The organism is Halostagnicola sp. A56 (assembly GCF_000691505.1).
Taxonomy (GTDB): Archaea; Halobacteriota; Halobacteria; order Halobacteriales; family Natrialbaceae; genus Halostagnicola.
The window spans coordinates 56,453-113,319 of sequence record NZ_JMIP02000017.1 but is presented as its reverse complement, the minus strand read 5'-3'; the positions used below and the strand labels follow the sequence as shown (position 1 = coordinate 113,319).

Here is a 56,867-nt window from a genome sequence, read left to right as displayed (position 1 = left end):
ACGTGATTCTCGCGAACGCGGGCGCGGCGATTTACGCCGCCGGTGAAGCCGACTCGCTCGAGGAGGGTGCGTCGATTGCCGGCAACGCGATCGACAGCGGCGACGCGGCGGCAAAGCTCGATTTGCTCCGCTCGGTTTCGCCGGAGGCACGATGACGCGCGTCAAAGTCTGTGGCATCACGCGGTCCGAAGACCTGCAGACGGCGGTCGACGCGGGCGCGGACGCGATCGGTATCATTACCGACGTGCCGGTCGACACCCCTCGAGACGTGTCCCCGGAACGTGCCGCGGACCTCGTCGCGGAGACGCCCCCGTTCGTCACGTCGGTGCTCGTCACGATGCCGTCGGACTACGCGCGGGCGATCGAACTGGCGACCGAGATCGAGCCGGACGCGATACAGCTCCACGGCGAGATCCGGCCCGGCGATCTCGCGTATCTGCGTGCGAAACTCGAGACCCGAATTCTGCTAGCGGTCGACGCCGAAGACATCTCGATTGCGAAACAGTACGACGACATGGTCGACGGCTTCGTCGTCGACTCCATCGGCGACGACGGCGGCGGTGGCACCGGCCGAACCCACGACTGGGAGCGCACGCGAGCTGAGACGGCCGACCTCGAGTCGGCCGTGATCCTCGCCGGCGGACTGACCCCCGACAACGTCGTCGAGGCGGTCCAGACGGCCGAGCCGTTCGCCGTCGACGTCGCAAGCGGCGTCGAGGAACGCGGCGGCGTCAAGGATCCGGCGGCGGTCGAGTCGTTCGTCTCACGCGCGACCGGAAACGCACAGGCCGTCGAACCGGGACCCTGAGAGCCACCGACCATCGAACTTCGATCCATGACCGACCACTCCACAGCAGCTGACCCCGCAGATCACACCGCCAAGACGCCGACGTTCGACCTCGATCGATCGGCGTTTTGCGAATACGCCGGCTCGAGCGAGGACCGACCCGCCGTCGTCCGAGTCGTCGCGACGTACGACCTCGAGACGACGCCGCTTGCTGCCTACGCGACACTCACCGGACGATCAGCGCAGGGGCGGGACCGGTCCGGCGATGAGACTCCATACGCGTTCTTACTCGAGAGCGCACAGAAGACGCCCTCGAGCGATCCGGATGGTGCCTTTCAGCCAAGCTCAGCGGACGCGGAGCGCCACGCCCGCTTTTCGTACGTCGGCTACGATCCCGAGGCCGTCGTGACGGTCGGCCCCGAGGGAACGTCGGTCGAGGCGCTCTCGGCCGACGTGCCGCTCGATTCGATGAAGGTCGATGGGGCCGACGACACCGTGGACGCGCTTCGCGGCGCGCTGCCGGATGTCCGGTTGGCGAACATGCCGGATCACGACCGGCAGCACTTAGAGGGCGGGCTCGTCGGCTTTCTCTCCTACGACGCCGTCTACGATCTCTGGCTCGAGGAGGTCGGACTCGAACGCCCAGAGTCGCGGTTCCCGGACGCCCAGTTCGTCCTCACGACGAAGACGCTCACGTTCGACGAGCGCGACGGAACGGTTTCGCTCGTGTTCACGCCGGTGTTAGAGCCCGACGACGATCCGACCGCCGCATACGAGGAGATCCGCGACGAAGCTCGACGCGTGGGCGAACTCCTCGCGGGAGCCGAAGAACCCGAAACCGGCGGATTCGTCCGCGAAGACGAGGTCGCCGGCTCGAGGCAGGCCTACGAGGAGAGCGTCCGGCGCGCGAAAGAACACGTCCTCGACGGCGACATCTACCAGGGTGTCATTTCGCGAACGCGCGAGTTATACGGGGAGGTCGATCCGCTCGGGTTCTACGAGGCGATGCGGGACGTGAACCCCTCGCCGTACATGTACCTCCTCGATCACGGCGATCTTACGGTGGTCGGCGCCAGCCCCGAGACGCTGCTCTCGGTTCGCGGGACCGAAGTCATGTCGAACCCGATCGCGGGGACCTGCGACCGGGGCTCGAGCCCCGTCGAAGACCGGCGGCTGGCAGGCGAGATGCTCGCCGACGACAAGGAGCGAGCCGAACACACGATGCTGGTCGACCTCGCCCGCAACGACGTACGGCGCGTCGGCGAACCGGGTTCGGTTCGCGTCGAGGAGTTCATGAACGTCCTCAAGTACAGCCACGTCCAGCACATCGAGTCGACCGTGACCGGCCAGTTGCGCGCGGATTCCGACGCGTTCGACGCCACGCGGGCCTCGTTTCCCGCGGGCACGCTTTCGGGCGCGCCGAAGGTGCGGGCGATGGAGATCATCGACGAGTTAGAAACCCAGCCCCGGGGACTCTACGGCGGTGGCGTCGGCTACTACTCCTGGACCGGCGACGCGGACTTCGCGATCGTGATTCGAACTGCGACCGTCGAGAACGACACGCCGGGTACCCAGCGGATCACCGTCCGCGCGGGTGCGGGCCTCGTCGCCGACAGCGATCCGACCGCGGAGTACGAAGAGACCGAAAAGAAGATGGGCGGCGTCCTCGCGGCCCTCGAGCGGATCGAAGAAGAGCCGCCGATCGCGACATCGCCCACGGAGGTATCGCGATGAGCGCCGCTGTCTCGGCGACCGAGACCGATCGACCGACAGTACTGTTCATCGACAACTTCGACTCGTTTACGTACAATCTCGTCGAGTACGTCAGTCAGCACGCCGAGACGGTGGTTCTGAAGAACACCGCCTCGCTCGAGGAAGTGCGGGCCGTCGACCCGGACGCGATCATCATCAGTCCCGGTCCTGGCCACCCGAAACACGACCGCGATGTCGGCGTCACGAGAGAGGTACTCCGCGAGGTCAGTCCCACCGTGGCGACGCTTGGAATCTGTCTGGGGCTCGAAGCCGCGGTCTACGAGTACGGCGGCTCGGTCGGTCGAGCGCCGGATCCAGTCCACGGGAAGGCGTCCTCGATCGATCACGACGGAGAGTGCGTCTTCGACGGACTCGCGGACGGCTTCCGCGCGGGGCGATACCACTCGCTCGTCGCGACGGAGGTTCCCGACTGTTTCGACGTTACGGCGACGGCCGACCACGACGGCGAGACGCTCGTGATGGGCGTTCGCCACCGCGAGCACCCGATCGAGTGCGTGCAGTTTCACCCAGAGAGCGTCCTGACAGCGGTCGGGCACGATCTGATCGAGAACTTCCTTGAGAACATCTAAGGGCTTCGAAAACGGGAGACAGGTAATTCGTCAAGCGCGCTGTGATTCTGGCCGGGTTCAGACGACGCCCAGATGACCGGCGGTGTAGTAGGCGGCGAGAATAACCGCGGCCACGATGCCGACGCGGACGGCGAGTTTGATCGCGATTTTGACCGCGACGATAACGACCATGAGGCCAGCCAGCAACGTGAGCCCGAGCAACACCGGGGAGCCTGTGAGTGACTCGATCATAGTCGATATCGTGAACGCAAGGACGTAACCTTTCTGGTGACGTGACAAACGAGAGTCGATGAACGACAGCACCCAGAGACCGTTCGGATACGGCCTCGTTCGCGCACTCGAGACGGATCAGGAGAGCGAATATTCTACTTCCAGTTTGGTCTGAAAATCATTAAGGCCGTCCGCTGCGTAGAGTCTAATACCCTCGCAGACGCCCGTCTGGGCTGTTCTGCGATCGACCATCGCACAAGATCACACAGTGACTTCTGTACAAATGAGATTGTGCTAATACAAGAAAAATAGGACCACATCACCACACTTTATGAGGAATGCATGAATACCGAACTTTCGTCACGAATGATTCGACCGAGGACTACCTACCGTACGAAACTGACAGACGGCGGCGCGTTCGCCTCGAGGTGTCTCGCGCATGAGTAAGTCTGACCTCTCTGCGGACGATCTGACGCTGCCGATCAAGCGCACCGACGGGGACACCTTAGCGGAGCGCCTGACCGACAACGCCTATCAGAATATTCTGCCGGCTCGCTATCTTCGCAAAGACGCAAGCGGCGACCTGATCGAGACCCAAGAAGAACTCTTCGAGCGTGTCGGGCGCAACATCGCGCTCGCGGAGGCACCCTTCGAGGCTGAAAAACGGGATCTCGAGATCACCGTCACGCCCGACCAGCTAAAGCCCGACCACCCGCGTCGCGACGAACTCGCCGCGGAGGTCTTCGGCGACGGCACCACGGCGGCCGACGACGTCGAAACGACGCTGACGGAAGCTAACGTCAACAAGTTCGCCTACGACACCGTCGTTCCGGAACTGCCAGCAGATGTTCGCGAGCATGTCAAAGATGTCGCCGAGACGTTTACTGAAGGGATGGAATCGCTTTCTTTTATGCCGAACTCCCCGACGCTGATGAACGCCGGCGACGAACTCCAGCAGCTCTCGGCCTGTTTCGTCATGAGCCCCGACGACGACCTCTCGGACATCCACGAGACGGCCAAGAAGGCCGCGGAGGTCTTCCAGTCCGGTGGCGGCGTCGGCTACGGCTTCTGGAAGCTCCGTCCCTTTGGCGACGCCGTCGGATCGACCGGTGGCATCGCGTCGGGCCCGATCACCTTCATGCGGACCTACGACCAGCTCTGTGAGACGATCGCGCAGGGTGGGACCCGCCGCGGCGCCCAGATGGGGATCATGCGCGTCTCCCACCCCGATGTCATCGAGTTCATTCACGCGAAAAACAAGGACGTTTCACTTGCCCACACGCTGCGGCTCAACGACCCCGACGACTACACCTATACTTCCTTCAGTGAGGCGCTTGAGGAGGCTCGAGACCTCATCGACGAGGACGGCCGGGTGCCAAAACACCTTCGCAACGCCGTCGAAGGCCACCTGTCGAACTTCAACATCTCCGTCGGCGTCACCGACGACTTCATGGAGGCCGTCCAGAACGACGAGGAGTACACGTTCACCAACCCGCGCACGGAAGAGCCCCACATCGCCACCGAGGAGACCAAGGAGATGTACAGCCGGTACGACCTCGGCGAGCACGTCGAGGTCGGCGACCCGCTCTCGATCCCCGCGGAACTCATCTTCGAACGCATCGTCGAGGGCGCTCACGAGAACGGCGAACCCGGCGTGATCTACCTCGAGCGAGTGAACAAGGAACACTCCTTCGACGTCGAGGCCGAACCGGACCACCGCATCCTCGCGACGAACCCGTGTGGCGAGCAGCCCCTCGAGGAAAACGAGGCCTGCAACCTCGGGCACATCAACCTCTCGACGCTCGCCGACCTCGACGCGCCCGACTGGCGCGTCTGGTCCGACGAGCACGCCGCGGAGTACGACTCCCACGAGGCCGCCATCGAAGCCTTCCTCGAGGAGGCCATCGACTTCGAGGAGTTCGACGAGCGCATCGAGTACGGGACGCGATTCCTCGAGAACGTCGTCACGATGTCAGACTTCCCCGTCGAGGACATCGAGCGGACAGTCCGCGACATGCGCAAAATCGGCCTAGGCGTCATGGGCCTCGCCCAGTTGTACGTCCAACTTGGTGTGAAATATGGCAGCGAGGAGGGTAACGAGATCGCCAGCCAGCTGTTGACCCACATCAACCACGGCGCGAAGGCGAAGAGCCACGAACTCGCGACCGAGCGCGGCTCGTTCAACGACTGGGACGAGTCCAAGTACGCGAACCCGACCGAGTACCGCGAGTGGTTCGAGAAACAGACCGGCGAAGACGCAGCGGACTGGGCCGACGGCTTCCCGATCCGAAACCACAACGTCACCACCATCGCGCCGACCGGAACCACCTCGATGGTCGGCAACACGACCGGCGGCTGCGAACCGATCTACAACGTCGCCTACTACAAGAACGTCACCGACGACGTCCAGGGCGACGAGATGCTGGTCGAGTTCGACGACTACTTCCTGCGCACCTTAGAGGACAACGACATCGATGTCGACGCCGTCAAGGAAGAAGCACAGGAACAGATGGCGACCAACCAGTTCGACGGCGTCGAGGGCCTCGAGACGGTCCCGGACGCCATCGGCGAACTGTTCGTCATCACCAGCGACCTCTCGGCGAAACAACACGCCGCGGTCCAGTGTGCCTGCCAGAACGGCGTCGACTCGGCCATCTCGAAGACGGTCAACGCGCCGAACGACTCCACGCTCGAGGACGCCAAAGAGGTCTTCGAGTGGGTCTACGACAACGGCGGGAAGGGCGTCACCTACTACCGCGACGGCACCCGCTCGAAGCAGGTGCTGACGACCCGCGCGGACAACGCCGACTTCGCCGACGAGACCGAAGCCGCCGAAACATTAGTGGAGCAGATCGACGACATCTTCGGCGGACTCGAGGCGTTCCTCGAGAGCGAGGACGTCCAAGATATTCTCGAGGAAGATGTCGACTCGCTGCTCGCCGACGCCGAGAGCGAGGCGGTTCACGTCGACTTCACCGAGAAACGCGAGCGACCCGACGCCCTGCAGGGCGTCAGCCAGCGGATCGACACCGGCTACGGCAAGGTCTACGTGACGATCAACGAGGACCCCGAGACCGGCCAGCCGTTCGAACTGTTCGCGAACATCGGCCACTCGGGCGGCTTCACGAACTCCTTTACCGAAGCGCTGGCGAAGGTCATCTCGACCTCGCTGCGCTCGGGCGTCGACCCAGAAGAGATCGTCGACGAACTCTGTGGCACCCGTAGTCCGAAAGTCGCCTGGGACAAAGGCGAGCAGATCCAATCGATTCCGGACGCTATCGGCACCGCGATGCGTCGCTACCTCGATAACGAGATCGACAAACCGTATCCGAAACAGGCGACCCTCGAGGAATCAGCCGACGCCGAGTTGGATGTCGAACCGGCCGGCGCACACGAGACCGACGGCGGGGCTGCGGCCCAGCCGCCAGTCGACGACCACGACGCCACGCAGGACCTCATCGATGCCGGCGAATCGCCGGAGTGTCCGTCCTGTGGCTCGCTCTCGCTTTACTTCTCCGAAGGCTGCAAGACCTGCGAGTCCTGTGGCTGGAGCGAGTGCTAAAAACGGGAGTACGACACTTCACTAACGCAGGCGGTCGAAGCGCCGATTCATCGATTCGCTTTTTCGTTTCAGCCCTCGAGCAGTCGCCACGTTGATAGCGACGCCGGTCGTTGGATCGGTTACGAACCGTTACAGCGAGGATACTCGATGAACAATAGCGAAACAGCGTCCGGAGAGGGCTCCGATTCCGAAACTGAACGCGACCTCGAGCACGGAACCGGACCACCGTGTCCGTTTTGCGAGACCGCGATGTACAAGCGCCACTGCAAGTACGTCTGCCCGCAACACGGGGTCGTCATCGACTGCAGCGATCCGTTTCTGTAACAGTAGATAGGAGCTCGATTTCGTTATTCAGAATTGAACCTGAAACTGAATCGGCCAACGCGGTAACTCCACATGCCTAGTTAGCATGAGATAGTCCGCTCACGTATAGCATTCACACAGAAACTTTTCCCGTCGATAAACTCGATGAGAGCGTTCGTCATCGTCCGGATTCGTCCGTTCGATCGGAATTCGAGCCGAAATAGATCGAAACGAGTAGCGCAGCGATCGGCGCGGTGAGCGCGTCATCGACGAGACGTAAGCCGGTATTAGACGAGTGGCGAATCCGGACAGTCAGTCTTTATTACATCGTTGCCTGCGAAGGATTATACGGGAGAGGAGCCTCTATTGTGAAGCGATGGCCTCGAAGCCGACCCCCGATCGGTCCGCTCGTGGGATATCCCGTCGGACGTTCCTCAAAGTAGCGTCGGCGTCCGCGGGTGCGGGGAGCGTCGCCGTCGCCGGCTGCCTGGGACGGGCGCGCGAACCGGGAACGATCGTCATGTCCGGGGATACTGACTTCGAGAGCATCATGCACACCGAGGGGGACGCCCCGTCGGTTCAACAGGCGCTCTGGGACGCGGGCCTCGACGAAGACATCACAGTAGAGGTGCAGGCGGGGGTCGACGACTCCGCCCAGCGGATGCAATCATACCAGTCCGCGCTGCAGGCCGGTCGGTCGCCGCCGGATATCTTCATGATGGACAGCGGGTGGACGATCCCGTTTATCCTCAGAGAACAGACGACGCCGCTCGAGGAGACGATCACGCCGGATGTCCTCGCACGCGTCGAAGACGAGTACCTCGAGGCGGCTCTCGAGACGGCGCGCGATCCGAGAACCGACGTCCTCCACGCGCTCCCCCTGTTCCCGGATTTCGGCCTGATGCTGTACCGGCGAGATCTCATCGCGGACGCGGGATACGAGACGGACGGGTGGGCGACGGAGCCGCCGTCGTGGCGGGAGTTCTCCGAGGCGACTGCCGCCGCCCGCGAGGAGAGCGGCGCCGATTTCGGCTTCACGACGCAGGCAGCGGCCTACGAGGGACTCTCGTGTTGTACGTTCACGGAGGAGATGTCCACCTGGGGCGGCGGCTACTTCGGCGGCACCGAGAACCTGTTCACCGCCGGCGACCGCCCGATCACCGTCGAATCCGAGCCTGTGATCGATGCGATTCGAATGATGCGGACGTTCATCCGCGGATCCGACGACGAGTACGCCCTCGAGGGCTACCGGCAGATCTGTCCGTCGGCCATCGTCCAGTGGACCGAAGAGCAGTCCCTGAGTCCGTTCGCGAACGGGGACGCGATCGCCCACCGAAACTGGCCGTTCGCAGTCTCCCAGACGGGCGCGGAAAGCGCCTTCGGCGACGATCTGGGCGTCATGTCGATGCCGTACGCGGTCAGCGAGGACGACGCCGAGTTCGAGGGCGTCGGTGGGACCGCCGCCGGGTTAGGCGGATGGCACCTGACGCTCAATCCACACTCCGACCGGTTCGAACGAGCCGCAGACGTCCTCGAAGCATTTACGAGCGAGAACGTCATGCTCACCATCTTCGAGCAACTGGGGTATCTCCCGCCCGTACTCGAGTTACTCGAGCAGGCGAGCGCCGACCAGATCGGCCCCGTCGCGCGCTACACAGAACAGATACGGATGGCCGGAGAGAACGCGGTCCCGCGGCCGGTCACCGACCTCTGGCCGGAACAATCCGCGCTGATCGCCCAGGAGGTCAACGCAGCGTATCGAGCCGTAAAGCCACCGGACGAGGCCATGTCCGACTTAGCCGAGCGTCTCGAGGCGAGCGAAGCGAGCGTGGAGGGACAGCATGGCGACTGATACGGACACCGAAGAAGGGAAGTTGATCAGCGGCGGCGGTGACGAAGCCGAGTACGACCGAACCGGGAACCGGGTCACGAACTGGATGGAGGGGTTGAGTGAGGCGGCCTACGCCTACCTGCTACTGCTTCCGGCGTTCGCGCTGTTGTCGTTTATCGCCTTCTACCCGCTCCTTCGGACGTTCGTGATGTCGCTTCGGGCGAACCGGACGAGAGGCCAGGCCCCGCTGGGAGAGTTCGTCGGAATCGAGAACTACGTTGACATTCTGACCGGAAACGCGCGACTCGCGCGGCAGTTTCTCGACGTCTCGATCACGTCGTCGTTCCCGTTCGTCGAACTCGGGGTTCCGTTCTTGCAGCAGGCGATTTTCGTCACGCTCGCGTTCGCCGTCATCAGCGTCGTCCTCGAGACCGTGATCGGGTTCGGGCAGGCCTACGTCCTCGATCAGGACTTTCGCGGTCGGCGGTGGGTGCGGGTCGCGATCATCCTGCCGTGGGCCGTGCCGATCGTGATCCAGGGGATGATCTTCTTCCTGCTCTTTCAGCCGACGGTCGGCTTCGGAAGCGACCTCATGCAGTCGGTCGGACTGTTCGGCGCGACCCCGCTCGCGAATAGCCGCGACTCGTTCGTTATCATCCTCATCGCCGACATTTGGAAATCGTCGGCGTTCATGGCGCTGCTCATCCTCGCCGGACTCCAGAGCATCGATCGGAGCCTCTACGAGGTGGCGGAAGTCGCCGGAGCCTCGCCGTGGCAGCGGTTCAAGTTGATCACGCTCCCGCTGGTGGTTCCCGCGTTACTCGTCGCGATGTTGTTCCGGACGATGGACGCGATGCGTGTCTACGGGCTCATCGAGTCGACTGCGGGCTGTACGACGGTCCCGTCGCTGACCTGTTTGGTCGTCGAGGCGATGTTCGGCGGGACCCGCATCTACGCCACAGCAGCGGCCGTAGCGTTCGCGACGGCGCTGGTGATCGGACTGATCATCGGGGTGTACGTCGTCCTGTTCCGAGATACGGAAGGAGGTGTCTACTGATGACAGACGACGACTCGAGAGGCGCGACGAAACCGGAATCGAATCCGAAACGGATCGGCCGTGGGGCCACGAACGCGAACGTTCCGGGCGACGAGTCCGCGAACGCGAGTATCCCGGACGGCGGACAGGTAGACTCGACCGGCACAGGCCACGACTCCACGGCCGAATCTGCGGCGATCGACGGATCGGCTGACGAACCCCTGCGTCGCGGCCCCTTCCAACGGTGGGTCGACGAGTCGATTTCGAACCCGGGTCGTCTCTACAGGTCGCTGTTCTACGTGGTGACGATATTCTTCCTGCTGACGACGCTGTTCCCGTTCTACTGGCTCCTGATGGTCGCGCTGACGCCGGAGGGGCGCCAACAGGACATCTTCCTCACGCCGAACGGGTTCAATCCCGGCGCGTTCGTCGAGGTCTTCGAGGTCATCCCGTTTCACTGGTACATGTTCAACAGCTTCGTCATCGCGAGCGCATCGACCGTCGTAGTGCTCGTCATCGCGAGTCTCGCGGGCTACGCCTTCGGCCGACTCGAGTTCCCCGGAAAGGTGCCGCTGTTGTTGCTCGTGTTGGTCATCTCTTTTTTCCCGCCAGCGGCGTTTTTCATCCCGCTGAACGATCTGTTTAACACGCCCGTCGGCATCCTTCGCCCGATCACGGGCAACGGAACCCTCTACAACACGCCCGGCGCGATGGTCCTGCCGCTGTCGGCGATCTTCATGCCGCTGTCGATTTTTATCCTGACGACGTTTTACTCCCAGATACCGGAGGGCCTCGAGGACGCCGCACGAGTCGAGGGAACCACGCGATTGGGTGCACTGATCCGAGTCATCATCCCGCTTTCGGCACCCGGCGTCGCGACCGCGGGCGTATTGACCTTCATCGCCGTCTACAACGAGTTCTTCTTCTCGTTTCTGATGACCGACGGCCAGCCCCAGAACTGGGCGCCGATTCTCGAGGGGATACTTGCCTACCAGGGCCAGTACGAGGTGCTGTACCACCTGATGGCCGCCTCGAGCATCATCGGGGTCATTCCCGTCGCGATCCTGGTGATCGTCGCACAGGAGCGAATCGTCAGCGGACTCACCGCGGGCGCACTCAAAGAGTAAGAGACCACAATGGCACGAGTACGACTCGATAACGTCACGAAACGGTACGAAGACATCACCGCAGTAGACGAGATCTCGCTCGACATCGAGGACGGGGAGTTTCTCTGTCTCGTCGGCCCGTCGGGCTGTGGGAAATCGACGACGATGGAGACCGTCGCCGGCCTGACGAAACCGACCGACGGCTCGATCTACATCGGCGAGCGCGAGGTCACGAACCTCGCGCCGAAAGACAGGGGCGTCGCAATGGTGTTTCAGAACATCGCGCTGTTTCCCCACATGAACGTCTTCGAGAACATCTCCTTCGGGCTTCGTCTCAGAACCTACGACGACGAGGAGATCGAACGGCGCGTCTCGCAGGCTGCGGACATCGTCCAACTAACTGGTATGGAAGAACGGATGCCCAACGAGCTATCGGGCGGTCAGCGCCAGCGGGTCGCCATCGCTCGTGCCATCGTGCGGAATCCGGGCGTGTTTCTGATGGACGAGCCGCTTGCCAACCTCGACGCGAAGCTTCGGGTCCACATGCGAACCGAACTCCAGCGACTCCACCGCGAGTTACAGACGACGGTCATCTACGTCACGCACGATCAGGCGGAGGCGATGACGATGGCCGACCGGATCGCGGTCCTCGACGCCGGGCGACTCCAGCAGGTCGATCCGCCCTTGAGCTGTTATAACGAACCGGACAACCTGTTCGTCGCCGGTTTCATCGGCTCGCCCTCGATGAACTTCGTCGAGGGCGAACTCGTCGAAGACGGCCTCGAAACGCCGAATTTTCACGTCGCGTTCGATTCGTCTCGAGTACCCGATGTGGCCGTCGGCCGCGAGGTGACATTCGGAGTCCGTCCGGAAGACGTCCACCTCTCCGCGAGTTCGGATGCCGTTTCCAGACCGACCGAGGCGATCTCGGCCCGGACCGACGTCATCGAACCGATGGGTGACGAAGTGTTCGTTTACCTGTTGCTCTCGGATACCGTCGACCGCGGTATGGACCGAGATCCAGCATCGTCGCCGGACCAGTTACTGATGAGTCTACCCGCCGACACGCAGATCACGGACGACCAGCAGGTCGAGGTCGTCTTCGACGCCGCGAGAATCCACCTGTTCGATACTGAAACGGGAACGGCACTCACACACGGAATCCCCGAAGCCGACGGGGCGGCCGAAGGGGGAACGATGACCGAGGCAGACGGGTGATAGACCGTATTTCTACACCGATGGGGTTCGGACGACCGCGTGCTTTTTCACCGGCGATCCCCGAAATTCGTCCGGCACAGATCGTTACTGTTCGTTCGGTCCAAACCCTCGATGGTCTTTCGATGAAAATCGGCGATGGACCAAAGACCACAGAGGTACTACGTTCGGTACCGTCGGCCAATCGGTGCGTACGCAATCGTCGGCACGCTCGAGACGCACCCGAACAGGGCTGATCCGTCCACATGACTCCCGATCGAAGCGACATCAAAACCGGAATCGTCGGACTCGGAAACATCGGCCAGTACCACGCCGAGCGATTGCTCGAGCTCGAGGTTCCGCTGATCGGCGGGATGGACGTCTCCCCGGAAGCCAGAGAGCGCTTCGAGGGTCGCTACGGTGTGGACGTGTACGATAACTACGAAGCCCTCTACGAGGAGGCAGACGCCGTCATCATCACGACGCCGAACAAGTTTCACGAACAGTACGCAGTCGCGGCCCTGGAGGCGGACCTTCACGTTCTGCTCGAGAAGCCACTCGCCCACACGCTCGCCAGTGCCGAGCGAATCGCCGCGGCAGCGGCCGGCTCCGCGGGCGTCTCGATGGTGGGGTTCAACAATCGCTTTGCAAACACCGTCCAGATCGTGAAAAACCGGATCGATCGCGGCGAGTTGGGAACCGTCACGCACGTCGAGGCGAACTACGTTCGCAGGCGAGGCATTCCGGGTCGAGGATCGTGGTTCACCCGGCGCTCGATCGCGGGCGGCGGCGCGCTCATCGATCTGGGCGTACACGCGATCGACCTCTCGATGTACCTCCTCGAGCACCCCCCGGTTGCCGAAGTAACTGGCGTCTCTCGCGGCGAGTTTGGCTCTCGCGACGAGTACGCCTACCTCGATATGTGGGGGACCGGTTCCGGGTCGAACGAGTTCGACGTCGACGACTCCGCGAGCGCGTTCGTACGCTGTCTCTCGAATCGGTCGATCTCGCTGGAGGTCGCCTGGGCGACGAATCGACCCGAAAACCACGAGTTCGTCGTTCGAGGGACCGACGCGGCCGCCAGATTCGATCTGCTCGAGAACGAATTGACGTTCCACGCCGCGAGTTCGACCGGTCCGGACCACCTCGAAGACACGTCGATAACGACGCGGCAAAACGACACCCACACCGACGAACAGGTCGCGTTCTTCGACGCGATCGCGACCGGCGACGATCGCGAGAACAGCGTCGACGAGGCGCTCGTAGTCCAGCGGATCGTCGACGCGATCTATCGCTCGAGCGATCAGGAACGCACGGTGTCGCTTTCGAACTGAGAAATCCATCCGAAGGCCCGGGTTAGTCGGCGTGTGATAGAAGTTCAGCAAGCCGCGTATCGGCACGGGGAGACAGAGGATGTCGATCAGCGTCAGTTTCCGACCGAATTAACCGTCCCGTTAGAGGAGGTCGTCTCCGAAACGCTGACCTGACCGTCGCCGTAGACGACGATGTCGTATCCCTCGTAGACGAACGAGACGCGCGTTTCGGAGTCGCTGGTGTCCGTCGGGTGGGCGAACAAGAGGTCGAGCGCTTCGGGGTCGACCACGGAGTAAAGCGGTTCGTAGGCGGGCGGTCGCAAATCGATCACATCGATGCCCTCGGCGTTTGCGACGGCTTCGATGATGGCTTGGCTCGGGGGAAGCTGCCGACCGACCGGGGAAGTGTCTGTCGGATAGACCATACCCTATGCTAACTTTTGACAAGGTATAAGTTTGCTGGTTGTTTTCGCGCGAATACGACGTTGTATCCCCGGTAGAGAGGTCAATTCTGTCACACGTATCGCCGGGTACGTTGTCGATTCGGTCGCGATTCGTCTCCGATCGAGGGGTGGTTTGGCCTCGGTACGTTCACGAATCGATGAGAGTATTGATCGATTGACTGTCTTTTCATCGATCGTATGTTGCCCATAACAATACTCGAGATTCCGGATCTCTCGAGCGTGGAAACCGGTCTCGGCCCGATCGGAGCGTGTCCGATCGAGCGCGAAGAACGGCCACAATCGCAATATGAAACTCGCACTCATCGGCTTCGGACAGGCAGGCGGGAAAGTTGTCGACGAGTTCCTGTCGTACGAGCGGACGATCGACGGGAACTTCGTCGAATCGGCGATCGCAGTCAACTCCGCGACCGCGGACCTACACGGACTCGAGGAGATTCCGACGGAGCATCGAGTCCTCATCGGGCAGACGCGGGTCAAAGGACACGGCGTCGGCGCGGACAACGAACTCGGAGCGACGGTCACCGAAGAGGACATCGACGAGATACAGGGCGCCGTCGACCGAGTTCCGGTTCACGAAATCGACGCGTTTCTGATCGTCGCGGGGATGGGCGGCGGCACCGGTTCGGGCGGTGCGCCTGTCCTCGCGAAGCACCTCAAACGGATTTACTCCGAACCCGTGTACGGACTGGGGATCCTCCCGGCGACCGACGAGGGCGGGATCTACACGCTCAATGCCGCCCGGTCGTTCCAGACGTTCGTTCGCGAGGTCGACAACTTGCTCGTCTTCGACAACGACGCCTGGCGACAGACCGGCGAATCGGTTCGCACCGGCTACGGAGAGATAAACCGCGAAATCGCAGAGCGGTTCGGACTGCTCTTCGCCGCAGGAGAGGTAGAGGAGGGCGACCACGTTGCCGAGAGCGTGGTCGACTCCTCGGAGATCATCAACACGCTGTCTGGCGGCGGCGTCTCGACCGTCGGCTACGCTCGAGAGACCGTCGAGAACGCAAACGACGGGCTCATCTCCAGGTTCCGGGATGGGGATTCGCCCGACGAACTGTCGGCGACGAGCCGGATGACGAGTCTGATTCGCAAGGCAGCACTCGGCCGCCTGACGCTCCCCTGTGATATCGCGAGTGCCGAACGCGGACTCGCGGTCGCGACCGGTCCACCCGCCCACCTCAATCGAAAGGGAATCGAACGCGGACGCACGTGGCTCGAGGAGGAGACCGGTAGCATGGAAATCCGCGGCGGCGATTACCCGCTCGTCGGCGAACGCGAGGTCGGCTCGATCGTATTGCTCACCGGCGTGACGTCGGTGCCGCGGATCGAGACGCTCCAGCAGGTCGCGATCGACGCGAAAAATCGTACCGCGGACGTCCAGGCACAGAGCCAGGAACAGTTCTCGTCGCTGATGGATACCGGCGGAGAGATCGACGCGCTCTTTTGAGCGGCGATCGGTCCGTACGCACCTCGGCGGACTAGTACGCTACTTCGACAACGACATCGTCATTCGAGACCAACCGCGCTCGTGTCAATTGACTCTCGGTGTCCGTCGAGAACGGAAAAACGCTCGTTTCGGCGCTGCTCGAGCGCTACGAGGAGAGCAATCGCCCAGTGGAGTTTTTTGGCTTTCATCGGGTCGACTGACGGATCGTCGAAATCCCAGCCGACGAACTCGAGGCTGTGAGCGCCGAGCGCATCGGCGAGAAACGCCGCTCGATCCCCGTCCGTGAAGCCGCCAAAATTGCGAACGTGGCCGGACGGTTTGGCCTGAGTCGTCGGTAACACGTACTCGAGTCGACACCGCGGAACGACCTCGCGTACCGCCGGAATATTGTCCCCGTGTGCGTGAACGGCGACCGGCGTCCCGCGCTCGGTCAACCGAACGACCGTCTCCGGGTTCTTATCGAGATCGGTCACCATGCAGTCGACGGCGATATCGTGCGCTTCGAGAACGTCGACGGCGGTCGATGCACCGAATACGATGTCGCACGCTCGTGCGCGCTCGAGAGCCGCCCGCGACTCGAGGGACGGCCCCGCGCCCGCGATCGCAACCGTCGCGTCGCGAACCACGCCGAGTTTCCCGAGATCGAACGGATCGGTTCGCGCCGCGAGCGTCTCTCGTGCGCGTTCGTCGGCCGTTCGGTCGAAACCGAAATCCGCCAGAATCGCCTCGTAAATGGGTTCGAATTCGTTGTATTCCATAGGGTACTGAGTGACGAGCGTTTCCAGTGTGATCGGTTCGAGACGCGGCCGTCACTGGTTACAGTTGCCACTTCGGAGCGTAGGACCACAATAATTCCGTGTTGTGGGCCGGGGGTCGCCTCCTAAGTACCCCTACCCGGGAGGCCGCCCGGCGTCCACTCCCCTCTTTCGAATCCTCCGGCATAAGCTTTCTCTTACCGCCATGGTGACTCGAAGACGACATTTTCCGACACGATACTGTCGTTTTCATAGCGCAGAACGCCTGAACGTAACGAACTATAATTCGTGGTGAGGGGAGTACGGATCGACGCGGGATCGTGGGCCGGTGCGTTAGTTTATCGTCCGTGATCGTGTGTCCGTCTGTCGTTCGTGGATCGTGTGTCCGTCTGTCGTCCGTGATCGTCCGTCAGTCTGACTCGGCCGATGGACCACCACCGTCTCGAGTTGGTCGATCGGCGAACGCCGATCCGATTCGCGCAGCGTCGCGGGTTTCGGCCACGTCGTGGGTTCGAACGATATCCGCGCCGCGCTCGATAGCCATCGCGGTCGCCGCGAGACTCGCCGGGAGTCGATCCGCAGTGTCGCGACCTGCGATCTCTCCGAGGAAGTTCTTCCGATTGATCGAGATCAGCATCGGCCGCTCGAGCGCGCGAAACTCCGACAGCCGGCGGAACGTCTCCTGATCGTGTTCGACCGTCTTGGCCTCGCTCCAGCCGCCGAACGCCGGATCGACGATCGTCTTGTCCGTGAAACCGTTCTGTTTGAGCGCCTCGTAGATCATGTCGACGTAGTCTGCGGAGTCCGCCCACGCCGTGGATCGACGACTCGACCAGTCAGTTTCCTCGACCGCGCCCGGCCGCTGTAAGTCGGGCGGACTGGCCATCTTGACCACGGCGGCGTCGTGCTCTCGACAGACGGTCGGCATCTTCGGATCGGCGAACCCGCAGATGTCGTTTACCATGTCGAACCCTCGAGAGAGCGCCTCGTCCGCGACGGCTGCGTACCGCGTTTCGATCGAAAACACCGCGTCGCCGGCGACGTTGTCGATCGTCTCGAGGGCGACGTGAAGCCGCTCGAGTTCCTCCTCGGCCGTGAGGACGTCGAACCGTTTGTTCGCCGACTCGAGACCGATATCGACGATGTCTGCTCCTTCGTCGATCAACGCCTCGTCGACGTAGGCGGCCGCTTCGACCGGATCGTCGTACACGCTCGGATCGTAGGGCGATTCCTCGCTGACGTTCAGAACGCCCATGATCCGCGTTGGGTGCTCGTCGCCGATACCCACTCCAACGGCGTCGACGCTGTTCATACCTACAGTGAGGACGGAAGACAAAAAGGTATCGCGGTACCGGCCGATTCGGTCCGAACGGTATCGCCGAGCGGCCAGGCGTGGGACTTCTGTGGAATATTGCTCCTCCGAAATGAGAATCCTCCGAAGAGCGTCGCTGACCGGAATCGTTCGGAGGGGTTACCTCCCGGAGGGCGTCTCCTGTGTCTCGGTATCCGCGTTTTCGTCGAGCAGTGCAAGCCGGGAATCTCGCAGGAGCACCTTCTCGACGATCGACGGATTCTCGAGCAGTCGGTGTTTCGCGTGCGCGCCGCGACCGCGGCCGCGGCCGGTTCGCTCGGACTGGATCACGTTGAGGAAGTTCTGTTCCTGCAGGATTTCCTGGACGCGTCGTTCCGAGAGGATGTCGAAATCGAGGCGTCGCGCCAGTTCCTTGTACTGGTTGTAGATTATCTTCGTCGGGAACTCCTTCTGGGAACTGTTCTGGGTCAATACCGTCAGCGCGTACAGGATCGCTTTCGCCTGCTGGGGTGACCCTTCGATCAGTTCGTTGAACCGGTCGGCTTCGGTCTTCTCTTTCGCCTCGCGGACGTTTTCGGCGGTGACCCGCGCGTCGTTTTGTTTCTTCGCGAGCCGACCCGCGTTTCGAAGAATGTCGATCGCCTTTCGCGCGTCGCCGTGTTCCTGGGCCGCGAGCGCGGAGGTCAGCGGAATCACGTCGTCCTCGAGCACGCTGTCGTGGAAGGCGTCCTGACGTTTCTCGAGGATCTCAATCAGTTGGTTCGCATCGTAGGGCGAAAAGACGAGTTCGTCTCGCGAGAGACTGGACTTGACCCGCTCGGAGAGGTGATCGGGGAAATCGATCTTGTTCGAGATGCCGACAATCCCGATCGCCGCGTCCGAAATTCGTCGGTTTTCGCCGGCCCGCGAGAGCTTTCGGAGGATCTCGTCGTCCTCAAGCATATCGATTTCGTCGAGGATAACGATCGTTACGTCGGTACAGTGATCGATCGTCTGCCAGAGTCGCTTGTAGTAGTCCCCGGTTCCGAGCCCGCGGTCTGGAACCGTGATACCGCTGTTATCGGGCTCGTTGATGATCTGGGCGATCGTTTTGACGACCGACGCTTCGGTGTTTTGCTCGCCACAGTCGATGAAGGCGTACTTGACCGTGACGCCGTCGCGTTCGGCCTCGGTAATCACTCGCTGGGTGACGGATCGCGAGATGAGCGATTTCCCGGTACCCGTCTTCCCGAAGATAAACAGGTGGTTTGGCTCGCTCCCGAACACCGCCGGATTGAGTGCGTCGGCGACCCGCTGCATCTGCTCGTCTCGTCCGACGATCCGATCAGGTCCCGGAAGGTGCGTGATCTCAAGCAAACGCTCGTCGGCGAAGATCGGATCGTCGTAGCGAAAGAGCGGGTCCCGGTCATCGTTGGAGGACATTCCAATACTGCGGGAATACTAATTGGGATAAGATAAACCCATAGGGTTGCCTCGCGTGTGTAAATGTTATATGCAACCCTTCGTTAGGTCCCAAATGTAGATAATTAGGCCATCTCGGGAGAGTTGCTTCTATCGCGTTTCTATGTCTCTCCGTGTCGTGCCGTAGGTTGTCTCCATCGACACCCCCACACCAGTGTCGCGCGTGTAACTGTGTTGATGGATGGATGCGAGAACGGAAGGGCGAGAACACAGGTGAGTATTCGAGAGAGCTTCGAGATTGACCACCGTGGTAACAACGTGACAATGCCAACTGGTCCCAAACTAAAGCGATGAACGGGAAAATCAACGCTCGAGCAGGTGAGACAGCCACTCGAGCGATAGCTGGACTCGAGATTGTGCAACGAGGGGACACACACCCCCGTCGCGTTTGTAACGCCAAATGTGGGGGTGGGGGTAGTAGAGACCCCCCGAATCTGGCGCTTTACCCTCATTCTATAGACATATTTACATCCGCGACAGAGGTGTGTTCCAAAACAGAACCCCCACACACATTCGCCGTTACAAACGCGATGCAGGTGTGTCCCCCCTCAAAGTAGTCACACAAAACAGCCACACAGAACAGAACGGCTCACAAATTGATGCCTCAAAGGCAAAACGGACCAATATCTCTAGAATAGTTCCATCCGTAGAACAGTATCTCCCATCAACTCATTCCGATACGTTGCACAGCTCCGCTGGATTGCACACCGCACGCTCTAGTGCTGTTTACTAGGCTAGTTTACCTAGACTAGCCTAGGTAGTTGACAACAGTTAGTAGTAGTATGTATGTTAGCAACTCTCTACTTCGATTATTCCCACTTCGATCTTCGCTCCGAACAGACTTCTTTTCCCTGTCCACGAATAGCCGAGTACATGGACACGCGGGATCCGCCTGCCGTCGCCGTCGTCGACGCTGAGACACCGGGGAACGTGGGCACCATCGCTCGAGCGATGAAGAACTTCGGTTTCGAGGACTTACTGCTGGTCGATCCGCCGGAACTCGATCCGGACGGCGAAGCGTACGGGTTCGCTGGACACGCTCGAGACGACATCTTGCCCAACGCAACTGAGCTCTCGTTCGACGATCTTGTGGAGAACTACCACACGATCGGGTGTACGGCCGTCACGAACGAGGACGACGAACACCACGTTCGGTTTCCGTACTCGACGCCCGCCGAACTCGCCGAACGGTTGCCCACCGTCGACGCCCCCACGGTTCTCGTCTTCGGTCGCGAACGCGTCGGCCTCACGAACGAGGAGCTGAGCCGAATCGACGAGATATGTTCGATCCCCGCGAGCGCCGAGTACCCTGCGCTCAACCTCGGACAGGCGGCGACGATCACGCTCTACGAACTCCGCTCGCTCGCGCTCGCCGATGGCGACACGCAACTCCCGGACAAAACGCGCGTTCGCGCACCGGAACCGCTGCTCGAGCGACTCTACGATCAGTGGGGCGACCTGCTCGCCGAACTAAACCATCCCGAGGAGAAACGCGAGAAGACGATGCGGATGATCCGCCGCGTGTACGGCAGAGCCGATCCGACGGAAGGAGAAGTCAACACGTTTCTCGGATTGCTGCGACGGGCGACCGAGCGGCCCGACCTGCAGGAATCGGACGAGCGTTCGGATCGATAACGAGCACGATCGTTCAGACCCGTTACCGGGTAGAGCCCGATCAGGCTCGCTTCTGAATTTCTTCGCGGAGCAGTTCGCTCACGAGGTCGCCGTCCGCCTTTCCGCGGAGCGCGCCCATACACTCGCCCATCAATCCGGAGAAGGCCTGCATACCCTCTTGTTCGACCTGATCCTCGTTTCGCTCGACGACTTCGACGATCGTTTCCCGAACCTCGTCCTCGCCGGCGGATCCGAGTCCCGCGTCCTCTGCGGCAGCCGCCGGCGACTGGTCGGGCTCTTTCGCGAGCACCGAGAGCAGATCCGGGATCCCCTCGTTCGGTAGCTCCCCACTCTCGGCCATCTCGAGTACGCCCTCGAGATGATCGTCGGTCAACTGATCGACCGGCACGTCGTCGCGTCTGAGTTCGGTCAGCGTCGACTCGAGGGTCGTCGCGGCCAGCGTCGGATCGATGCCATCGGACGAGTCCGACGAGCCGCCGCTCGCGTCACTCGCGGAAACGCCGTCTGCCACCACTTCTTCGAAGAAGGGCATGTGGGTTCCGTAGGCGACCTGCTCGGCCAGCCCCTCGCCGAGGCCGTACTCCTCTTGGTAGCGTTCGACTTTCTCGGTCAGGAGCTCTGGCTCGGGGACGTCGCTCGGGTCAGGTTCGACCGGCGGAACGTCAGTTTCGGGGTACATCCGCGCGGCGCCGGGCAGCGGACGGAGGTACCGGGTCGTCCCGTCGTCGTTCGCCCCGCGAGTCTCCTCGGGGACGCCCTCGAGTGCGGTCCGAGCGCGGTCCGCGACGGCCTCGATGGCCGATTCCGCGACGGCCGTCTCGGCGGCGACGATGGCGACGGCATCGTTCTCTCCGGCGCCGACCGCATCCCGAAGCGACTCGATTTCCGCTTCGGTCACGCCGTAGGCCGGGAGCTCGTCGGTGTGGAAGATCCCGCCCGCCCCGTGGCGTTTGGCGTGATCCGAGAATTCGGTTCCGAGCCGGCGATCGGGCGCGATTTCGCGTCCGACGATACCGTCGAATCCGTACAGCGGAACGGCAGTTACCGATCCGCCGGCCGAAAGCGCGCCGCCGATCACGCCGCTGTCCGTCCCTTCGAAGACCTCCGTCACGGTCTGTGTCTCGCCAACGTCCGCATCCCGCTCGTCGAGTTCGTCGACAATTTCGACGAGCTTCGCCTGTCGCCGGACCTCGTTGCGGACGATGTCGTCGATGTCGTCGAGGCTCTGGACGCCCTTGATCTCGACGCGCGCACCGTCCTCGATGGAGACGTTGACGTCCTGGCGGATCGTTCCGAGTCCGCGCTTTACTTTCCCCGTCGAGCGGAGCAACATCCCGATTCGTTCCGCTGCCTCGAGCGCCTGCTCTGGCGAACGAATGTCCGGACTGGTGCCGATTTCGACCAGCGGAATCCCGAGCCGATCGAGACTGTAGGTGACGCCGTCGTCCGTCTCCTCGACGCGCTGGGCGCTCTCTTCCTCGAGCAGGAGGTCCTCGATTCCGACCGCGCCGTCGCTCGTCTCGATCTCTCCGCCGGTCGCGATCAGCGTCGAGCGCTGGAAGCCCGACGTGTTCGATCCGTCGACGACGATCTTTCGCATGACGTGGGCCTGATCGACCGGATTCATGTCCATCAGCTGGGCCACCTCGAGCGTGGTCTCGAGAGCCTCGTCGTCCAGTCGATGTGGGGGCTCGTCGTCGGCTTCGACGAGACACGTCGAGTCGTAGGCGAGGTAGGTAAACTCGCGTTCGACCATGCTCTCCTCGACGGCGGCGTCGTCGAGTTCGCCGAGTTCGCTGCGCGTCGGATGGAGGTAGCGGGTGAACTGACGCGTTGTGTCTTCGGGTTCGCGAATCGCTGTCGGGCACTCACAGAACAGCTTCGTCGCCGTATCGAGTTGCTGGTGAATCTCGAGTCCGGCGACGAGTCCGAGTGCTTCGTAGTCGTACTCGTCCTCAGTCATTGTCGGTCACTGGGTGTCCGACGGGTAAAAAACCGTTCAGTTCGTCCGGGCCGTTCCGGTCGTCGAGTTCGTCGACCCCGTGTCCTCTTTTTCAGGATCGATCGACTCGTCGTGTTTCGCGACCGCCCACGAAACGGCCTCGAGGACGCCCGCCGAATCCGCCTCGCGTGCGCGCGAACAACACTCATCATACAGTCGCCTCGCCTCGTCGCCGGCGAAGTGTCGGTCCTCGAACGGCCGCGTCTCGACGACGACGAGCGGCGTTCCGGCCGGTAGTTTCTCGAGAAGGAGTTGGTTCCCCGAACTCACCGTGACATCGGCGAGGACCACCGCGTCGCTGGCGGTCACAGCCGCTTCGAACGCCGCGATATCACTCTCTGAGACCGAATCGAACGGTGGCACTTCGATTCGGTCTCTCTCGAGCCGGCGCGCTGTTTCCGCCGCGATATCCCCGCTCGGAATCGGGCCGAGAGAGGTTCGAACGCCCGCGTTGTGCAACCGCGCGAGCACGCCCGTCGCCGCCGACCCGGAGCCGAGGATGTGGACGCGATCGGGAGTTTCAGGGGGAATCGAGGGTTCGGAACCGGCCGCTTCGCCGTCGTCACGAGCGGAACTCTCAGTGGCGGGAAGCGCCGTAACCGTCTCGGTTCCGGTAACCGGATTCTCGGTGACGGCTGCGTTCGAATCGAACACGTCCGAGAGCGTGTCCGCGGAGAGCACGTCCGCCGGCGATCCCGTTCGGCGAACCCCGCCGTCGGCGAGCATCACCAGTCGGTCACAGTATCGCGCCGCCAGATCCAGATCGTGGATGGCCGCACAGACCGCCCGGCCGCTCTCGACCAGCTCCCGAACCAACTCGAGGGTCTCGATCTGATGGTTGATGTCGAGACTCCCCGTCGGTTCGTCGAGCAAGAGCGCGGGCGTTTCCTGTGCGACGGCTCTGGCGAGGACGACGCGCTGGCGCTGTCCGCCGCTGATCTCGTCGATCGGCCGATCCGCGAGCGCCTCGGTTCGGGTCCGCTCGAGGGCTCGATCGATCGCGTCCCGATCCGCCTGCGTCGGCGGCGAGAACCGCGACCGGTGCGGATATCGCCCCATCTCGACGACATCGCGGACGGAAAATGAAAACGAGAGGCTCGTGTCCTGCGGGACGACGGAGACGAGCCGACTCGAGGCCCGGGACGACACGTCGTGAATATCGACGTCGTCGATCGTGACTCGTCCGGTATCGGGCTCGAGCGCGCCGCTTATCGCACGTAATAACGTCGTTTTGCCGGCCCCGTTCGGCCCGACGAGTCCGACGAATTCGCCAGATTCGATGGTGAGCGAGACGTTCTCGAGAACGCTCACGTCGCCGAACGAGAGATCGACGCGTTCGACGGCGATCGGACCGGAAGCGGCGTCCTCACTGTCGGTCATACCGAATGCACCTCGCGTCGGGTGAGCAAGAACAGGAAAAACGGTGCGCCAAGCGCCGCGGTGACGATGCCGACGGGGACGACGGGCATTCCGAATTCGATTCCGAGCGGCAGCGACACCGAGTCCAGTCGCGCGATCGTATCCGTTGCGACGAGAAAGGAGCCGCCGGCGAGCGTACTCGTTGGGAGCAAGATTCGGTGATCGGGGCCGACGAGCAGTCGCATGATGTGCGGGACGACCAACCCGACGAAGCCGATGACGCCCGCGACCGCGACTCCCGCCGCCGTGACGATGCTCGCGAGCGCGAGCAAGAGTAACTTCGTTCGCTCGACGTTGACGCCGAGGTGCTGTGCGTCCTCCTCGCCGAGCAGGAGGACGTTCATCTCTCGAGTGAAGCCGCCGAGGATGAGGACGCCGACGAGCGTGACCGGCAGCGCGAACCCGACGTCGCCCCAGGAACTGTTCTGGAGGTGGCCCATCATCCACACGGTCGCTTCCCGCAGGTCGTCGCCGCTGTAGACGAGCATGTAGGAGATGGCCGCGCCGAGAAACGCCTGCACGGCGATCCCCGCCAGCAGCAGCGTCGCGACGGGGGTCCGCCCGCCGTCGGTCGCGATCGCGTAGACCAGAAAGGCGGTTCCGAGCGCGCCGACGAACGCGGCGAAGTGCAGACCGCCGAACGGAATCAGCGCGGGAAACGCGATCGCCGCGACCGCGCCCGCGGCCGCTCCCGAGGAGACGCCGATTATGGAGGGGTCGGCCAGCGGGTTCCGGAAGAACCCCTGCATCACGGTTCCGGCGGCCGCAAGCGCGAACCCGACCGTCGCGGCCAGCGCGATCCGGGGAAGGCGAAGCGTTTCGACGATGACCTGGTCCGTCGTCGCGATGTCGAACGAAAAGACGCTCGCATACGTTGGGTCAGGGAACGGAATCGACCCACCGACCAGCGGCACGGCGGCGCGTTCGATCTCGACGCCCGCGGGAATGACTATCGCGTTGAGAATCGCCTTCGCGACGATCTGCGGTTCGATCCAGACCGATCCGAGTCCCGCGCTGACGATGACGACCGCGACGAGGAGACTCCCCAAGCCGGCCGACCAGGACACGGTCCGGACCGATCGTTTCATCGACACCAACCACGGTTGGAGTAGCCAAATATTTGTTGAAGTACCGTGGATACACAGCCGAATGCAACGGAAACTGGCAGTATTATTGACCATTACGCTCGTTACCTCGGGGTTCGCGCCACTGGCCGCGGCCGATGTATCCGCGGAAGCCGACCCGAACGAGCGGTTGGGGGCGACCAGTGCGACAGACGCGCAGTGTGAGTTCCCCGCAGAGTTTACCGACGCGACGGGCGAGACGATCTCGCTCGAGCAAGCGCCCGAGTCTGTCGTCGCGCTCCAGCCGAGCGACGCGCAGACGATGTTCGAAATCGGTGCCGAGGATCGACTGACCGGAATGCCCGATACGCCGGCGACTGCCGACCTCGAGATGGGGGACAGAACGGCCGTTATGAACGCGGAGTACGAGGTCCGCTACGAACAACTCGTCGCGCTCGATCCCGACCTCGTCCTCGTGGCGAACGCAACGCTCGACGAGGACATTGCGAAACTTCGCGAGACCGGACTCGACATCTACGTCTTCGGCGAAGGCAACTCGATTGAGGACGTTCAGGAGAACGTCCTCACCACCGGCGAACTGGTCGGCGAGTGCGACGGCGCGGTGCAGACGGTCGAGTGGATGGACGAACGCATCGACCTGCTCGAGAACGCGACGGCCGACGACGCCGAGGATCGACCGCTCGCGTTCTACGACATGCGCAAGGGCTATACTACCGGGACGAACTCCTTCCAGCACGAGGTGCTCACCACTGCCGGCGTCGAGAACATCGCCGAGCGAGTCGGTCTCGAAATATCGTGGGGCGAAATCGACCCGGAACGGATCGTTGCGGAAGACCCCGACTGGATCATACACCCCACCGGTTCGGAGGACGAGTATCCGTTCACTTCGGGGGTTGAGAACACGACGGCCTACGCTGAGGGGAACGTGATGGCCGTCGACGACAACGCGATGAGCCAACCCGCCCCGCGGGTCGTCTTCGCGATCGAAGAGATCGTCCAGAACGTCTACCCGGACGCCTACGCCGAAATCGAGGCGGACCTGACGGAAGTCGACGAGGAACAACGGGTGTACGACCCCGGCGAAGCCAGTAACTCGAGCGACGACGGCGACGACTCGACTGCCGGCGAACCGATTCCCGGATTCGGCGTTCCGATCGCTGTCGCGGCCATACTCGCGGCGAGCGCGTTCGCGCTCCGCCGACGCTGAGAACTCGATCGGGAGTTCGACCGTCCTCGCGCTCGAGGCTCGCTACTGATCTTTGATTTGTACCGGGTCGATTCACAGCCCGCCGACAGCCGATGAAAAGGGTTTACTCGCCGGCCTTCGCAGGGATGGACATGGTCGAAAACGTCATTTGGCCCGCCTATCTCGATTCGACTTGCTCCCGGGCCGACGGACGCCGGGTTCCCGAGGATCTCGCCGTCGACGAGCCGACGGTCGACGAAATCGCGAAGGCCGTCCAGCAGATCGGCTACGACGCGATCGTCGAGCGCGATAAGTCATACTCGAGAGCGCCCTGGGACGAGCGGGGCCGAGTCGTCGTCCGCGGCGCGGAGGACTCGACGAAGAACGATCTGGTACAGGCCGTGGCGGCCTACGTCGTCGCCATGCGCGAGTGATGCAGCGAGTTGGTCAGGTCGTCCGAATCGCACAGGGACTGCTCGTCCTCAGACCGGACGACGAATCTGCGGGCGTACTCGGAGAACGCGACGACGTCGACGACGCGATCGGTACGATTGTCCTCGACGACAACCTGTCGGAGGTTGGTCGCGTCGTCGACGTGTTCGGTCCCGTCGACCGGCCGTACTACGCGGTGACGCCCGACGATGGCGTCCATCAGCCGTCGCTGGTTGGGGCCACGCTCTACGCGCGCTGATCGCTGCGGTCCGTTCTCGGATGTCCCGATCTAAAACACCGGCCTCGAGGGACGACCCGTCGAACGGTTCCGAGAGAGGAAAACACAGATACCGGAGGGGTTCGAACGGCCGGATATGAACCAACGGGCACGAATGGTCCTCGCCGTCGGAATGACGGTCCTGCTGTTTCTCACCGTTCAGTTCGGTGCACTGGCACTAGTAGAGCCGTTTTACGACGCCGACCGACAGGCCGTCGACGATCCCACGGATCCGACCAACAGCGCAATCTATTTCGCTGTTATCCTCGTCGCCACGGGAATCATGCTGGCGGCGTTCAAGTACGACGCCGAACGCCTGATTCGCGGGCTGATAATCGCCGTGAGCGGGATGCTCGCGTATTACGTCTTCACCGAGGTGATCCCTCCGGCGGTTTCCGTCGGATCAGTGAACGCGCTCGCGCTCACCGCCGCCGCCGGCGTCGCCGGCGCGCTCTTGGTCTATCCGGAGTGGTACGTCATCGACATCGCCGGGGTAGTGATGGCCGCCGGCGCTGGCGGACTGTTCGGTATCAGCTTCGGGTTGCTCCCGGCGATCCTGTTTCTCGCTGTACTGGCCATATACGACGCGATCAGCGTCTACAAAACCGAACACATGCTCGACCTCGCCGACGGCGTGATGGAGCTCAACATCCCCGTGATCTTCATCATCCCGACGAGTCTCCCCTACTCCTACCTCGCCGAGGGCAGCACCGACGGCGTTCTCGAGGACGACTCGAGCACGACGGACGGATCGGGCCACGGCTCGAGTGCCGCCGACAGCCAGACCGGTGCGGATACCTCGAGTGACGCGGCCAGTTCGGACGACGGCCAAGAAAGCGGACGTGACGCCCTCTTCATCGGCCTTGGCGATGCCGTCATTCCGACGATTCTGGTCGCGAGCGCCGCGTTCTTCCTCGAGGGGGGAGCGATCGACGTGCCGGGGATCGCGTTGAACGTCCCGGCGCTCGGAGCGATACTCGGCACTACTGCGGGTCTTCTCGTACTGATGTACATGGTGACGAAAGGGCGAGCACACGCCGGCTTACCCCTTCTCAACGGCGGCGCGATCGGCGGCTATCTCGTTGGCGCTCTCGTAAGCGGGATTCCGATTTTGACCGCACTCGGACTGTAAGTCCCGCTCGAGGGCCTCCCTTATTCTGCAGTTAGTCACTCTCGCTCTCGTGTTCGACGCCCTCGATCAACGTGTCGATGCGGTCGGCTTCGTCCGGGATATCCTGCGGATAGACGCCTGCAAAAATCAGATGGTCGTCGCGGTGATCGGGCTGGCTAACGTCGACGAACACGTCGACGTTCTCGTCGTCCTCGAGCGTCGCTTCGCCCTCGAAGGTCGCTATCGAGACCGTCTGTGAGACGGCCTCGAGTTCCCGGGTAGCGACTTCCGCGTCGCTCGCTACCGAAAGCTCCCCGTATCGATCCTGTAGATCCGCGAGGAGTTCGTCGTGGTCCATCTCCCCGACCGGGTTGTAGCTCTCGCCGACCACCTCGACTTTCGGCGTCGAAATCGCGCCGAACACACCGGCCCTGATCTCTCCCATTCCGAGGACCGAGAGATCGATCGTTCGGCTGTACTCGTTCGCGTAACTCGTCACCTCCACCGTCTCGGTCGCGAACGATTCCTCGTCGGTCCACCGGTCAGTCTCGTCGTGTTCGTAGTCGGTCGACTCGAGCGCGGCGTCCGAAACGGTGGCGGGGGCCGCCTCGTAGGTCGTCAAATCCTCGAGAAAGTCACCGATACACCCCGCGGTGAGTCCCGCGCCACCGACGCCGACTGTCGCGATGAACGCGCGGCGGTTCATACGCTCGAGGCACTTGCAGTGGCAGTAAAAGTATCGTGTGCCCTCCCGAATCCGGCGCGCTGTATCCCGTCGTTACCAGCGTCCCGCAGACTCACAATCTGGGTTATTCGTCGGTTTCGAGTCGGTAACTCGCGCCGTCGTCGGTGTCTTGCACCTCGACGCCGAGCGCCTCGAGCTCGTCCCGTAATTCGTCTGCACGTTCGTAGTTTCCTCGCTCGCGTTCCTGTTCGCGAACGTCGAGGACGAGCTCGACGACGTCGCCAGCGAGCGCCGCAGACCCGGTCGTCTGGCCGTCGAACGCGAGCCCGAGGATTTCGCCGTACTCTTCGAGCGTTTCGACGGCGCGGCGAAGCCCGACGTAATCGTAGCCGTCGTCGTGTTCGTCAGCAGCTGCTGCATCCAGATGGCGGTTGATCGCCGTCGCGACTTCCAGCAGCGCAGATTGTGCCTCGCGGGTGTTGAAGTCGTCGTTCATCGCGGCTTCGAAGGCGTCTCGAGCGTCGTCGACGGCGGTTCGCAACGACGTGTCCGCTACCTTGGTCGCCGCGTCCGGCGAGTCGACAGCGTCGACGGCGGCGTCGTAGGCTCGCTCGAGGCGATCCCAGCGCTCTCTGGCTTCGGAAATCGTCTCGTCGGAGTAGAGCTGTTTGCTGTTGTACGAGCCGGCGGTGAGGAAGGTCCGCAGCGCGTTCGTCCCCCAGGCATCGACCGCCTCGCTGACCGTGACGAAGTTGCCGAGACTCGAGGACATCTTCTCGTCGTCCATCTGGAACAACTCACAGTGGAGCCAGTAGTTGGCGAACTGAGCGTCGGTCGCCGCCTCGGACTGAGCGATCTCGTTCTCGTGGTGGGGGAAAACGAGGTCGCGGCCGCCGACGTGGATGTCGAGTGTTTCGCCCAGGTGAGTCATGCTCATCGCCGAGCACTCGATGTGCCAGCCGGGACGGCCCTCGCCCCACGGTGAGTCCCAGGTCAGCCCCGCCGGCGGGTCGCCGGAAACGCCCTCGTGGCGGTGTTCCTCGACCGCGTCCGGATCGACGCCGCCCGCCTTCCAGAGGGCGAAATCGGCCGGATGGCGCTTCTCGCTGCGCTCGTCCGGTTCGCCCTGCGACTCGATCTCATCCAGGTCTTGATTCGAGAGTTTGCCGTAGTCCTCGAAGCGCGTCACGTCGAAGTAGACCGACCCGTTCGACTCGTAGGCGTAGTCCTTCTCGACCAGCGTCTCGACCAGATCGACGATCTCCGGGACGTGTTCGGAAACCCGGGGGTAGACTTCCGCTCGCAGGAGATTGAGCGAGCGCATGTCCGAAATCGTCCGGTCGATGTACGTCCGGGCGACGGCCGATTCGCTGTCGCCGAGGTCGTCCTCGCCCACGCGCGCGACGATCTTCTCGTTGACGTCGGTGAAGTTCTCGACGTGACGAACGTCGTAGCCGAGGTGCTCGAGCCAGCGATGCATCACGTCCACGTGAACCCACGAGCGCGCATGCCCGAGGTGGGGCGGATCCGAAACCGTCAGGCCGCAGTAGTAAAGCAGAACGTTCTCGGGATCCTGCGGCTCGAACGGCTCGAGATCGCCCGTCAACGTGTTCGTCACGTGCAGGGTCATTACCCCACCGTATCCGTGGACGGAAGTTAAACCGTGTGATGCCGTACCGCCGATTCGATTGCGGTTCGACGGCGGTGGGCTTGCGACCGTAGTGGGTTTGCGACGCCGGTAGTTTCGAACTCACTCGTTCGATCTGCTCTCGAGTACCCGCTCGATGACCCGAACGGCGTTCGCCCCGTCCAGGCGCTCGATGACGACGAGCAGCTCCTCGCCATCGAACCCGGCTCCGGCAACGTCGATTCCCGCGAGTTCGAGGGCCGCCAGCCCGCTCGAAAGCGACGACGCGTCGATCTCCCCGCTCGCGACGATCGCCGTGTACCCCTCGCCGCCGGGACCGAACGCCGATCCGCCGACCGCGAGCGTGCGATCGCCGCCATCGGCTTCGGCGTCGGCCGGGTCCTCGAGGGGCCCGATCCCGCTCGTCATCGTGACGCGAACGTCTCCGGCAGACGACTCGTACTCGGGTAGTTCCTCGGCGTATCGTCGGAGGGCGGTCGCGACGGCGTCCGTCTCGCCGTCGATGTCGAGAAAGCGCGCAGCGGCAGTGTAGTTGACGACGCCCGCACGGAGTGCGGTGATCAGAAACGGGTAGTTCTCTGCGGCCCGACGCGTCTCGCTCGCGAGCGACATACCCGAGACCGGGACTCCGATCGCCATAAACACGCGGGATCCACTCGCGCCCGTCGGACCGCGGCCCTTTTGGCTCGAGACGCGAAACGATACGATATGAATCCAACTGACGTCGCGGACATCATCGAATCGGAACTCGAGGACGCGGAGGCGACGGTCACGCGCGCTCGCGGGAAACACGACGACGACCACCTCGCGGCGACGGTCGTCTCGCCCGCCTTCGACGGACTCCCGCTGGTCCAGCAGCACCAGCAGGTCTACGACGCCCTCGACGGCCACATGACGACCGACATCCACGCACTCGAGTTGTCGACGTACACCCCGGACGAGTACGACGAGAGCGAATAACGAACTGACGGGCGTACCGGCGACGCGTTCGAACGCCAAAAACCAACCAGTAAACGGTACGTTCGCTCCTGCGAGAAGGTACCCTACTTTTATCGTCACGAACTAATACCGTACTGATATGGAATCTCTTCACTCGCGTATTCGGTTGCTCTGGATCGCCCAGGGGGCCATCGTCGTCGCCGTTCTCGGCGCGGCGCTGGTCGGCGTCGATCGAGTGATCTCCGCGATCGACGTTCCGGTCGCCGCGATAGCCGGCGTGATCGGGCTCGCCGGGGTGCTGGCGGTCGCCTACGCCGTCCGGCTCTACCAGCGCTGGCAGTTCGAACTTCAGGACGATGCCCTCTATCTCGAGCGCGGCGTGATCACCGTCGTCGAAACCGCGGTCCCGTTCGTCAGGGTTCAGCACGTCGACACCCAGTTCGGCCCGATCGAACGCGCCTTGGGGCTCTCGAGCGTGGTGGTCTACACCGCCGGAACGCGAAACGCTGATGTCCGCGTCCCCGGACTCACTCCCGACCGCGCGCGACGCCTGCAGGATACCCTCCGAGAGCTCGCTATCGAAAGTGACACGGACGACGCAGTATGAATCGACTCCATCACCTCGCGGCGGTCACCCACGGGCTCCAGCGCGCGCTCGCCGGGCTCTTCGTCGCCACGTCGCTCGTCACGTTGGGGACGACGCTCCTCGAGTTCGGATCGGCCTCGTGGACGATCGCGGCGGCCCCGATCGGCTTCGTGCTCGGCGGCATCTACGGCGTCGCCTACTACTTGCGCTACGAGTACGAGGTAACCGACACGACGTTCGATGTCGCGTCCGGCGTCTTCTCGCGGCGGTCACGCGAAATCCCCTACCGGAGAATCCAGAACGTCGACGTTCGAATCAGCGTCCTTCATCGACTGCTCGGTCTGGCCGTCGTCTCCATCGAGACCGCAGGCGGTGGCCAAACCGAGGCGAGACTGAATTTCGTCTCCGAGGCAGAAGCCGACAGACTCCAGCGCGAGATCCGCCGCCGGACCGCTCGAGCGACGGGATCTCGATCTGAGGCTGGCACGGATCACGACGACGCTCGAGAGACTGATCTTCAGGGCGACGCGAGTGCCACGGCGACCGAACGAACGGGTACTGAGACCCCCGCGTCCGCAGACGAAACTGTCGCCGGGACCGATTCGGTCTCGAGCGAATCCAACGCGAGAAATCACAGTGTCGGAACGCAGTCCGCCAGCCGAACCCGACACGACGATCGAACTCGGTCGCTGTTCGAACTCGAGGCCCGAGAGCTGTTGTTGTACTCGTTTACCTCGTTTCGGCCGGCGCTTGGCGCGGCGCTCTTGTTTTTCGTCTTCATCGCGATCGATCCCGTCATCAATCACCTGTTGACGGTTTCCCAGCCCATCGGCGGTCCCGCGGACCTCGAGACCGCGAGCATCGGGAACTACGGCGTTCTGACGCTCGTGTCGTTCGCCTACGGTGTGATCATCACGTACCTGGTCAGCGTCGCCTACACCTTCGGCGCGTACTATGGCTTCACCCTCAGCCGCGCTGGGCGCGATTTCGTCTACGAACGGGGCTTGCTCCAGCGGTACAGCGGCTCGATTCCCTCGGAGAAGATCCAGTCGGTCACGGTCACGGACAATCCCCTTCAGCGCCTGATCGACTACGCGGGAATGTGGATCGAGACCGCAGGCTACGGCCCAGAAAGCGGCACCGGCAGCCAGTCGGCCGTCCCGCTGGCCCAGCGAGACCGCGTCTACGAGTTCACCGAGCGACTGACCGGGTCCGAAACGCCCCAGTTTCACAGCCCACCGGCGCTCGCCCGACGCCGATACGTCGCGCGCTACTCGATCATCGCCGGGGTCTTCGTCGCCGCCATCTTCGCCGTGACGCTCGTGACCCCCCTCGAGCAGTGGTACCTCGCTGCGATCGTCTTCGTCGCCGTTCCGCCCGCGGCACACCTGCGGTACGTCAACATCCAGTACTACGTCGGCGAAGACCACCTCGTGATCCGCCGTGGGTTCTGGCGCCGCCGAACCACCGTCATCCCGTACTATCGCGTCCAGACGATCTCGACGCGCCGGTCGATTTTCCAGCGGCGGCTCGGACTCGCCTCGGTCATCGTCGATACGGCCAGCTCGAGTTCGTTCTCGCTGGCCCCGCCGACGATCTACGATCTGGAACTCGAAGACGCACGAGACGTACACAAAACGAGTCGAAATCGGCTCCAGCGGTCGTTGCGTGAACGCGCTCGAGACGACGACCTCGGGCTCACCGTCGATTTCACCTGATCGATTCGACTCGCACACTCGAGTTCACGATTTTCCGTCGGCTGCGTCGAAATCGATTCTCGCGGACCACGTCGCACTTCTTTCCGACCGCGTCGTCCCCTTCTCGTCGGCCGTGACGCCCCTTTCTCGTCGTCCCTCTCCCGCCGGCCGCGTCGAACTTTCGGTGGCTTTTACCTGACTCACCGCCACACTCCGCGTATGGCAGACGATGACGAGTTCCGCATCGAGGAGGACAGTCTCGGCCAAATGCAGGTTCCGAAAGACGCCTACTGGGGCGCTCAGACCCAGCGGGCGATTCAGAACTTCCCGATCTCGGGGATTTCGTTCGGCCGCCGCTTCGTCCGGGCGCTCGGCGTCGTCAAGAAAGCTGCCGCACAGGCCAACCGGGACCTCGACCTGGTCGACGACGAGATCGCCGCGGCAATCATCGACGCGGCCGACGAGGTCATCGCCGGCGAACACGACGACCAGTTCCCGGTCGACGTCTTCCAGACCGGCTCCGGAACCTCCTCGAACATGAACGCCAACGAGGTCATCGCGAACCGCGCCGCCGAGATCATGGGCGCGGAGGTCGGCGACCGCGTCGTCCACCCCAACGATCACGTCAACTACGGCCAATCGAGCAACGACGTGATCCCGACGGCGATGCACGTCGCCGCCCTCGAGGCGGTCGAAAAGGACGTCATCCCCGCCCTCGATACGCTTCGCGAGGCTCTCGAGCGAAAGGAAGACGAGTTCGACGACGTCGTCAAGACCGGGCGAACCCACCTGCAGGACGCGACGCCGGTCACGCTCGGTCAGGAGTTCGGCGGCTACCGGACCCAGGTCGAGAAGGGTCTCGACCGCGTCGATTCGGTCCGCGATCACCTCTCGGAACTCGCACTGGGCGGCACCGCGACCGGAACCGGGCTGAACACCCACGAGGAGTTCCCCGGCCGCGCCGCGGAGTACATCACCAAGGAGACGGGCGTGCAGTTCCGCGAGGCCGATGACCACTTCGAGGCGCAGGCGGCCCACGACGCGATGTCCGAGGCCCACGGCGCGCTCCGGGTCGTCGCCGGCTCGCTGAACAAGATCGCGAACGACCTCCGACTGCTCGCGTCCGGGCCTCGCAACGGCCTCGGCGAGATCGAACAGCCGGAGAACCAACCGGGCTCGTCGATCATGCCGGGTAAGATCAACCCGGTCGTCGCAGAGGCGGTCAATCAGGTCCACAAACAGGTCATCGGCAACGACGCCGCGGTTTCCTCGGCCGCCGCGGAGGGACAGATCGACCTCAACCTCTACAAACCCGTCCTCGCGCACAACTTCCTCGAGTCGGCGGAACTCGTCTCGAACGCGAGTTCGACCTTCGCCGAGCGATTCGTCGACGAACTCGAGGCGAACCGCGAGCACTGTGAGTCCGCGGTTCTCCAGTCGATGGCGCTTGCGACCTCGCTGAACGTCCACATCGGCTACGACAAGGCCAGCGAAGTGGCGAAAGCAGCGCTCAAAGAGGACAAGACCGTTCGCGAGGTCGCCCTCGAAAAGGACTACCTGACCGAGGACGAAGCCGACGAAGTGCTCGATCCCGCGAAGATGACCGAACGCGGCATCCTCGGTCGCGACGAGTAATCGGCCGGCTCGAGCGACCCGATTCGCACCGTCTTCCAAATCGATTCCCGTCTCTCACTCGCTCGCTTTTCGAGTGCGCTCCGCTGCCGACTATACCGCATAGACCCCTCGAGACGCGGACAGACGCGGATCCGAGAACCCAAGCAGTTTTTACGGATGCTGTCGTCTGACGAATTATGCACACCTGTCGTAACTGCAATCAGTCGTTCCAGACTGAACTTGCCCTCGAGTTGCACCGGGACTCGTGTAGGAAATCACAACTCTGCTGTCACGTCTGTGGCGAGCGCTTCGCGGAGGGCGAGGCGACGCGCGACGGGTGGCACTACGAGTGTCCGAACGACGACTGCGACGGGAGCGGACTCACCGAGGATATTTTCAACGTCGACGACGTCCTGACGGCGACGCAGTGAACTCGAGGGCGATCCGGACGGGAACTGGTAACTCCCCCGAACCGAATTCTCGGGCTTGATATAGCGACGGAGGATATATTCACTCTGATCGTCATCCCAGACCATATCCGGTTGATTTGCGGATAGAACGGAAGTACCCGTTTCAGCGGTCGCCAGAACGGCCGTCCGCCCTCGTCGCTGGACGAATTCAGTTTCGTCGGAAGCGACTGCAGCAGTCCGGCTCAGCAAGCAAATCGGAGAGACACCCACGCGTTGCCCGACGATGTATCTAACCGAGTTTCTAGTGGTACGGAATTTCACTGGCCCCACCAAATATGATATAGCGTTATTCAGTTTACCTGTCTCGGCACAGACGGACACTATTTAGTACGAACATAGTAAATATATCCCACAGAGGGCGTTTCACCCTCTCGCTACACGAATAAGGTGTAAATATTGGATTCGTAGACGGTTCGGACCTGATCGCCCCAATTGTGGGTGTACGTGTCGATCACGTCGCTCGCGACGTCTCCGCGGAGGTACTTCACGACGCCGCGGTCGCCGGTTCGATCCCTGAGATGTGTCGTAAAGAAGTGTCTAAAGTAGTGCGGCGTCACGTTTTCGGTCGCGCCGCCGCCCGTCCGGTACCAGCCGCGTTCTCGAGCGTGTTTCTCGACGATATAGCGAATATCCGCGGGTGTGAGCCGCTGTCCCCACGACTCGCCGGTGTCGAGAAAGAGCGGCTCCGCCGGCGATCGACTGTCCGGCCGAATCGCGAGCCACCGCTCGAGCGCCCGTTGAAGCTCCGCATCGACGGGAACGATCGTATCACGTTCGCGCTTGTTCGAGGCCGTGCGCTCTTCGCCGTTGACGGTGGCCCCGCGAGCGGGCCTCGCGGAGACGAAAAGCGAGTCCGCTCGCCGCTCGAGTTCTACGCGCGGCTGTCGATCGTACTCGAGTCGCGAAACGTCGATGTGCAGATCGCGAAGGTCGAGATTGCAAAGCTCGCCGACTCGCATCCCGGTTTTGAGCAGCGTGACGATCACCGCGCGCTCGAGCGGGTGGCCGATCGAGTCGACGAACGACCGCATCTCGGAGACGGAGATATCACGGCGCGTGGGGTTCGTATCGATGGATTCGGACATCTCCTCCATCACCAGCGCCATCGGGTTCTCGTCGAACTCCCCGACCCTGTTCATGTAGTCGTAAAAGCGGTTGAGATACGAGGCGTAGGTCGCGATCGTACTGGGTTTTCGAGCACCGCGAAGGGAGTGGATCCAGGCCATACATTCGCGTCGGTCTGCGTCGTCCGGCGATTCGACGGCCTCGAACTCTGAACGGACGTAGGACTCGAACTCGTGGAGAACACGGTCGTACGCCGCGAGCGTCCGCTCGCTTTTTCCGTGGTAGCGCTGGTCCTCGAGGAAGTACTCGATGGGGTCGGAAACCTCCTCGGCCGCATCGACGTTAGTCGCCATCCGTCTCCTCGATGACGGTGTATCCACCGTGCCGACCGCTGTATCGAATTCGATTCTCGTTCTGGAGTTCGCTGAGCGTCTCCTCGAGTCTCGCTTCGATGTCGTCGCTGACCGCCTCGAGGAGTTCCTCCCACGAATACGTGTCAGCGGACAGCAACTCGAGGACCCTGCTTTCGAGGTCGTTACCCCTAGGGTCTGCGTTCCCAGAATCGGGTTCCTCGTTCGCCGGTTCGAACCCGTTTCGTCCGGCCTGGACCATCGTCCTGACGAACTCGCTCTGGCTCATTCCGAGCGCTTCGGCGTGGGATTTCCACTCGTCTTTCTGGTACTCGGGAAGGTAGGTCTTCACAGATTTCCGAGTAGTCTCGACGGATTCGGACATACGAGACGCATTCGATTGTGGGACCTTCAAAGTACCCCATATTTCGAGCTAAGTGATCTTATCTCGATCACTATGTCGTTATTGGCGCTATCTCTAGTCCTTCTATTCTAGATTAATGTCGTCTCTAGGGTGATGAGTTGAGATCTAACCTCTCGCTCGAGATCACGATCATCCGATGCAAAAGCTCAAGCTGACACGAAAATTGAAACAATCGCTGAAAATCTGACTTTCTCCGATCTCGAAGAGCAATCGTTTTTCTCGTAAACACATTCCCTACCGGATTACCACATGAACAATGGGTAATATTTTAATGAGGGTTTGTTAAATATATAGGTATGCAAGAAGTCGAACTCGAGTCAGAAGTTCGGGCAGCGATCCGTGACCACCATAGAAAGGGGAACAACCATATAAAAGTCAAGCATATAACAGAAGCTACCAACGCATCTCCACAACGAATTAGTCCAATCTTTCAACAGCTCGTTCGCAAGGGAGTGCTCAGTGTCTGGCGTGAAACATCCGGAAACCCGACTGTGTATCGAATCACCATTGATGCATAGTGCGAGCGCATACCCGCGTCTTCAGGCGCGGGTCGATCGGTAGGCATAGTGCGTCCGGAACATATTGCTACAATCGGCCGGATTTCCCACGCTATCCGGCAGTTTTAACATCGTTTCTCATCATAGTGTGTAGACGGATGAAAACCACACGACACGCAACCTACAACCTCAACTACCACATAGTGTGGTTGCCGAAGTATCGCAACTCGGTACTGGTTAACGAGGTCGAAGGCGGTGTGCGTCGAATCCTGCACGAAATCGCCGACGAGAAGGGTTGGAAATTGTTGACCTCACCGTCCAATCCTACCACGTTCACCTGTTCGTGAGTAGTCCCCCGAAGCACGCCCCGTCACTTCTCGCCAACTGGTTCAAAGGCATCAGTTCGCGGAAGTATAACCATCGACACGCCGACCACGACGGCGAGAAAATCAAGTGGGCGCGCGGCTACTACGCGGGAACAGCAGGCTACGTCTCAAGCGAGACTGTCGAGAAGTACATCCAACGTCACGAGGAGGACGAACGAAATCCCATGGTGGGATTCCCGCGACTTTAGGCACGGGAGGAGGTCAATGAATGTTAGTACCTAATAGAGGGTGTGCCCAAGTGAGTTGATTATTTCTTCGCTCGGTAATTTACATTTTGTACACACGGTTGTTCCCGACTCGGGGTCCCAAACCGGATCATGATCGCCATCATCACATGGTTCTTTCATTGCAGATCCCACTATGCTCAACGTATGGTAATCAATCGCATTAGCTCTTTCTGAAGACGCATATAAATATATCAGCCACACTAATATTATGTGTAAAAAGATCGTCATCAAAAATAGTATTTGGTTCTATTTACAACCATTCCGATTAGTCTCCCATTTGTCCCCGTATTCTTCCTAGACTATAGCTACTGCTTTGCTGTATCTTCTACGACCTTTGCGACAACTACTGTCGAAATTGGCAACCAGTCCGGTCATTCTGTTACTCTACTCACTATTGCCGCTGTACGACTATCGGGGGAGAACCAATGGCAGCCACTACAGCAGTGGATTCGCCAGTACAAGTGACGAGATAAGTAGACGACCCGTTCGTCGACATGGCTGACTGGCACACGTTACACCTGATTGCAGCGGTCGTTTACGAATCCAGTCACCGACCGACGAGATCCGCGTCCGTCGGACTGCCAGCGTCGAACTCCCGGACGTAGGCGTCTAACTGCGCCGGATCGTCCGCGTTCGGAAGCGAGACATCGGCTGTAAGACATTCGGCGTCCACCTCGAGTTTCGCACAGACCAGATCGGTGGTCGCCTCGGCCATCTGCCGATACGTCGTGAGCTTGCCGCCGACGATACTGAGGAAGTTGTCGACGCCGTCGTCGGCGTGATCCAGTCGGACGAACCCCCTCGAGATCCCGCGGCCGCCGCGGGCGGCTTCGTCCGGTTCGTACAGCGGTCTGACACCCCACCAGGTTCGCGTGATCTCCCGCTCGCTGACGTCCGGGACCAGTTTCGAGCACTCGGCGACCGTGCGTTCGACCTCCCAGTCGGCCCGTTCGTACTCGTCGGGATCGTCGACGGGAACGCTCGTCGTCCCGAGGACAACCTCCTCGTCGTGGGGAACGATGATGTCGCCGTCGTCCGGATCGCGACAGCGGTTGAGCACCGGTTCGAACGAGTCGTACTCGACCGAGACCATGACGCCTCTGGTCGGGCGCATCGGAATCGAGACGCCTGCCAGTTCGCCGATCCGTTCGGCGTACGCGCCGGCAGCGTTGACAACGATTTTGGGTTCAATGGTGCGTTCTGGCTCGCCGCCGATCGAAACCTGCGATATTCTCCGCGTGCTGGGTTCGCCGTCGCCCTCCTCGAGCGTCATCGACGTGACCGGCGCGTGGGGCAGAATTTCCGCGCCGTGATCGCGGGCGTCTGCTGCGTTCGCAGCGACCAACCGAGAGGGAACGACGACGCCGTCGGGGACCCACATCGCCCGTTCGACCTCGTGGTTGAGCGCCGGCAGTTCCGCCCGGATCTCGTTCGCGTCGACGATCTCCGTCGGAATGCCGATCTCCGCACAGGCGGCGCGCTTCGCCTCGAAATAGTCCGGATCGTCACCGGCCAACTGGACGAACAGACCGCGGGTGTGGCGAACACAGTCGCCACCGATCGACCGAAGGATACGGTTCTCCCGAAGGCACTCTCGAGCGCCCGCTTCGTCGGATTCGGCGTATCGGGCGCCGCTATGTAAGAGGCCGTGAGACCGGCCCGACGCGCCCGCGGCCAGGCCGTCGCGTTCGACTAGCGTCACGTCTACGTCCCGAAGCGCGAGGTCTCTGGCGATCCCGACGCCGGTCGCGCCGCCGCCGATAACGAGGACGTCCGTTCGACTGTTCATAGGCGTCGTACGCCGTCCGGACGGACATATGTTTCACTCGAGATCGAGTTGTGAACCAGTGAGAATACCCCGCGGAACAGCGGTAGGTAGTTGGTGTGATGGTGGCTTCCCGCGGGGTATGGTGCAGTAGCCATGGGGGGTGGTAAGGGTCATCGCCGAAGGCAAGGTGGGTTTCGCTGGGTTCGATATCGAAGGAAAATCAGTTGTCATGTGCTGAGAAGACTCGTCTGACACCCGTCGACATCGGATCAAGCGTGAGTGAAAATGAGGGGACTCGAGATGGCCGTATCGAGTCCGAATCGGGCCGGTGGCGCGAAGCCACTTCGGTTGCGGCGTGGGGACTCGCCGGGATCGGCCCATGTGTGATTGTCTCCGCAGGCGTGTGGCCGCGAACGATGTTCACGAGTCGCCCGAATCGGTGCCGGTCTCACCAATACGACACCGAACAGTGAGGTTCCGAGGCGATTGACTACGATCTGTGGCACTGGCCGAACACGCCAGTCGAACGGACACCACGGGGGCCAAAAACGGTGTATATGTGGTCTATAGAGCGATCCGGATGTCGACAAACGTCTCGAGAGAGTTCGGTTCGGAGTGAGACTGGCCACCTGCGATTTCGTTCCGACAGGCCGGCACACGCGCTCGCCGGCCAACCGCTTTTCAGCGCGCTTCGGGTACGCCCGCACATGGCCGACGAACCCGACGCGGATCGCGCACAGGATCGTATCGGCGACCGAAAAGCCGATCGCGCGGACACCACCGAATCGATCCTCGAGAACGTCGAGGAGCACCTGGGCGAACTCGAGTATCCGGTCACCAGCGAGGAGATCGCGTCGGAGTACGGCGACGATCGGATGGCGCTTCCGAACGAGACGGAATCGCTCGGAAGCGTCTTCGATCGACTCGCTGGTGAGGAGTTCGAATCAGCCGAAGAAGCTCGAGAGGCGATCTACGGCGAGATAACGGGACAGGCAGGCGATAGAAACGAGGCGAACCCCGAACGCGATCTCGAGAGCCTCGACGAGCGGTCACAGGATCCGGTCGACGAGGGCGGGGGAAACTCGCTGTGACTCCAGTGACCGGCGAAGTCGGACAGCTGGCGACCAGAATGGCGTTCGCGTTCAATCGAGGTCGAAGACATCTGCGGCGACGTCCGTCGAGAGTCCGTATTTAGCCGCCTCGAGCGAGGGCGGAGCACTGATCTCGCTTCCGTCGTAGTGTGCACGGAGAGCCTCGAGGAGCGCGTCCCGGACGCACGCTCGCGTCGCCGCCCCGACCACCGTCGCGGTCCCCGAGAACTCGGACCGCTCGCCCGCAGGGTCGTGTCCGACGATAATCGCGTCGCTAGTCGTTCCAGGAAACCCGGTCATCTCGAGCAGCGTCGCAGTCTTGGCCTCCGCGGCGACCGTCAGGAGATTCGCGAGCGCTCCCGCTGAGAGGGATCGGGTCGTCCCGACGAGGACGTTGACGGTCCCGACCGGGTCACCGGGGTCGGTCGCGCTCTCGAGGTCGCCGTCCGGTAGCGCGCCGCCCTGGGGGTTCATCGGCAGTACGGCGGGATTCGAGAGGCCGGCGGTGACGATAGCCGTGACCGGCCCACAACGAGCACCGCGGGCGTCGGCGATGTCGACGCCGGTCAGCAACGCGGGGCCGCGCTCGTCGAACCCGGCGCGCTCGAGTCGGTCGTCGACGTAGGTCTCGAGGTCCGTCCGCGGCCAGCCGTCCGGTATCGAGAGGTTGTACGCGGCGTCGGTCTCCCACCGCCCGCCGTCGGCCCCGCTCGAGAGCCATTCGACGCCGGCGCGGCGGAGGCGAACGACTCCGTCGCGTCGAGTCGTCTCGAACGCGGTCGGTTCAGCCGAGTCATCGCTTTCGGCAGAGTCGTCGTTTTCGGTCGGTTCGATCGAATCGCCAGCGCTCGGTTCGGGGGCGTCCGTCACGTCCTCGCCACCGCCGCTCACTCGTCCCCCGTCGGTTCGCCGTCCGACTGTTCGATATCTGGCTCGACACCTGACTCCTCGACGCTCGAGCGTTCGATGCCGAGGGCCTCGAGCGCCCGGTCGTTGCGTTCCCTGTCCTTCACGGCGACCCGGAAGTGCGACTCGAGCGAGCGAAACGTCCGCGCGTCCCTGATCGCGACGCCGCGCTCGCTCGCGGTCTCGATAATCTCTGAAACGTCCTCGTCACCAGCCTCACAGAGCAGGTACGGGGCGTCGGACGGGAAGACGTCGAATCGCGTCTCGAGCGCCGCGCACATTCGGTCGCGCTCGCGGTCGACGCGCTCGCGGGTCGTCTCGACGAACGAATCCTGCTCGAGACAGTACGCGCCGACTCGAGCGGCGGGGGTTCCGAGACACCAGGATCGGCGGGCGGTCTCGAGCCGGCCGCGCCGATCGCCCGACGCGACGGCGAACCCGGCGCGCAGGCCCGGCAGTCCGAAGAGTTTGGTGAGCGATCGGGCGACGATAACGTGATCGCTGGAGCGAGGGCCCCAGGAACTGCTCGCGGCGGAGGGCACGTCGGTAAACCCGAGGAAGGCTTCGTCGATCAAAAGCGTCGTTCCTGCGTCCCCACAGCGGTTCGCGAACCGCTCGAGGTCGTTCACGTCCGCGGCCTCGCCCGTGGGGTTGTTCGGCGTACAGACCACGGCGAGCGAACAGGACTCGAGCAGATTCGTCGTCGCCTCGAGCATCGACTCGTGGGCTACGAAAAGGGGGTTCGCTCCCTGTAGTGCGACCTCGCGGGCGTACTCGCCGAAACTGGGATACGGAACGAGCGCCCTGTCGCCCGGCTCGAGGGCGGTCTCCATCGCGAGTCGAATCGCCGCGAGACCGCCCGGCGTGGGGACGACGTGCTCGCGGTTGCAGTCGACGTACACGGCGGCCGCCGCCCGAAACTCGGGGTAGTCGTCGTTGGGATACCGACGCGCGTCCGAGAAGGCGTTCGCGTACACCTCCTCGACGCCGTCGGGGACGAACGGGTTCGTGTTCGCCGAGAAGTCGAGCACCGCTCGATCGGTCTCGCCGCCATGCGGAACTCGCACGCCCTCGAGAACGGAATCAGGATCCATGGGTCGGTTCGTCGTCCGTTTCAGGGATGACCTCGTCGCCGCCGCTCGCTTCGATCCCGAGCCGATCGCAGACGGTGACGAGGCGGTCTCTGACTGCCGGTAGCTCGCCGTCCGGAACCAGCGAGAGCGCCCCGCCCATCGCAACACCCTCTTTTGCCTCGCCGGCGCAGTATCGCTCCATCGCGACGTGATCCGCCCCGTCGAATCCGGGATCGGTGACGGTCAACTCGCAGTTCAGACGAAAGCAGGTCTCCCCGAGCGAGCCGCCCCGTTCGTCGGCGACGAACGACGTGGTCGCGATCGGGAAGTCGGCGTCGACGCCCGATCGGCGCAGGAGGGCGGCGACGGTCGCCATCTGCGTGCCGCCGGCGAGCGTCACCTCGAGGCCAGCCTCGAGCGCGCCCGTCGCGACGCCCATCGCCGCGGCCTGCACGGGATCGCCCATCCGCCGAATCGCCTCGAGCGGTTCGTCGGCGCAGTCGCCGGCCGCGAGGTCGCTCGCGGCGAGTGCCTCGTCGACGACGGCTCGCTTTCGCTCGAGCGGGTTGGTCGGTAGCGACGAGGAGACATCGGCGGGTTCGCCGAGCGCGGTCAGGACTCCGAGCGCGGTCGTCGTCCCGCCGGGGATGGTTTCGCCGACCAGGATCTCGTCGTCGGGGAGGCTCGCGCCGAACTCGCGAGCGCGGTCGTAGATCGCCGCCGCGTCGGGGACGGCCACCGCCGACCTGATGTCGGCTCCGGGGGCCGCATCGAGCGAGACCGTCGGTGCCGCCGTTTCCTCGGGAAGCCCCGCGTCGAGGACGGTGAGGTCGAAACCGACGACTTCCCGAACCGCCCGGGTGATGGCCGCGGGCGTCGGACACCCGCTCGGGCTGACGGGCGTCACCGGCGCTGCGATCGGTTCGCCGTAGGCGACGATTTCGGCGTCCGCGGGCGGCGTGTGCGCCATCAGTTCCGGGGTCGCACCCGCCGCGCTGATCCCGTCGATCAGCGCCGTCTCGGTGCCGCCAGCGGCGAGGACTACGCGCACGACATCCCTCCTGGATCGTCGGGGTCCGATCGAGCGCCTGAGGCGATGTCCGACGCGATCGGCGCGTCTTCCAGTCGATTCACGTTGACCGCCAGTCGCGGATCGTAACTTACGTGTGTCATATCTTGGTCGGTCGTGCCGACGACGTTGACCCCCGTCGGCACCAGGTGGGGCTTCGACTCGAGGCGGGACTCGATCCGCACGCCGAGTCGCCGCTTCAGCGCCGCGGGAACGCAGACCGTCCGCGACGCGTCGGCCTCGCCGTGCTGGTGGACGATCCGATCCAGAACGGGGGCACAGAGCGCGGGGAGGTCCGCGCCGACGGTCACCAGCGGGGGCTCGAGTTCGGGTCGCTCGAGCGCGGCGACGAGATCCGCGACGTAGCCGTCGCCGGCGGTTTCGATCGGGGTGACGCCGTCGGTCGTCTCGAGGTGGGTCGCCGTTTCGGTCGCGTTCGGTGAGACCGCGGCGTAGATCGACTCGACCCGACTCGCCTCGAGCGCGTGCCTGACGCGGTCGATCATCGCCACACCGTCGATCGGATACAGCGGTTTCTCGGTAGAGCCCTCGAAACGAGTGCCCCGCCCGCCACACATCACAAGAGCATCCACGCGATCACCCCCGCGTGGACGCCCGCGACGCGTCCGATCTCGTTGGCCGCGCCGAAAATGTCGCCGCTGATGCCGCCGAGGTAGCGCCCCGCGAGCGCCCACGCGAACGCGGTGCCGAGGAGCGCACCGACGGCGGTGACGGCCGCGGTCTGTGTGGGCCACGTGAGCCCGATCACGGCGACGGCGATCAGGAGGGGAACGACGAAGCCGAGCGGAGAGACCGCGTCGGTCAGCGACTTGCCCATCCCCTCGTGCTCCGTGCTTCCCAGCGTGGCCATCGCCGCCAGACCGAGTTTAGTCGCGATCTCTGCGACGAGGACGATACCGACCGCGTCGATCGCCCGGAGATCTGCGAGCGCGAGCGCGCCGAAGGCGAGGCCAGCAACGACGACCGACACTGCGAGGATCGCCCCCACGCCCGTCGTCGTATCGGAGAGGACGGCCCGGCGTTTCTCGAGGTCGCCGTGGACCACCAGTGCGTCACCGAGGTCCGCGACGCCGTCGAGGTGGTGGATGCCGGTCACCGCGTACACCGCGAGCGGATAGGCGAGTGCGACCGTCGCCGCGGGAAGGTAGTCAGTCAACAGGACGGGAATCGCGACGAGCCAGCCGACGAGGTAGCCGACGAGCGGGAAGGTCCACGGACTCGAGAGAAACGCCTCCCAATCGTCCGTCTCCTGAGAAATCGGGAGTCGGGTGAGAAAGCCGAGCGCGCCCCGAAGCGCGGAAGGTAATAAATCCATTATATCCAACCCTTCTCTGAAGGAAGGTAATTGCTTCGAGTTCCCGCGAGATCGAGTGACGATGAAGCAAGTCGCTCGAGCATCACTGGCTCCGCACTCGAGAAACCGACGACGCTGCCGATGGCGACGATGGCGCCGCTCCGGACGGTGGCGAGCGCGACGGCGATCACGATGGCGAGTGTGGCGGCGGTCAGGACAGCGACGACGGCGCCGATCCGGACGGTTGCGAGCGCCCGCTCACCGTCTCGAACAGTGGGGAGCGCCACGCCGGGCCGATCGTCGAGGACGTACGCACCCGGTTTCTCGAGCCGGATCGAACGGGCACAGGCGAGCGTCGCCATCGGCCAGCCCGAGTTCGGCGACGACGGCACTCGAGCCCATCGTCGGGCGCGAGAGAGCGCGCCTAGGTCGGCCGCCGCGATCGCGAGACAGACCGCCGTCAGTCGCGCCGGGATCCACATCACGAGATCGTCGAGGCGGGCGCTCGCCGTGCCGATGGGTTTCGACCGGTAGCCGAGCATCGAATCGAGCGTGTTGACGCCCTTGACCCAGGCCGCGACGCCCGCTGCCGCCGGCAACGAGACGGGCGCGAGCACCGCGAACGGAATCGCCGCGGCGACGAAGCCGTCCGAGAGGTTCTCCGCGGCGCTCTCGACGGCCGCGCTCCGGATGTGCGCTGGGGACAGATCGGCGGCGTCGCGGCCGGCGAGCCCCCGAAGCCGTTCGCGGGCCCGCTCGAGGTCGGTTTCCGTCGCTGCGATTACCGACCCGCTCAGTCCCAAGAGGAGTCGCAGGCTGGTCGAACAGTAGAGGACGAGCGCGGCGGTTAGCGCGCCGAGTACCGGCGCGACGAGCGTCGCCGCGAAGACCGCCGCGACGGCGACGGCGGCGAGCCAGAGCGGCAAGACCGCCGCGACGGCGACACCGATTCGGCGCTGTCGTCGCTCGTCGCCGCCCCAATCCCGGTCGAACGCTCCGGCGAGCCGACCGAACCACGCCACGGGGTGGACTCGGTTCGGCGGCTCCCCGACCGCCAGATCGAGTGAGAACGCCAGCGCGAGGACGGCCAGCGCAGTTACGAGCATCGAAACGCCTCCTGCTTCCGAGACGGAACTCCGACGCGGCTCACTCCCACAGCCCCCCTCCCTTGAATCGTCGAGGAAGCGTCTCGAGGGACTCGCCCCCGGATTCGCCGTCCCCGAGAACGAGTGCGGTGCCGCCGACGGCTTCGACGCCGGCGTCGGTCGCCGGGTCGTCGCCGACGTGGACGAGGTCGGACGGCGCGGCGCCAAGTCGATCCGCGGCCACCTCGAATATCTCGGGGGCGGGTTTTCGCCAGCCGCAGCCGACGCTGGTCACGACGGCGTCGAAATCGTCGCGGCTCACGTCCGCTCGGACCAGCGTTCGGCCGACGAGTTCGGGCACGCTGCAGTTCGAGCAGATCCCGACCGGTCCCGGTCCGTGTTCTCGAGCCGCCTCGATGGCCGCTCGAGCGCCGTCTCTGCTCTCGACCTCGGGGTCGAACGCGGCGACGACGGCCCGTCGCGCGGCGTTGGCCGGACAGTCGACGCCGCGGCTGTCGAGCGCTCGAGCGACGTGGGCCGGGAGCGGGATCTCCGCGCCGTCGGGTGCGTCGATGTGCATCTCCGCGTAGGCGTCGGACCAGTCTGACGGCACGTCGACGCCCCGCTCCGTGAGTTCTGCGGCGACGGCCTCGGCCGGATCGTCGGGTCGGGACACGGTCACGAGCGTGCCGAACAGATCGAACGTTACTCCCACGCGTGTGTAACTGGCGCAAGCTGACTTTAGTTTCGCGGTCGGCCGACGGTTCCTCGAGTCGGACCGACACGTTTCCCGAAGTCGAACCGGAAGTTCCCACAAGTCGAACCGGAAGTTCCCGCAAGTCGGACCGACACGTTGCCGGAAGCTCTGCGAGTCGGGCCGGAGGTACCCGCGTCGGATCGATTGATACCCGATCGAACGACTGGCGCGCGCGGACGGTGCTGGCGAACGCGGTGAGCCAGCACGGTCGACTCGTGCGAGGGACGGCGCGAGCGGAGTGAGCGCCGAGGCTGGGGAGGGGGAGGCCCGGTCCGGGTGGGATCGAAAGGGGTCGACTCGTTCGGGACGGCGGACGACGCAAGCACCGCAGGAGCGAAGCGACGAGAAGCAGCGAGGCCCCCGACCGAACGAGTCGGGGGCTTTCAGAGAGATCGGTCGAGTAGAGAGATCGGTCGAGTCACGCTGCGTCGCTGATTCGCTGCGTCGCTGATTCGCCGGGTCGCTGCGTCGCTCGAGTCGCTCTCGACCACTACTGGCTCCCGATCACTATCACTCCCGATCGCGAACTCACGCTCGAGTCACCGTCAACTGTCACGAACTCGAGAACGGTCCTGCGAAACGACCCGCCGCAGAAATACAACGGACCGGCTCCGAAAATTCGAACCCGAACTAGTCGCGCCGGGCGAACGCGAGGTTGCCCGAGATGTTCTTGATGTAGATGTCGACCACGTCGCCCTCGTCCGCGCCGGGGACGAAGATCGTGTACTTGCCCTTCTCCGCGACGCCGTCGCCCTTGCGGCCCGTGCCGGTGATCTCGACGGTGTAGGTCTGTCCTTCCTCGACGGCCTCGCGCTGTTGTTGTTGCTGGCCGCCCGCAGAGCGCTTGGTGACCGGTCGGAACGCACCGCAGGCGTCACAGCGCAGCATCGGCGTGCGATCCTCGCGGACCAGACGGGTGTCCGGCAGGCCACACTCCGAACAGAGGACGTACTCCTCGACGTAGGCGTCGACGACGGCGTCGAAGTCCGTCTGGGAGAACGATCCGTTGTACCGGGCTCGACCCTCCTCGAGTTTCCCGCTGGTCCCCAGTTCGCGCTGGACGAACCGGTGGAGGTGCTCGGTCTCTCGAGAGAGCACGTCCGCGATCTCCCCGAGGTTGGTAAACCGGGTGAACGCGCCGTCTTTCTGCGGCTGGGCGTCGGGAATCTGCAACCGTTCTTCGTCGCCCCCGATGTCGGGGACGTTCTCCATCGCGCGGTCGAGACTCGATTCGTAATCCATATCCGGGCAAACGCCTCGGGAACGTAAATCCGTTCTGCTATGGTGGTCCGGGCTCGAGCAGGCCGCGCCCGATCCGTCAACGGCGACCCCAGCGCCCGCGAACGTTCTTCGCCAGCGTACGCACTGCGAACCCGGCCTCGCGCCGCGATTTCGTCGAGTAGTACGGCCCGAGCGAGTCGGGCACGGTCGGTTCGAACGCCGGCTCGCGGAGCGATTCGATCCCGGTCGCGAGCAGTTCGATCTCGAGTTCGTGCACCCGATCGTAGACCTCCCACAGGGTCGCACAGTCGTCGATGTCGATCCAATCCTCCGCAACGATCTCGCCGCCGTCGATCTCGTCGGTGAGTCGCTGCAGCGTCGCGCCGATGCTCGAGCGGTCGTCGACGAACGCCTTCGGCGGTCCGAGTCCCCGATATCGTCTGATGTCCGCCGGGTGGAAGCTCAAGACGCCGTGTTCGGTCGCGGTAAGGATGTCGCCGCGAACCAGCCCGAAGCCGAACCTGACGACGACGTCACACTGCTGTGTAGCGGCCTCGACCGCCGATTCGGGGAGTTCGTTCCAGTCGCCGTCTTCGATCGGGCGAACGCGGCGAATCGTCGACGATTCGAGGCAGTCGATCGTCCCGACCCGTTGGCGATGCTCGAGCGGATGCGATTCGGCTCCGAACAGCTCCGCGAGTTTCCGCTCGGCGACGACCAGCGACCAGGCCCGCTCTCGGGCGAGCAGCGACGCCCCCAGTCGGATCGTGTCCACGCCGAAGCCGCCGTTGATCGCCGACGCTGCCGCGTCGGGATCGACACCGGGGTCGGCGGGGGCGGCCACCAGCACGAGCGGGATCTCTATATCCGTCCGCTCGACCGCCCGCTCGAGTGCGCGGATCTGCCAGCGCTCGAGGTAGGGATCGGCGAGGAGACAAACCCGGCGAGGGCCCGTTTCGGGCTCTGATTCAGTCAGTGAGTCGATCGCCATGGCTGGGTCGGTTTCCGTCGCCGAATCGGTCTCCGGCGCGCGATCGACATCCAGCCGTTCTCGTGTCGCAGTCATCGGTCCGGTAAATCACCCGCGTTGGTGGGAGACTCCGAGGAACGGGTCTGGAGCGGTGTCTCGCCGGCGGTACGACCGCGGTGCCCGTTCGAGTCGGGGGCTCGATCCCGGTATCCGGTCGGGTCGGTGTGTGCGTCGGATTCGGCTCTCTCGCGGGCCGAAAGCGTCTCGAGGGTCTCCACAACGGTCCCGTCGGGCTGACTCGTCGCGTCGTAGAACGTCCGCGGCGGCCCGACCCACGCACCCATCTCGAGGGCGCGCTCGATCAGCCAGCGGTAGGTGCCGCCCCAGCCGGGGAAATCGGGGTCGTAGAACGTTCGCTGGTGCCAATCGAGCACGAGGACGCCGGTTTCGTTGCACACCTCCTTGAGGATCCGCTCGCAGTTGTCCCTGATCCCCGACATCGTCCCGGCCGATTCCATGGTCGTCTGGTCCATAATCGTCCACGGGAAGACGACGAACTCGTCGTCGAAGGGTCGGCGCAGTTCGTGGCCGTACTGAAAGTCGAGGCTGTGCGGGTCGGCCAGCGAGGCGTCGTAGTCGAGCCCGATTTCGCGGTGGTGGTCCCAGGTCTCGGGGCGGGCGAGGTTCAGGTAATGTTGGCGGTTCCCGCGAACGGGTCGACCCGTCGCGTCCTCGATGCGTTCTTTCTCGTACCGAAGCCGGGCTGGGTCTCGTGGAGAGGTAAACGACCCCTGTAACCCGACCTCCCAGCCGCCGTTCTCGAGGCTCTCGAGCGTCGCCGCCAGTTGCGGATCGGTGACGTCGTAGCGACCGGAGTAGCGACTCCACCCCGAGAGCGTCGCCCACTCGCGCTTGGGTCGATCCGCGAGGCGACGTTCGTCGAGGACGTAAAACGCCGACCTGACCCCGAGCATCGACTCGAGGGCCATGATTCGTTCGAACTGCCAGTAGGGGTTCTTGGCGGACACCAACCCGGCGAGGTGACGCGGGTCTCGCTGTGAGAGACTATCGAAGAGGTAGTTCTGTGGCGTCTTGTAGACGCGATCGATGTCGTGGGTGAGACAGAGCGCGAACGCGTATCCTCCGTCTCCGCGTGAACTCATACCGAAACGTCACCCCGACCGGAAGTAAATAGACTCCGTCGATTCGCAGGGAGCGAGTCGCGGGCGTCACAGCAGGCGGCGAAACCGGAGCGAATCGTCGGCGACGCACCGCCTGCAACCGGCGGCCTGAAACTGCAGGTAGAACCGTTTCACGTGGATCGGCGCTAGACCGCGTATGTCAGACCCAGATCGGGATCCGGCGGAGAAACCGACTCGAGACGAGCAGACGGCCGAACGCGAGGGAAAGACGATCATCCGCGACTCGGCCGGCATCGCCACCGTTTCGATCGTTCTCATGCTCGCGATCGTCCTGGCGATGATGCAAACGAGCGGGATGATCAGTCTCTTCGCACCCGACGGCGCCGGAATCCTCTGGGGCATCCTTCTCGTTCTCGGGCTCGTCGTGATCGGGGTCGTCGCCTGGCGCTTGAATGCGGTCGGCGGTCACTGATCGCCCGCTCGCCGATCGTACTGTGCGAACGGCGAGTCAGTTGGAAACCCCGATAGCGTCGGTCGGAAATCTCGACGGGAGACGAGGATCTAAGTATAACATAGTGGTGTAACCACCATCTCGTAGCATATTCCCGCAATTTCAACTAATATGCGCCCGTGAGCGAGTTATGGACCCAGCTTCGTCGTTTCCCGACGACGCCTTTCGAGTGTTGAGCCACGACGTCAGACTCATCGCACTCGTTGCTCTCGAGGACGCCCAGACGGCGGATTCGTTCGCCGCGGATCCGGTTTCGTACTCCGAACTCGCAGACCGGGTCGACGACTACCACGCCGAGGCGTTCGACCGCGACGCGGGGAACTTCGACTACCACTTGCGAAAGCTCCGGGACGCCGAGTTCATCAGCCGGGTTGACGGCGGGTATCGAATCAGGCAGGCTGGCGTACAGGTCGTTCGAGCCATCAGGGCGGGCGATATCACCGACCGGGGCGGGTTCGACACCGTCACCATCGACGAACCGTGCCCGTACTGCGGCGGAACATCTGCGATCACCCTCGAGGACGACTGGCTGTTCATCCACTGTCTGGACTGCGTGGGGGCGTTCGCACAGGACGAGTCGCTCCCGGCGGGGACGCTTGCGGGCTTCGAGGTCTCCCCCACCGGGATTCGAAACCGCGAACCGCTCGAGGCGTTTCGAACCGCGTTTCGCATGGGAATGCAGGTACACCGGCTGTTCGCGGCGGGTATCTGTCCGGAGTGTAGCGGGACGACGACGACCCACACGCTCGAGACGTGCCCAGCGCACGATCCGGGAGAGAACGGCGTTTGTCCGGAGTGTGGCCGAACTACTGAGGAGTTCTTCGCGGTCTCGTGTGATGTCTGCCAGCGGTCGCTGATGAGCTTTCCGGCGATCGTCGTCGCGACCGATCCGCACGTCATCGCCGTGATGTACGAACGGGGCCGCGACGTCACCGATCAGACCTGGGTCGCACTGTCGAAACCCCCCGACTGGCCGTCTCGCACCGTCGAGACGGATCCCGCCGTACTCGAGTACACGATTCCGGTTCCCGACGGCGAGGCGATCCGCGTTCGGCTGGACGAATCGCTAACCGTCACGGTCTGTAACCCCTGATACCCCGACTCAATCGGGGAGAAAAACGAACCCGGTCTAGAAGACCGGCGCGATCTCGTCGCTCTGGATGTCCGCCCCCGTCACCGCAACCGACAGTTCCATCACGCCGTCGTCGGGAGTCAGCGCGAGGGCGTCCGCCAGTCGCCCTACTGGGTCGTAGTTCAGCATGATTCGGTTTGCCCCCTCGGAGTCGGCGCGCACGATTTGCCATATCACCCGAGCCGCGGCTTCGTGGCCGGGCGCGTACCAGAGATCCGAGAGCATCGTCATTCGAAGCTCCTCGCTCTCGGGGATCGCGCTCGGAAGGGACTCTGCGTCCTCGAGTGCAGGCGGTAGCGACTCGAGGACGAGTCGCATCAGTTTGTGCATCTCGGAGACGAAGACGCCGGCCACGACCTCGCCGTTTACCGTCGCGACGAGATAGCGATGGAGCGGCTCGTCTATCGGCGACTCCGCGAGCCGGTCGCCGAGTTCAGCCGGCGAGTACGGCCGGTAAAGATCAGTGTCAGCGTAGAACTCGTTCGATCGATCGACTGCGGCCGACCGCTCGTCGGGACTGGCATCGTGAACGTCGTACTCGAGCGAGTCGGGCGCCGAATCGAGCGGCTCCGCAGGGTACATGACGTACTCCCAGGCGAGCGAATCGGCCCACGACGACGCGACTGCTCGCGAGGGGTCATTGCCGTGCTGGATGTTCGCAAACGCGACGCAGTCCTCACCGAGGCGTCCTCGAGCGTGCTCGAGCCGGCGTTCGACGAGCCGTTTCGCCAGTCCCCGACCGCGATAGTCGGGGTGGACCGCGAGCGCGTTCAACAGCGCGGTCGGTCGCAGTTCGCCGCCGAACCGAGCTTCAGTGAGCGAGACGAATCCGACCCCGACGATGTGGTCCGCGGTCGTTTCGGCCACGAAGCCGGTCGATTCCGGCCTGAGTCCGGCGTACGCCCGGTACGGATCGTGTGAAAACCGCGGCGCGAAGCTGACTGCGCCCTCGTCTGGACTATTCGCGAAGAGGTCACCGATCGCCGCCCCATCGGCCGGTGTCGCCGTTCGAATCGTCACGTCGCTCCCGTCAGTCGTCGATCTGGTAGTCATAGTGTTGTGTGTCGACTATTGAACGACGGTCGTCGATACCCGGAGACGGTCGGCGGGATCCGCAAGCGTATCGAGTAGATGCCCGCGCTCACGGTGAGTCCCCTGCGGTTCGTTCGCCCCGTGTCCGTCCCACCCTAGCTGGTCGTCGACCGCACCATGTTACACAGTATCAATAGCCACTACAACGACACCATTCAACTGTCAATACTGTTCCTATTGACGTATTTGCTGCCGCCGCGTCAGCTCACGTCGCTGCGTCGCGACGACCGGTCGTCGCTCTCGGCTTCGCTCGTGGCCGTCGTTTCGGTGTCCAATCGCGCGTCGTCGGTATCGTCGACTTCGGTATCGTCGACTTTGGTGGCGCTGTCAGTTCCGGCGTCGCTGTCAGTTCCGGCGTGGTTGGTGTCAGACGTGCCGAGCGATTCCCCGTCCGACGCAGTCTCGTCACGATCGGACGAATTGGTGGCAGATTCGTCGCTATTGGTTTCCTCAGTCTCGATTCGATCGGCTGTGCGCTCGTCCGTCGAAGTCGCGTTCGGCGTCGGTTCGGTCCCCGACTCCTCGTCTACGATGTCGTCTTCGGTATCGGCGCCTGGCCACCCCGACTCGTTTGCACTGGTGATCGAATCGCCGATCCCGTTTTCTCCGCCCGGCCGTTCGCTCACGGATTCGTTCGAGTCGTTACTCGACCGCTCGGTCGAATCGGGATTCGATTCACCCTCGTCAGGACCCGGTACAGCACGCTCGACCGTTTCAGCGTCCGAGTCGCCGCCCTGCTCGTCCGAGCTGTTGCCTTGCTCATCCGAGTCGCCCTGATCGCGGGACGGGCCGTGTCCGGTAGTTCCCCCGCCCGGTTCGAAGATCCGAACGGGCGTAGACGCTTCGAGTTCGGACCCGTTCTCGAGCGTCGCGGTTACCTCGAGGGTCGGTTCGCCCGCCCCACCGGCGTCGGCGACGGCCTGTGCCGTCGGTTCGAGCAAGCACTTCTTCGGATTACAGGTTCTGACGGGAGCGTCCACGGACTGGCCGTCGACCGTCACGACGATCGTCTCGGGGTCGATCGTCGAACCGGCCGGCTGCTCGAGATGGATCGTCGTCGTCCCCTGATTCGAGGTCGAAAGCGATCGTGGGGTGAACTGCAGGTCGCCTCGCGTCGGCTTCGGGTCTGCAGCCGAGATCTGGCCACCGTCGCTCGAGGCCTGATCGCTGAAGTACGCGCCCGAAAAGCCAGTCGAACTTACGAGCACTAACACGGTGATCGAGAGGACGGCGAGTTTCGATACTGTCCCGATCGAGCCGGTCATCGGTCCGCTCGTTCGTCCTCGAAGAGGAGTTCGTACAGTTCGTTGACGACCAGAAGCGTACACGGTACCACGATCAGGAGCGCGATGCCGGCCCGCGTGCCCGCAAACGAAATGACGCGCCCGATGTAAGGGATCGAGAAGGCCACGACCCCGACGATCTGGTCCTCCTCGACCGGGGAGCCGTCCGGCGCGTTGTTGGCGTCGCCCTGCGTCACGAACTCGTGACCGCCGTCGGTTCGCTCGACGTCGACGACGCGGTGTGTCACGACGCTCGTGCCGTCGTCGGCACCGTACTCGCCGGGATCGGCCGCGTCGAACGTGAGCACGTCTCCCGTTTCGATGCTCGCCGGATCGCGATCCTGAACGATCACGACGTCGCCCGCTTCGATACTCGGACTCATACTGTTCGAGAGGACGACGTAGCTCGCGTCGGCACCGGCGACGGCCGGCACCGCGAAGACGAGAAAGGGAACCACCAGCGCGACCAGAAATGCCGCTCCTGCGACGCGTAGCGCCCGCCGTTTGCTGATCCCCGAACTCATCGTGGTGTTACGAGACCGTCCCGTCGAACGTCTGGCTCTCGTCCTGAAGGAGCGCGAAGTGAATGTCCGTCGTCAGCTCCGCACCCTGATACTCGTTGCCCATCTCCTCGCTAACCCTGAACGTGTACCCGAATGTCCGTCCGTCGTTGGCCGGATCGCCGTTCGTTCGCGGTGCGGGATGGAATCGAAGCTCCTGCCCTGCGAGATCGGCGGCGGTCATCGAATCGCCTTCGTCGAAGACATCGAAGAAGTCTTCGCCGTCGACCGTGAAATCGAAGTCGCTGGGCGGGTTTGCGTCGCTTTCGGAAAGCACCTCGTAGTCGGCGACGTACTCGGACCCTTCCCAGTTGAGCGTCGCTATCTCGAGGTGCTCTTCCATGCTCGAGGCGTCGCTGCCCTCGCCGGGCGTCGTCTCGTGTTCGATGTAGACGGCGAGACAGTCGGCGTCGACGCTGCCGGTGTTGACCGCGTCGCCGTCGAACTCGAGGTCCCTGTCGGCCCACTCGCCGTCGGCGACCTGCAACAGCGCGCGTTCGTCGCCGGGCGCGACGTCTCTGAACGAGTACTCATACGTGTAGCCGTTCGAGACCGACAGCTCCATCGTTCCCGCTTCGATCGCATTCCCGGTCGAGTGCTCGCTGTCGCTGAAGTACGCAAGCGTTCCCGCGCCCGCGCCGGCGGAGGCGAGACCGATACCCGCGACACCGGCCAACGCCCGTCGCCGCGTCAATACCGTCCGTGAGTTGTCTGTCATAGTGTGAAAAACGGTGATGGGCGATTACTCGTCCTGACCGGCGACCTGACGGAGCGTAAACGTGTGATCGATGTCGATCGACGCACCCTGCAGGTCGTTGCCCGCGTCGCTAGCGAACGTCGCACCGATCGTCAGGGTAGTGCTTCCGCCAGCGTCGATTCCGCCCAACGTGACTTCACCGGCAGCGAGATCAGCGAGCGTCTGCGAGGCGGGTGCGTCACCGTTGGAGTACTCGAACTCGAGGTCGATGTACTCCGCGAGGTCGGTGTCGCCCTCGACGGTGGTCTCGATCACGAGTTCCTCCGCGTCGATC

The 56,867-nt window shown here is 63.3% G+C and carries 53 protein-coding genes and 2 pseudogenes (2 of these 55 running past the window's edge); 26 read left to right on the top strand and 29 right to left on the bottom strand.

All coding sequences use genetic code 11. The annotated features are described in order from the left end of the window. The 4 genes in view from trpD to trpG are tightly spaced (at most 27 nt apart) and all read left to right on the top strand, a layout consistent with a single transcriptional unit that may run on beyond the window. A protein-coding gene (gene trpD / locus EL22_RS07700) for an anthranilate phosphoribosyltransferase (RefSeq protein WP_050050956.1) crosses the window boundary here: on the top strand, window positions 1-155 show its 3' portion. Its footprint begins 856 nt before the window's first position; only the last 155 of its 1,011 coding nucleotides appear in the window; its start codon lies off the left edge, out of view; its stop codon occupies window positions 153-155. Then, window positions 152-808, top strand: coding sequence for a phosphoribosylanthranilate isomerase (locus EL22_RS07695; RefSeq protein WP_050050955.1), 657 nt, complete (start codon window positions 152-154; stop codon window positions 806-808). The genes trpD and EL22_RS07695 overlap by 4 nt, the downstream gene beginning before the upstream one ends. A gap of 27 nt (window positions 809-835) precedes the next feature. Beyond that, entirely contained in the window at window positions 836-2,521 is a 1,686-nt protein-coding gene (trpE, locus tag EL22_RS07690; RefSeq protein WP_050050954.1) for an anthranilate synthase component I, read from the top strand. Continuing rightward, on the top strand, window positions 2,518-3,129 hold the full coding sequence (trpG, locus tag EL22_RS07685) for an anthranilate synthase component II (RefSeq protein WP_050050953.1): 612 nt from the start codon (window positions 2,518-2,520) through the stop codon (window positions 3,127-3,129). The genes trpE and trpG overlap by 4 nt, the downstream gene beginning before the upstream one ends. Window positions 3,130-3,186: 57 nt before the next feature. Here trpG and EL22_RS17975 read toward each other — a convergent pair whose 3' ends face one another. After that, window positions 3,187-3,360 carry a hypothetical protein gene (locus EL22_RS17975; protein WP_197075867.1) on the bottom strand — a complete coding sequence of 58 codons (174 nt, stop codon included), beginning with the start codon at window positions 3,358-3,360 and terminating at the stop codon, window positions 3,187-3,189. 418 nt (window positions 3,361-3,778) lie between these two features. Here EL22_RS17975 and EL22_RS07680 point away from each other — a divergent pair, with 418 nt between their 5' ends. From EL22_RS07680 to EL22_RS07655, 7 genes are all read left to right on the top strand, one after another. Further along, entirely contained in the window at window positions 3,779-6,901 is a 3,123-nt protein-coding gene (locus EL22_RS07680) for an adenosylcobalamin-dependent ribonucleoside-diphosphate reductase (RefSeq protein ID WP_050050952.1), read from the top strand. A gap of 147 nt (window positions 6,902-7,048) precedes the next feature. Then, window positions 7,049-7,225, top strand: coding sequence for an HVO_2523 family zinc finger protein (locus EL22_RS17970; protein ID WP_175507104.1), 177 nt, complete (start codon window positions 7,049-7,051; stop codon window positions 7,223-7,225). A 355-nt stretch (window positions 7,226-7,580) separates the two neighbouring features. Continuing rightward, window positions 7,581-9,056 (top strand): extracellular solute-binding protein, encoded by a 1,476-nt coding sequence (locus EL22_RS07675; protein ID WP_050050951.1) that lies wholly within the window; start codon window positions 7,581-7,583, stop codon window positions 9,054-9,056. Beyond that, window positions 9,046-10,092 (top strand): carbohydrate ABC transporter permease, encoded by a 1,047-nt coding sequence (locus tag EL22_RS07670; protein WP_050050950.1) that lies wholly within the window; start codon window positions 9,046-9,048, stop codon window positions 10,090-10,092. Before EL22_RS07675 ends, EL22_RS07670 begins: the two co-directional genes overlap by 11 nt. Then, a complete protein-coding gene (locus EL22_RS07665) occupies window positions 10,092-11,198 on the top strand; it encodes a carbohydrate ABC transporter permease (protein ID WP_050050949.1) in 1,107 nt (368 codons plus the stop codon). The genes EL22_RS07670 and EL22_RS07665 overlap by 1 nt, the downstream gene beginning before the upstream one ends. 9 nt (window positions 11,199-11,207) lie before the next feature. Next, on the top strand, window positions 11,208-12,395 hold the full coding sequence (locus tag EL22_RS07660; protein ID WP_050050948.1) for an ABC transporter ATP-binding protein: 1,188 nt from the start codon (window positions 11,208-11,210) through the stop codon (window positions 12,393-12,395). Between the two features lie 242 nt (window positions 12,396-12,637). Then, window positions 12,638-13,705 (top strand): Gfo/Idh/MocA family protein, encoded by a 1,068-nt coding sequence (locus EL22_RS07655; protein WP_050050947.1) that lies wholly within the window; start codon window positions 12,638-12,640, stop codon window positions 13,703-13,705. Window positions 13,706-13,797: 92 nt separating this feature from the next. On the opposite strand, the gene EL22_RS07650 is transcribed toward EL22_RS07655, so the two are convergent. Then, window positions 13,798-14,109, bottom strand: a complete 312-nt coding sequence (locus EL22_RS07650) for a HalOD1 output domain-containing protein (protein ID WP_050050946.1) — start codon at window positions 14,107-14,109, stop codon at window positions 13,798-13,800. A gap of 325 nt (window positions 14,110-14,434) precedes the next feature. Between EL22_RS07650 and EL22_RS07645 the strand changes: the two genes are divergently transcribed. Further along, window positions 14,435-15,598 carry a tubulin/FtsZ family protein gene (locus EL22_RS07645; protein ID WP_050050945.1) on the top strand — a complete coding sequence of 388 codons (1,164 nt, stop codon included), beginning with the start codon at window positions 14,435-14,437 and terminating at the stop codon, window positions 15,596-15,598. 59 nt (window positions 15,599-15,657) lie between these two features. Here EL22_RS07645 and EL22_RS07640 read toward each other — a convergent pair whose 3' ends face one another. From EL22_RS07640 to EL22_RS07630, 3 genes and pseudogenes are all read right to left on the bottom strand, one after another. Continuing rightward, window positions 15,658-16,356, bottom strand: coding sequence for a 6-hydroxymethylpterin diphosphokinase MptE-like protein (locus EL22_RS07640; RefSeq protein ID WP_050050944.1), 699 nt, complete (start codon window positions 16,354-16,356; stop codon window positions 15,658-15,660). Window positions 16,357-16,786: 430 nt separating this feature from the next. Further along, window positions 16,787-17,665: pseudogene (folP, locus tag EL22_RS07635) on the bottom strand (dihydropteroate synthase); the annotation flags it as partial. A gap of 159 nt (window positions 17,666-17,824) precedes the next feature. Next, window positions 17,825-19,087 carry a Cdc6/Cdc18 family protein gene (locus EL22_RS07630; RefSeq protein WP_050050942.1) on the bottom strand — a complete coding sequence of 421 codons (1,263 nt, stop codon included), beginning with the start codon at window positions 19,085-19,087 and terminating at the stop codon, window positions 17,825-17,827. A 912-nt stretch (window positions 19,088-19,999) separates the two neighbouring features. Between EL22_RS07630 and EL22_RS07625 the strand changes: the two genes are divergently transcribed. Next, complete coding sequence (locus EL22_RS07625) at window positions 20,000-20,761, top strand: RNA methyltransferase (RefSeq protein ID WP_050050941.1); 762 nt, start codon at window positions 20,000-20,002, stop codon at window positions 20,759-20,761. Window positions 20,762-20,801: 40 nt separating this feature from the next. Here the strand turns inward: EL22_RS07625 and gatE are convergent, their stop codons facing one another. Genes gatE through btuC form a run of 3 tightly spaced genes read right to left on the bottom strand, consistent with a single transcriptional unit; the run spans window position 20,802 to window position 25,270 of the window. After that, the gene (gene gatE, locus EL22_RS07620) at window positions 20,802-22,724 is read right to left on the bottom strand and encodes a Glu-tRNA(Gln) amidotransferase subunit GatE (protein WP_050050940.1); all 1,923 of its coding nucleotides are present in this window, start codon (window positions 22,722-22,724) and stop codon (window positions 20,802-20,804) included. 36 nt (window positions 22,725-22,760) lie between these two features. Continuing rightward, window positions 22,761-24,143, bottom strand: coding sequence for a heme ABC transporter ATP-binding protein (locus tag EL22_RS07615; protein WP_050050939.1), 1,383 nt, complete (start codon window positions 24,141-24,143; stop codon window positions 22,761-22,763). Then, window positions 24,140-25,270 carry a vitamin B12 ABC transporter permease BtuC gene (gene btuC, locus EL22_RS07610; protein ID WP_050050938.1) on the bottom strand — a complete coding sequence of 377 codons (1,131 nt, stop codon included), beginning with the start codon at window positions 25,268-25,270 and terminating at the stop codon, window positions 24,140-24,142. Before btuC ends, EL22_RS07615 begins: the two co-directional genes overlap by 4 nt. A 61-nt stretch (window positions 25,271-25,331) precedes the next feature. On the opposite strand from btuC, the gene EL22_RS07605 reads away from it, so the two are divergent. From EL22_RS07605 to EL22_RS07590, 4 genes are all read left to right on the top strand, one after another. Continuing rightward, complete coding sequence (locus EL22_RS07605) at window positions 25,332-26,474, top strand: PGF-CTERM-anchored ABC transporter substrate-binding protein (RefSeq protein ID WP_050050937.1); 1,143 nt, start codon at window positions 25,332-25,334, stop codon at window positions 26,472-26,474. Between the two features lie 131 nt (window positions 26,475-26,605). Further along, window positions 26,606-26,887, top strand: a complete 282-nt coding sequence (gene srp19 / locus EL22_RS07600; RefSeq protein WP_050051255.1) for a signal recognition particle subunit SRP19 — start codon at window positions 26,606-26,608, stop codon at window positions 26,885-26,887. Beyond that, the gene (locus EL22_RS07595) at window positions 26,887-27,144 is read left to right on the top strand and encodes an H/ACA ribonucleoprotein complex subunit GAR1 (RefSeq protein WP_050050936.1); all 258 of its coding nucleotides are present in this window, start codon (window positions 26,887-26,889) and stop codon (window positions 27,142-27,144) included. Before srp19 ends, EL22_RS07595 begins: the two co-directional genes overlap by 1 nt. Before the next feature lie 115 nt (window positions 27,145-27,259). After that, window positions 27,260-28,294 (top strand): presenilin family intramembrane aspartyl protease PSH, encoded by a 1,035-nt coding sequence (locus EL22_RS07590; protein ID WP_050050935.1) that lies wholly within the window; start codon window positions 27,260-27,262, stop codon window positions 28,292-28,294. 31 nt (window positions 28,295-28,325) lie between these two features. Here the strand turns inward: EL22_RS07590 and EL22_RS07585 are convergent, their stop codons facing one another. The 3 genes from EL22_RS07585 to EL22_RS07575 form a co-directional block, all read right to left on the bottom strand. Beyond that, on the bottom strand, window positions 28,326-28,979 hold the full coding sequence (locus tag EL22_RS07585) for a DUF6517 family protein (protein ID WP_050050934.1): 654 nt from the start codon (window positions 28,977-28,979) through the stop codon (window positions 28,326-28,328). Between the two features lie 103 nt (window positions 28,980-29,082). Beyond that, window positions 29,083-30,588 (bottom strand): cysteine--tRNA ligase, encoded by a 1,506-nt coding sequence (gene cysS, locus EL22_RS07580; protein ID WP_050050933.1) that lies wholly within the window; start codon window positions 30,586-30,588, stop codon window positions 29,083-29,085. Window positions 30,589-30,708: 120 nt separating this feature from the next. Next, entirely contained in the window at window positions 30,709-31,218 is a 510-nt protein-coding gene (locus EL22_RS07575) for a hypothetical protein (RefSeq protein WP_156184074.1), read from the bottom strand. A gap of 96 nt (window positions 31,219-31,314) precedes the next feature. Here EL22_RS07575 and EL22_RS07570 point away from each other — a divergent pair, with 96 nt between their 5' ends. The 5 genes from EL22_RS07570 to EL22_RS07550 all read left to right on the top strand — a co-directional run bounded on the left by EL22_RS07570 (window position 31,315) and on the right by EL22_RS07550 (window position 35,873). After that, a complete protein-coding gene (locus EL22_RS07570) occupies window positions 31,315-31,566 on the top strand; it encodes a BolA family protein (protein WP_050050931.1) in 252 nt (83 codons plus the stop codon). Window positions 31,567-31,684: 118 nt separating this feature from the next. Continuing rightward, window positions 31,685-32,152, top strand: coding sequence for a PH domain-containing protein (locus EL22_RS07565; protein ID WP_050050930.1), 468 nt, complete (start codon window positions 31,685-31,687; stop codon window positions 32,150-32,152). Next, entirely contained in the window at window positions 32,149-33,849 is a 1,701-nt protein-coding gene (locus tag EL22_RS07560; RefSeq protein ID WP_050050929.1) for a PH domain-containing protein, read from the top strand. The genes EL22_RS07565 and EL22_RS07560 overlap by 4 nt, the downstream gene beginning before the upstream one ends. 198 nt (window positions 33,850-34,047) lie before the next feature. Continuing rightward, window positions 34,048-35,463: an aspartate ammonia-lyase gene (locus EL22_RS07555; protein WP_050050928.1), complete on the top strand. Its 1,416-nt coding sequence runs from the start codon at window positions 34,048-34,050 to the stop codon at window positions 35,461-35,463. A 176-nt stretch (window positions 35,464-35,639) separates the two neighbouring features. After that, the gene (locus EL22_RS07550) at window positions 35,640-35,873 is read left to right on the top strand and encodes an HVO_2901 family zinc finger protein (protein ID WP_050050927.1); all 234 of its coding nucleotides are present in this window, start codon (window positions 35,640-35,642) and stop codon (window positions 35,871-35,873) included. A gap of 413 nt (window positions 35,874-36,286) precedes the next feature. On the opposite strand, the gene EL22_RS07545 is transcribed toward EL22_RS07550, so the two are convergent. Next, complete coding sequence (locus EL22_RS07545; protein WP_050050926.1) at window positions 36,287-37,330, bottom strand: tyrosine-type recombinase/integrase; 1,044 nt, start codon at window positions 37,328-37,330, stop codon at window positions 36,287-36,289. After that, window positions 37,320-37,712 carry a DUF5805 domain-containing protein gene (locus tag EL22_RS07540; RefSeq protein WP_050050925.1) on the bottom strand — a complete coding sequence of 131 codons (393 nt, stop codon included), beginning with the start codon at window positions 37,710-37,712 and terminating at the stop codon, window positions 37,320-37,322. The genes EL22_RS07545 and EL22_RS07540 overlap by 11 nt, the downstream gene beginning before the upstream one ends. A 694-nt stretch (window positions 37,713-38,406) precedes the next feature. Here EL22_RS07540 and tnpA point away from each other — a divergent pair. Next, window positions 38,407-38,822 (top strand): annotated as a pseudogene (gene tnpA / locus EL22_RS07535) (IS200/IS605 family transposase). A 586-nt stretch (window positions 38,823-39,408) separates the two neighbouring features. On the opposite strand, the gene EL22_RS07530 reads toward tnpA, so the two are convergent. After that, window positions 39,409-40,650, bottom strand: a complete 1,242-nt coding sequence (locus EL22_RS07530) for an FAD-dependent oxidoreductase (protein ID WP_050050924.1) — start codon at window positions 40,648-40,650, stop codon at window positions 39,409-39,411. A gap of 686 nt (window positions 40,651-41,336) precedes the next feature. On the opposite strand from EL22_RS07530, the gene EL22_RS07525 reads away from it, so the two are divergent. After that, window positions 41,337-41,720 carry a hypothetical protein gene (locus EL22_RS07525; RefSeq protein WP_050050923.1) on the top strand — a complete coding sequence of 128 codons (384 nt, stop codon included), beginning with the start codon at window positions 41,337-41,339 and terminating at the stop codon, window positions 41,718-41,720. Between the two features lie 51 nt (window positions 41,721-41,771). Here the strand turns inward: EL22_RS07525 and EL22_RS07520 are convergent, their stop codons facing one another. From EL22_RS07520 to EL22_RS07470, 10 genes are all read right to left on the bottom strand, one after another. After that, window positions 41,772-42,554, bottom strand: a complete 783-nt coding sequence (locus tag EL22_RS07520; protein ID WP_050051254.1) for an adenosylcobinamide amidohydrolase — start codon at window positions 42,552-42,554, stop codon at window positions 41,772-41,774. A 53-nt stretch (window positions 42,555-42,607) separates the two neighbouring features. Next, entirely contained in the window at window positions 42,608-43,720 is a 1,113-nt protein-coding gene (locus tag EL22_RS07515) for an aminotransferase class I/II-fold pyridoxal phosphate-dependent enzyme (RefSeq protein ID WP_050050922.1), read from the bottom strand. After that, on the bottom strand, window positions 43,710-44,750 hold the full coding sequence (locus EL22_RS07510; RefSeq protein WP_050050921.1) for a nicotinate-nucleotide--dimethylbenzimidazole phosphoribosyltransferase: 1,041 nt from the start codon (window positions 44,748-44,750) through the stop codon (window positions 43,710-43,712). The genes EL22_RS07515 and EL22_RS07510 overlap by 11 nt, the downstream gene beginning before the upstream one ends. After that, window positions 44,741-45,346: an NTP transferase domain-containing protein gene (locus EL22_RS07505; protein ID WP_050050920.1), complete on the bottom strand. Its 606-nt coding sequence runs from the start codon at window positions 45,344-45,346 to the stop codon at window positions 44,741-44,743. Before EL22_RS07505 ends, EL22_RS07510 begins: the two co-directional genes overlap by 10 nt. After that, window positions 45,346-46,104, bottom strand: a complete 759-nt coding sequence (cobS, locus tag EL22_RS07500; protein ID WP_050050919.1) for an adenosylcobinamide-GDP ribazoletransferase — start codon at window positions 46,102-46,104, stop codon at window positions 45,346-45,348. Before cobS ends, EL22_RS07505 begins: the two co-directional genes overlap by 1 nt. Further along, on the bottom strand, window positions 46,104-47,189 hold the full coding sequence (gene cbiB, locus EL22_RS07495; RefSeq protein ID WP_082146708.1) for an adenosylcobinamide-phosphate synthase CbiB: 1,086 nt from the start codon (window positions 47,187-47,189) through the stop codon (window positions 46,104-46,106). The genes cobS and cbiB overlap by 1 nt, the downstream gene beginning before the upstream one ends. Window positions 47,190-47,229: 40 nt before the next feature. Continuing rightward, window positions 47,230-47,883, bottom strand: a complete 654-nt coding sequence (locus EL22_RS07490) for an HAD family hydrolase (RefSeq protein ID WP_050050918.1) — start codon at window positions 47,881-47,883, stop codon at window positions 47,230-47,232. Between the two features lie 672 nt (window positions 47,884-48,555). Further along, window positions 48,556-49,167, bottom strand: coding sequence for a translation initiation factor IF-2 subunit beta (locus EL22_RS07480; RefSeq protein WP_050050916.1), 612 nt, complete (start codon window positions 49,165-49,167; stop codon window positions 48,556-48,558). A 76-nt stretch (window positions 49,168-49,243) separates the two neighbouring features. Next, window positions 49,244-50,212 (bottom strand): formyltransferase family protein, encoded by a 969-nt coding sequence (locus EL22_RS07475; protein ID WP_231587905.1) that lies wholly within the window; start codon window positions 50,210-50,212, stop codon window positions 49,244-49,246. Further along, entirely contained in the window at window positions 50,209-51,279 is a 1,071-nt protein-coding gene (locus EL22_RS07470) for a polysaccharide deacetylase family protein (RefSeq protein WP_082146707.1), read from the bottom strand. The genes EL22_RS07475 and EL22_RS07470 overlap by 4 nt, the downstream gene beginning before the upstream one ends. 175 nt (window positions 51,280-51,454) lie before the next feature. Here EL22_RS07470 and EL22_RS07465 point away from each other — a divergent pair, with 175 nt between their 5' ends. Together EL22_RS07465 and EL22_RS07460 are read left to right on the top strand one after the other, a co-directional pair. Then, window positions 51,455-51,730, top strand: coding sequence for a hypothetical protein (locus EL22_RS07465; RefSeq protein WP_050050915.1), 276 nt, complete (start codon window positions 51,455-51,457; stop codon window positions 51,728-51,730). Window positions 51,731-51,899: 169 nt separating this feature from the next. Beyond that, complete coding sequence (locus tag EL22_RS07460; RefSeq protein ID WP_050050914.1) at window positions 51,900-52,862, top strand: helix-turn-helix domain-containing protein; 963 nt, start codon at window positions 51,900-51,902, stop codon at window positions 52,860-52,862. Window positions 52,863-52,898: 36 nt separating this feature from the next. On the opposite strand, the gene EL22_RS07455 is transcribed toward EL22_RS07460, so the two are convergent. The 5 genes from EL22_RS07455 to EL22_RS07435 form a co-directional block, all read right to left on the bottom strand. Beyond that, window positions 52,899-53,954 (bottom strand): GNAT family N-acetyltransferase, encoded by a 1,056-nt coding sequence (locus EL22_RS07455; protein ID WP_050050913.1) that lies wholly within the window; start codon window positions 53,952-53,954, stop codon window positions 52,899-52,901. A 239-nt stretch (window positions 53,955-54,193) separates the two neighbouring features. Next, complete coding sequence (locus tag EL22_RS07450) at window positions 54,194-55,258, bottom strand: hypothetical protein (protein ID WP_050050912.1); 1,065 nt, start codon at window positions 55,256-55,258, stop codon at window positions 54,194-54,196. Next, the gene (locus EL22_RS07445) at window positions 55,255-55,800 is read right to left on the bottom strand and encodes a signal peptidase I (RefSeq protein ID WP_050050911.1); all 546 of its coding nucleotides are present in this window, start codon (window positions 55,798-55,800) and stop codon (window positions 55,255-55,257) included. Before EL22_RS07445 ends, EL22_RS07450 begins: the two co-directional genes overlap by 4 nt. A gap of 7 nt (window positions 55,801-55,807) precedes the next feature. After that, window positions 55,808-56,554 (bottom strand): TasA family protein, encoded by a 747-nt coding sequence (locus EL22_RS07440; protein ID WP_050050910.1) that lies wholly within the window; start codon window positions 56,552-56,554, stop codon window positions 55,808-55,810. A gap of 24 nt (window positions 56,555-56,578) precedes the next feature. Further along, window positions 56,579-56,867, bottom strand: partial view of a TasA family protein gene (locus tag EL22_RS07435; protein ID WP_050050909.1) — the 3' portion only. The gene runs 254 nt beyond the window's last position; only the last 289 of its 543 coding nucleotides appear in the window; the start codon falls outside the window, past its right edge — the gene reads right to left on this strand; the stop codon is at window positions 56,579-56,581.

Bases quoted from the DNA above. Each gene is read 5' to 3' on its own strand.
- EL22_RS07655 (WP_050050947.1), top strand. From the start codon at position 12,638: ATGACTCCCGATCGAAGCGACATCAAAACCGGAATCGTCGGACTCGGA.
- EL22_RS07670 (WP_050050950.1), top strand. From the start codon at position 9,046: ATGGCGACTGATACGGACACCGAAGAAGGGAAGTTGATCAGCGGCGGC.
- EL22_RS07590 (WP_050050935.1), top strand. From the start codon at position 27,260: ATGAACCAACGGGCACGAATGGTCCTCGCCGTCGGAATGACGGTCCTG.
- EL22_RS07640 (WP_050050944.1), bottom strand. From the start codon at position 16,356: ATGGAATACAACGAATTCGAACCCATTTACGAGGCGATTCTGGCGGAT.
- EL22_RS07560 (WP_050050929.1), top strand. From the start codon at position 32,149: ATGAATCGACTCCATCACCTCGCGGCGGTCACCCACGGGCTCCAGCGC.
- cobS (WP_050050919.1), bottom strand. From the start codon at position 46,104: ATGGATTTATTACCTTCCGCGCTTCGGGGCGCGCTCGGCTTTCTCACC.
- EL22_RS07665 (WP_050050949.1), top strand. From the start codon at position 10,092: ATGACAGACGACGACTCGAGAGGCGCGACGAAACCGGAATCGAATCCG.
- EL22_RS07645 (WP_050050945.1), top strand. From the start codon at position 14,435: ATGAAACTCGCACTCATCGGCTTCGGACAGGCAGGCGGGAAAGTTGTC.
- EL22_RS07545 (WP_050050926.1), bottom strand. From the start codon at position 37,330: ATGGCGACTAACGTCGATGCGGCCGAGGAGGTTTCCGACCCCATCGAG.
- EL22_RS07505 (WP_050050920.1), bottom strand. From the start codon at position 45,346: ATGTGTGGCGGGCGGGGCACTCGTTTCGAGGGCTCTACCGAGAAACCG.
- EL22_RS07460 (WP_050050914.1), top strand. From the start codon at position 51,900: ATGGACCCAGCTTCGTCGTTTCCCGACGACGCCTTTCGAGTGTTGAGC.
- EL22_RS07675 (WP_050050951.1), top strand. From the start codon at position 7,581: ATGGCCTCGAAGCCGACCCCCGATCGGTCCGCTCGTGGGATATCCCGT.
- EL22_RS07550 (WP_050050927.1), top strand. From the start codon at position 35,640: ATGCACACCTGTCGTAACTGCAATCAGTCGTTCCAGACTGAACTTGCC.
- EL22_RS07585 (WP_050050934.1), bottom strand. From the start codon at position 28,979: ATGAACCGCCGCGCGTTCATCGCGACAGTCGGCGTCGGTGGCGCGGGA.
- cbiB (WP_082146708.1), bottom strand. From the start codon at position 47,189: ATGCTCGTAACTGCGCTGGCCGTCCTCGCGCTGGCGTTCTCACTCGAT.
- EL22_RS07445 (WP_050050911.1), bottom strand. From the start codon at position 55,800: ATGAGTTCGGGGATCAGCAAACGGCGGGCGCTACGCGTCGCAGGAGCG.
- EL22_RS07470 (WP_082146707.1), bottom strand. From the start codon at position 51,279: ATGAGTTCACGCGGAGACGGAGGATACGCGTTCGCGCTCTGTCTCACC.
- EL22_RS07605 (WP_050050937.1), top strand. From the start codon at position 25,332: ATGCAACGGAAACTGGCAGTATTATTGACCATTACGCTCGTTACCTCG.
- EL22_RS07480 (WP_050050916.1), bottom strand. From the start codon at position 49,167: ATGGATTACGAATCGAGTCTCGACCGCGCGATGGAGAACGTCCCCGAC.
- EL22_RS07515 (WP_050050922.1), bottom strand. From the start codon at position 43,720: ATGGATCCTGATTCCGTTCTCGAGGGCGTGCGAGTTCCGCATGGCGGC.
- EL22_RS07680 (WP_050050952.1), top strand. From the start codon at position 3,779: ATGAGTAAGTCTGACCTCTCTGCGGACGATCTGACGCTGCCGATCAAG.
- EL22_RS07650 (WP_050050946.1), bottom strand. From the start codon at position 14,109: ATGGTCTATCCGACAGACACTTCCCCGGTCGGTCGGCAGCTTCCCCCG.
- trpE (WP_050050954.1), top strand. From the start codon at position 836: ATGACCGACCACTCCACAGCAGCTGACCCCGCAGATCACACCGCCAAG.
- EL22_RS07565 (WP_050050930.1), top strand. From the start codon at position 31,685: ATGGAATCTCTTCACTCGCGTATTCGGTTGCTCTGGATCGCCCAGGGG.
- EL22_RS07450 (WP_050050912.1), bottom strand. From the start codon at position 55,258: ATGACCGGCTCGATCGGGACAGTATCGAAACTCGCCGTCCTCTCGATC.
- EL22_RS07695 (WP_050050955.1), top strand. From the start codon at position 152: ATGACGCGCGTCAAAGTCTGTGGCATCACGCGGTCCGAAGACCTGCAG.
- btuC (WP_050050938.1), bottom strand. From the start codon at position 25,270: ATGAAACGATCGGTCCGGACCGTGTCCTGGTCGGCCGGCTTGGGGAGT.
- EL22_RS07615 (WP_050050939.1), bottom strand. From the start codon at position 24,143: ATGACCGACAGTGAGGACGCCGCTTCCGGTCCGATCGCCGTCGAACGC.
- EL22_RS07525 (WP_050050923.1), top strand. From the start codon at position 41,337: ATGGCCGACGAACCCGACGCGGATCGCGCACAGGATCGTATCGGCGAC.
- EL22_RS07570 (WP_050050931.1), top strand. From the start codon at position 31,315: ATGAATCCAACTGACGTCGCGGACATCATCGAATCGGAACTCGAGGAC.
- EL22_RS07455 (WP_050050913.1), bottom strand. From the start codon at position 53,954: ATGACTACCAGATCGACGACTGACGGGAGCGACGTGACGATTCGAACG.
- EL22_RS07595 (WP_050050936.1), top strand. From the start codon at position 26,887: ATGCAGCGAGTTGGTCAGGTCGTCCGAATCGCACAGGGACTGCTCGTC.
- EL22_RS17975 (WP_197075867.1), bottom strand. From the start codon at position 3,360: ATGATCGAGTCACTCACAGGCTCCCCGGTGTTGCTCGGGCTCACGTTG.
- EL22_RS07465 (WP_050050915.1), top strand. From the start codon at position 51,455: ATGTCAGACCCAGATCGGGATCCGGCGGAGAAACCGACTCGAGACGAG.
- EL22_RS07540 (WP_050050925.1), bottom strand. From the start codon at position 37,712: ATGTCCGAATCCGTCGAGACTACTCGGAAATCTGTGAAGACCTACCTT.
- EL22_RS07555 (WP_050050928.1), top strand. From the start codon at position 34,048: ATGGCAGACGATGACGAGTTCCGCATCGAGGAGGACAGTCTCGGCCAA.
- EL22_RS07575 (WP_156184074.1), bottom strand. From the start codon at position 31,218: ATGTCGCTCGCGAGCGAGACGCGTCGGGCCGCAGAGAACTACCCGTTT.
- trpG (WP_050050953.1), top strand. From the start codon at position 2,518: ATGAGCGCCGCTGTCTCGGCGACCGAGACCGATCGACCGACAGTACTG.
- EL22_RS07530 (WP_050050924.1), bottom strand. From the start codon at position 40,650: ATGAACAGTCGAACGGACGTCCTCGTTATCGGCGGCGGCGCGACCGGC.
- srp19 (WP_050051255.1), top strand. From the start codon at position 26,606: ATGGTCGAAAACGTCATTTGGCCCGCCTATCTCGATTCGACTTGCTCC.
- EL22_RS07625 (WP_050050941.1), top strand. From the start codon at position 20,000: ATGGACACGCGGGATCCGCCTGCCGTCGCCGTCGTCGACGCTGAGACA.
- EL22_RS07475 (WP_231587905.1), bottom strand. From the start codon at position 50,212: ATGACTGCGACACGAGAACGGCTGGATGTCGATCGCGCGCCGGAGACC.
- EL22_RS07440 (WP_050050910.1), bottom strand. From the start codon at position 56,554: ATGACAGACAACTCACGGACGGTATTGACGCGGCGACGGGCGTTGGCC.
- gatE (WP_050050940.1), bottom strand. From the start codon at position 22,724: ATGACTGAGGACGAGTACGACTACGAAGCACTCGGACTCGTCGCCGGA.
- cysS (WP_050050933.1), bottom strand. From the start codon at position 30,588: ATGACCCTGCACGTGACGAACACGTTGACGGGCGATCTCGAGCCGTTC.
- EL22_RS17970 (WP_175507104.1), top strand. From the start codon at position 7,049: ATGAACAATAGCGAAACAGCGTCCGGAGAGGGCTCCGATTCCGAAACT.
- EL22_RS07660 (WP_050050948.1), top strand. From the start codon at position 11,208: ATGGCACGAGTACGACTCGATAACGTCACGAAACGGTACGAAGACATC.
- EL22_RS07630 (WP_050050942.1), bottom strand. From the start codon at position 19,087: ATGTCCTCCAACGATGACCGGGACCCGCTCTTTCGCTACGACGATCCG.